This is a genomic window from Pseudomonas sp. GOM6, assembly GCF_029537485.1.
Taxonomy (GTDB): Bacteria; Pseudomonadota; Gammaproteobacteria; order Pseudomonadales; family Pseudomonadaceae; genus Aquipseudomonas.
On the sequence record NZ_JARPUS010000023.1, the window covers coordinates 1 to 49,872 of the forward strand.

Sequence of the window (49,872 nt, forward strand, 5' to 3'; positions counted from 1 at the left end):
ACGCTCCGCGTGGGAATGCCGCCCTCGACGCTCTGCGTCCACCTGAGCTACTTCACATACTCAACCCCGTAGCGACGCGGAGCGTCACCGGCTAGGCTCCCACGCGGAGCGTGGGAGCCATCAGTCCAGAAAGGAGAGGCTGGCACGCATATCAGGCAACCGATTCACGGATGAATCTCATGGGCCGCAGTCGCTACGTCATCACCGATACCGCACAGCCGCACTTCCTCACCTGCACGGTGATGGAGTGGCTACCACTGTTCAACCGCCCTGCCCTGGTCGACATCCTGCTCGACTGCTGGCGCCATCAACAGGCCAATCAGGGGCTCAGGCTTTACGGCTACGTGGTGTTGGAAAACCACCTGCATTACCTGGCCCAGGCTCCCGACCTGGCTAAATGCGTCAGCAGTTTCAAGTCCTATACGGCCCGCCAAATGCTCGACCATCTGGAACAACGCGGCGCGGATTCCACACTGCAACGTCTGAGCTTTGCCAAAAGAGCGCACAAGCAGGACCGGGAATACCAGCTCTGGCAGGAAGGCAACCACGCCGAATTGGTCTGCACTGCTGAGGTGATGAGACAGAAGCTTGATTACATCCACCTGAATCCCGTGCGGCGCGGTTATGTGGATTTGCCTGAGCACTGGCGCTACTCCAGTGCTCGCAACTACCAAGGGCAGCCGGGATTGATCGAGATTGACCACTGGCTGTGAGTGGACGCGGAGCGTCGATGGCGGCATTCCCACGCGGAGCGCGGGAACGATCAAAAAAGCATGAGTCGGCACTCGAACTTTCAGGTTCATTGTGGGGTGGCAGGTAAAGCACGGAGCATCTTTTGTAGGATGGCCCCCTCCTACGAACAGCAAGAGCGGCTGGGGGTAGCTCTGGCATTGCCCATGCCGCTTCTGCGGCATCGGCAAGTCTCAAGCGCAACCGGCTAATCGCCATAGGGCATTTGTCCCTATAAAAAACAGGGTCTAATCTCCAGATACTCGCCTTCTGGAGACTCCTGGCATGTCCAAGCATGTGCCCAAGGCCAAGGAAACCAGGCTGTTTCTGTTCCTGGTGATCTGCCTGTTCCCCATTCTCTCGGTCGCCATCGTCGGCGGCTACGGCTTCATCATCTGGTTCCTGCAAATCCTCACTGGCCCGCCCGGGCCTCCCGCCTGAGTCCGCAGGAGCATTGTTCATGGACGCAACCCTGCATATCGCCAGCCTGCTGGTGCATGCGCGCCCGCAATATCTAACCAGCCTGAAAGACAACCTGCGCCTGCTGCCCGGCCTGGAACTGCACCAGGAAAGCCCCCAGGGCAAGCTGGTGGTGGTGCTTGAAGCCGAGAGCGAAAGCCAGATTCTCACCCGTCTGGAGCAGATCAACAGCCTGCCCGGCGTGCTCAACGCCGCACTCGTCTACCACGAGATGCTCGGTGCAGAAGGAGATGCCTGATGAAACTGACTCGCCGTGAGTTCGCCAAGGCCCAGGCCGCTGCCATTGCGGCGGCGGCGGCCGGGCTGCCGATCGTGACCAGCGCCAGCAACCTGGTGACCGACGCCGACATGACCACGCTGGACTGGAACAAGGCCCCCTGCCGCTTCTGCGGCACCGGTTGCAGCGTGATGGTAGCGACCAGGGACAACCAGGTGGTGGCCACCCACGGCGACGTCAAGGCCGAGGTCAACCGTGGCCTTAACTGCGTCAAGGGCTACTTCCTGTCGAAAATCATGTATGGCGTCGACCGCCTGACCCAGCCGCTGCTGCGCATGAAAAACGGCCAGTACGACAAGCAGGGCGAGTTCCAGCCGGTTACCTGGGAGCAGGCCTTCGACATCATGGAGGAGAAGCTCAAGGCCACGCTCAAGGCCAACGGGCCGGAATCGGTCGGCATGTTCGGCTCGGGGCAATGGACGGTGTGGGAAGGCTACGCCGCCAACAAACTGATGAAGGCCGGGCTGCGCAGCAACAACATCGACCCTAACGCCCGCCACTGCATGGCCTCGGCGGTGATGGGCTTCATGCGTACCTTCGGCATGGACGAGCCGATGGGCTGCTACGACGACATCGAGGCCACCGACGCCTTTGTCCTGTGGGGCTCGAACATGGCCGAGATGCACCCGATCCTGTGGAGCCGGGTCACCGACCGGCGCCTGAGCTACCCCCACGTCAAGGTCGCCGTGCTGTCCACCTTCGAGCACCGCAGCTTCGACCTGGCGGACATCCCGATGGTCTTCACGCCGCAGACCGACCTGCTGATCCTCAACTACATCGCCAACCACATCATCGAGTCGGGTTCAGTCAACAAGGACTTCGTCAACAAGCACACCCGCTTCGCCCAGGGCGCCGACGATATCGGCTACGGCCTGCGCCCGGACGACCCACGCGAACAGCAGGCCAAGAACGCCGACAAGGCTAATACCTGGAGCGACATCTCCTTCGAGCAGTTCGCCGCCTTCGTCAAACCCTACACCCTGGAACGCGCCGCCAAGGAGTCCGGCGTGCCCGCCGAGCGTCTCAAGGCCCTGGCCGAGTTGTATGCCGACCCAAAGCGCAAGGTGGTTTCGTTCTGGACCATGGGTTTCAACCAGCACACCCGCGGCGTGTGGGCCAACAACCTGATCTACAACATCCACCTGCTCACCGGCAAGATCAGCGAGCCGGGCAACAGCCCCTTCTCGCTGACCGGCCAGCCCTCGGCCTGCGGCACCGCCCGCGAGGTGGGCACCTTCGCCCATCGCCTGCCGGCCGACCTGGTGGTGACCAACCCGAAACACCGCGCCACTGCCGAGAAGATCTGGAAGCTGCCCGCCGGCACCATCCAGGAAAAGGTCGGCTTCCACGCGGTGCAGCAGAGCCGCATGCTCAAGGACGGCGTGCTGCGCTTCTACTGGACGCAGGCCAGCAACAACATGCAGGCCGGCCCCAACATCATGCAGGAGGTGCTGCCCGGCTGGCGCAACCCGGACGCCTTCGTGGTGGTATCGGATGTCTACCCCACCGTCTCGGCCCAGGCTGCCGACCTGATCCTGCCCAGTGCCATGTGGGTGGAAAAGGAAGGCGCCTACGGCAATGCCGAGCGACGCACCCAATTCTGGCACCAGCTGGTCAAGGCGCCGGGCCAGGCCAAATCCGACCTGTGGCAACTGGTCGAGTTCTCCAAACGCCTGACTACCGATGATGCCTGGCCCACCGAACTCTTGGCCAAGGCCCCGCAATACAAGGGCAAGAGCCTGTACGAGGTGCTGTTTCGCAACGGCAATGTCGATCGGTTCCCCAGCAGCGAACTGGCCAAGGGCTATGCCAACGACGAAGTCGACGCCTTTGGTTTCTATCTGCAAAAGGGCCTGTTCGAGGAATACGCCGCATTCGGCCGCGGCCATGGCCACGACCTGGCGCCCTTCGACACTTACCACGAAGCCCATGGCCTGCGCTGGCCCGTGGTGGAAGGCCAGGAAACCCGCTGGCGCTACCGCGAGGGCTACGACCCCTACGTGGAGAAAGGCAGCGACGTGCAGTTCTACGGCCACCCGGACAAGAAGGCGATCATCTTCTCCCTACCCTATGAGCCGCCAGCCGAGGTCCCGGATCAGGACTATCCGTTCTGGCTCAGCACCGGCAGGGTACTGGAACACTGGCACACCGGCTCCATGACCCAGCGGGTCGATGAACTCTACCGCGCCGTACCCGATGCCCTGGTGTACATGCACCCGGACGATGCCAAACAGCTGGGCGTGCGCCGTGGTAGCGAAGTCAAGGTCATCAGCCGGCGCGGCGAAATGCGCGCGCGCATCGAAACACGCGGTCGCAACAAGCCGCCGCAGGGGCTGGTGTTCGTGCCCTTCTTCGATGCCAACAAGCTGATCAACAAGGTCACCCTGGACGCTACCGACCCGATTTCCAAGCAGACCGACTACAAGAAGTGCGCGGTACGCATCGAACTGGTCAGCCTGGCCTGAGGAGCTTGATCATGAAGACCCTGCCTCTTGCCTTATTCCTGATCGCCGGCCTGGCCCAGGCCGCCGACTATCCGCTGGATGCGCCGGCGCCGGACGGCCGTCGTCCCGGCGGCACAATCAGCCAGGAGTTGCCGACTCCGGTCATCCCCGCGGACGAGAACAAGGACATCAAGCGCGAACGCAATTACCCCGAACAGCCACCGACCATTCCCCACAGCATCCGCGGCTACCAGATCACCGGCGACGCCAACAAATGCCTGGCCTGCCATAGCCGCGCGGGCAGCGCCGTCAGCCAGGCGCCGATGATCAGCATCACCCACTACATGGATCGCGACGGTCAGGTGCTGGCGGCGGTATCGCCACGCCGCTATTTCTGCGTGCAGTGTCATGTGCCGCAGAAAGAGGTGAAACCGCTGGTGGATAACCGCTTCCGCACCATTGACGACGTGCTGCGCGACGCCGTCGATGGCACATCCAAGCAACCCTGAGGAGGCGTCATGAAGGCACTGTTCGCCCTGCTCAAGGACTACTGGGGCATCCTGCGCCGCCCGAGCGTGCACTACAGCCTGGGCTTTCTCACGCTCGGCGGCTTCATCGCCGGCATCATCTTCTGGGGCGGCTTCAACACCGCGCTGGAGGCCACCAACACCGAGCAATTCTGCATTTCCTGTCACGAGATGCGCGACAACGTCTTCGTGGAGTTGCAGGACACCATCCACTACAGCAACCGCTCCGGCGTGCGCGCCACCTGCCCGGACTGCCATGTGCCGCACCAGTGGACGGACAAGATCGCGCGCAAGATGCAGGCTTCCAAGGAGGTCTGGGGCAAGATCTTCGGCACCATCAATACCCGCGACAAGTTTCTGGAAAAACGCCGCGAACTGGCCGAACACGAATGGGCACGGCTCAAGGCCAACGACTCACTGGAATGTCGCAACTGCCACAACTTTGACTTCATGGACTTCACCAAGCAGAGCCAGCGCGCCCGGCAGATGCACTCCACCGCGCTGGCCAGCGGCGAGGCCACCTGCATCGACTGCCACAAGGGTATCGCCCACCACCTGCCGGACATGAGTGGGGTGCCGGGCTGGTAAACGGAAGGATTAGCGCCTCACCCGACGCAGTTGGCGCGGCAGGCTAGCCCATGCGCCCCACGCCTCTGCTTTTGCCGGAGTGCACTTGGAGCGACTGTATCGATCAGGTCCCTTCTGCTGGCAGTGCCGGGTTGTTTTTTATGAGCGCGGCGTTAGCCGCGATTGAAGCCAGCCAGGAGCATCGCGGCTGAAGCCGCTCCCACGCAAGCATGCCTGGCCATCCGCACTGCGGCTGCAGCGCAACAAACTAACGGCGCCGGTCCAGCAGATTCACCGTCAAACGATCCAGCCAACCCCACAGGCGCTGCTGCATGCGCTTGAGCAAGGGCCTCCTGCGCCAGTCTTCCAGGGTGATCTCGCGGCTCTGCTCGAAATCGTTGATAAAACAGGCACTCACAGCCTGTGTCAGCTGCGGGTCTAAGGCTTCCACATTGGCTTCCAGGTTGAAACGCAGATTCCAGTGGTCGAAATTGCAGGAGCCGATGCTGACCCAGTCATCCACCAGCACCATTTTCAAGTGCAGAAAGCGCGGCTGGTATTCGAAGATACGCACCCCGGCCTTGAGCAGCCTCGGGTAGTAGCGCTGGCCGGCATAGCGCACGGGCGGGTGATCGGTATTGCGGCCGGTCAACAGCAGGCGCACCTCCACGCCACGTGCTGCCGCGCGCATCAGAAAGCGCCGCACCTTACGACTGGGCAGAAAGTAGGGTGTGGCCAACCAAACCTGGCGTTTGGCGTGACCGATGCTGCGCAGCAATGACTGGACAATGTCCAGGTGCTGGCTGGCGTCGGCGTAGGCCACACGGCCCATGCCCTGCCCCGCGGGCGGAACCGGCGGCAGATGGGCTAGCCCGGGTGCCTGGCCGGGTTTCCAGGGCCGACGACCCTCACTGGCCAGCCACTGGATGTCGAAGAGTATCTGCCAGTGCGCCACCAGCGGCCCCTCGATGCGCACCATGACGTCATGCCACACCGCCTGCTGCGCTTCGGTCGTCCAGAACTGATCGGTAGCCCCGGTACCGCCGGTGTAGGCACAGCGCTGATCCACCACCAGCAACTTGCGGTGATCGCGATACAGGTTGCGCAAGCCTCGGCGCCAGCGCAGCGGGTTGTACTGGCGCAGATGTACGCCGGCCTCAGCCAGGCGCTGACGCTGAGCCTGACCGAAACGCAGCGCACCAAAGCCATCGAACAGGCAGCGTACCTCCACGCCACGCATGGCGGCGGCGCACAGGGCCTCGACCAACGCCGCGCTGCAATGCCCGTCCTCCACCAGATACAACTCAAGCAGCACCATGTGCTGCGCCGAAGCGATATCGATCAGCATGGCCGGAAAGAAAGCGCCACCATCGACCAGCAGCTCAAAGGCGTTGCCCGCTTTCCAGGGAAAAATGTCGCCACTCATCGCGAGGTAAAGATCATCACCGCGCCGACCGGTACCGACAGGCTGATGGACTCCAGCCGAGCGACCTTGCGCAGCGCTTCGACGCCAGACGCCAGGCCAAAGTGCTCGGCGTGCAGCACCAGCGGCGCCAGGGTAACGACCTGAAAACGGTGCATATCCAGGCGGGTGACCAGTAGCTCCGCCATATAGCCGTGTTTCCTGTCACGGATCTGCACCTGTACCGGCAGGCGGGTTTCCAGTTGGGCACCGGGAGCGAGATCGGTCATGGGGCCGAGATCGAGCTGAGCCATGACCAGGGCATCGGGAAACTGCTCGACATCGAATAGCAGGCTGCGCATACGCTCGTCGCGTACCGGAATACCGGTGCTCAGAGAGTCCATCTCGATGCGCAGACGGGCCGCTCCCTTTGCGTCAATGCGGCCGTGCAACGTGAGGAAACGATGTACCTCGGAGAAGTTTCCGGCCTTGGTGGAGATAAAGGAAAGGCGCGAGGACTCGTTGTCCAGGTACCAGTCAGCCTGCGCCGGCAGGGCCAGGCAACAGGCGAGCAATGCTGGAAAAAATCTGACCATGGGCTCACTTTCGTTACGTTTGCCCGCAACGATAGCGGCCCCGGCCGGCCTTGCCAAACCACAAGCACCAACTCGCCGCGCGGTTGAACACAGAGCATCTGTCGCGTTGATCGGGCGCGGCTGGCGGCCTCTCACTGCAGCTGCAACCTTTTGCAGCTATCCGGATTGATCGCGGCTAAAGCCGCTCCCACAAAGACAGAGCGGCAATGTGGGAGCGGCTTCAGCCGCGATTGAGACAGGCATGGCAAAACGTATCTTCGCGCTGTAGGAGGAGCCGATCAGTGCGGCGAGGCGTGCTCGTCCGGCATCAATACGCAACCGCTGCGCTGATCGCGCCACACCGCCGTGCGCGTCTGCCCCAGCCCCACTGCAGTGACTTGCTTGCGCTCGGCGTCATCGCGCAGCTCACCTAGCGGCACATACTGCTCGACATAGCCCTCACAGTACTTGGCTGGGTTGTCGGTGACATAACGACAGGAGCAGTACTCCTTGGCGGCATAGGCAGGCAGGATGCCGGGAAAGGCCGCCAGGTGCGCACGATTGCTCCAGGCCAGCACGATAAGGCCCACGAGCAGCGCAAGAAACACCGAGAGAAACGGACGACGACGGATCATGGTTGTTCTCCATAGGCAGCCAGGACGCGCTTGAGCAGTTCGTTATCGTTGAAGCTCTTGTCGCGATCATCGGCATAACGCACCACGACCAGCTGCCTCGAAGGCATGACATAAAGCGCCTGCCCCCAGTGACCCAGTGCCGCGAAACTGTCATCCGGGGCATCCGGCCAAGGCAGTGGCATGCCTTCCACCACAGTGTTCAGCCACCACTGTCCTCCCGGCACGGCGCGACGTGGCTCTGCCGGATCGGGCTGATAGTTGGCAAAGGGCGTGCGGTTGAACGCCACCCAACTCTGCGGCAACAGCTGGCGCTCGCCCCAGCGACCGCCACGCTGCATCAGCAAGCCGACTCGCGCCAGATCCCGTGCCGTCATGTAGGCATAGGACGATGCCACGAACGTGCCGCTGGCATCGCGCTCCCACACGGCGGAGCGAATACCCAGCGGCTCGAAGAGCGCAGTCCAGGGGTAATCGGCGTAGGCCTGCTCACCGAGCATGGATTTGAGGCTGGCGCCCAGCACATTGCTGTCGCCGCTGGAGTAACGAAAACGCGTTCCCGGTACAGCCCCCAGGCCATGAGTCGCGGTAAAGGCGGCCATGTCGCCACGCCCGCGGGTGTAGAGCATGGCCACCACGGAGGACTTCAGCGGGGCGTATTCGTAATCCTCCTGCCAGTCCAGGCCGGAGGCCCAGTTGAGCAGGTGCCCCATCTTCACATCGGGGTGAGCCGCAAAAGGGGCGTAATGCTGAGCAACCGCATCGTCCAGTTTGAAACGCCCCTCGCCGTAGGCCACGCCAAGCACACTGGCGAACAGGCTCTTGCTCATCGACCAGGTCAAATGCGCGGACTGGGCGCTGGTCGGTGCGGCATAACGCTCGTGGACGATGACGCCATCCTTGATCACCAGCAACGCATCGGTGCGCACGCCTTTGCGCGTGACGTCGTCACGCAGCGGAAAGGCATAGTCATCCAGGGCCTGCGCGGCAGGCGTTTCCGCGGTTGGCTGACTCTGCCAGTCCGCAGCAGGCCAGGTTTCGGCCAATACAGGGCCAGCAGCCACAAGGCATCCGGCCATAAAGATTCCACGCAACATCGGGCTCGCTCGCGACAGTTGATGAGGAGCCGACGCTAGCACGCCCGACATGACGGCAATAGCGCCGATCACGCCGATCAGGGGGACGAATCAGTCCGGCAGGCGATAGTCCTGCTGGGTCATCAGGTCGAGCCCGCACTCCAGGTGCTCGATCCAGTCGAGGAAAGCACCGATCATGGCCTCGCCCACGAAGGGCCGACCGTGCTGCGGCACGATCTGCGCCACATCCATCTCGCGCACCATCTGCGCCCAGAAGCGGCAGGCCCTGTTGCTGGCCATGTAGCGCCGATGAAAACCCGCCATATTGGGGATATGGTTGACGAAGTCGACCACCGGGCTGGCGTCATCCACCAGCGAAGCGCCCATGTCACCGGAAAAGAGGATTTTGCTCACCGGGTCGTACAACTGGAAGTTACCCACCGAGTGCAGGAAGTGCGCCGGCACGGCCTTGAGCTGGCACTTGCCCAGGGTAAAAGACTGGCCACGATCCGGCAGCGCGACGATGCGGTCATAGGTATTGATGCCATGGCTCAGGGCCAGGTAGTTGGCCGTCAGGTGCGGCAGGAAGCGCGCCCACAGCTTGGAGCAGATCACCCGCGCACGGGTGTGCAGCAGCCACTTGTCCAGCGAGGCGATGATGTCCGGGTCCTGGTGCGAGGCGAAGATGTAGGTCAGCGCCTGCACCGGAATGTGCTGGGACAGCGCCAGCGACAGCGGTGTGTAGGTCAGGTCGCCACCCGGATCGAGCAGCAGGTACTGGTCGTGATCGATGATCAGGAACTGGTTGGACTGCACGCCCTCGCCGCTGACCAGGTCATCGAACATCAGGCATTTGTGGCTACCGTTATCGAACAGCACGATGGGCTCGCGGCGCATGGAAACCTCGCAAAAAATGGCGAGGCGACCTTAAGCCAGAACAAGGCTCCGCTTACTGACCTGGATCAAGCCAGCCAGAGCCTTTGCAGCCGGAAACCGAGCATCACGCCGCCTGCCGGCCCGGCTCCTCTGCCGCACCGAACAAGGCGAACTGCACGGCATGCTGTGCCTGACGGGCCAGGGCGTTTCGCTCCAGGCCGGCACTGGCGATCGGCGCGAGTAGCTGGATCTGTACTCGCGCACGCTCGGCACGGAACAGACGCAGCAGGTGCGACGGCAGGTCATCATCACCGATGAAAGGCGCCAGTGCATCGTGCTCGCCGCCTCGCAGATAACGAATCGCCACCGGCTGCACGGCAACACCGGCCTCGATGGCGCCAGTCAGCAGGCGACCATGAAAAGTGCGCACCTGCTGGCCGTCGGTAGTGGTGCCCTCGGGAAAGATCAGCAGATGGCGACCTGCATTGAGGTGGCGGTGCAGCTGCCGCGCCAGCAAGGTGCTGTCGCCCGAACCGCGACGGATAAACAGCGTACCGGCCTTGTGCGCCAGCCAACCGGCCAGTGGCCAGGTACGTACCTCGGCCTTGGACAGGAACGACAGTGGCAGCAACTGACCGAGCAGCGGGATATCGGTCCAGGACACATGGTTGCTGACCCACAGCATCGGCTCGGCGGGTAGCTCGCCCTGCACCTCAACCTCGAACGGCAGCGCCGCACTCAGACGGCGCAGGTACCAGCTGGTCAGACGCTGGCGCAGAGCCATCAGGTCGTGACGGCGCAGCCGTTCCAACAGCGCGACAAAGCTCGCCAGCATCAGCCCCAGCAGCAAGACCACAGCCAGGCGCGCCAGGCGCAGGAACAGCCGGAACTTGTTCATCCACATCACACCGCTGCCTTGAAATGACGGGCATAACGCGGGCACAGCTCGTCGCGCTTGAGCAGGATGAACACGTCGGCGACCTGGAAGTCCTGATCCCAGCAGGGCTCGCCGCACACCTTGGCACCCAGGCGCATATAGGCCTTGAGCAGCGGCGGCATCTCGGCGATGACGTTGCTCGGGATATCCAGGCTGGGTAGCGGGTTCTTCGGCTCCGCGCGCAGGTGTTCGGTGCACAGGTGACGTTCGCGCAGGCGCTGCATTATCGCCTGGGCCTGGATACCGCCGTCCTGCATGGGGATGCTCGCGCACCCCATCAGGTAGCGGTAACCACCCTCATTGAGCACCTCGGCCAGCTCGCTCCACAGCACCGCGATGGTGCCGCCGTTGCGGTAGGCCGGGTCGACGCAGGTGCGCCCCAGTTCAAGTACCGGCCCTTCGAGATGGGCCAGGCCATGCAGGCTGAATTCCTCTTCGCTGTAGAAACGCCCCAGGCTGGCGGCAGCGCGGTGATCGAGCAGGCGGGTGGTGGCCACCAAACGCCCACTGCTGAGGTCACGCACGCCGATGTGCTGGCAGTGCGGGTCGTAGTCATCCATGTCCAGGCCCAGCTCGGCGCCTTTGAGCTTGGCATCGAATTCGCTACTGAATACCGCGTAGCGCAGCGTCTGGGCCTCGCGCAGTGCAGCCGGGCCGATCAGGCGCTCGGCTTGCAGACGACGTTCGGCAGTGCGGGCGATCTGGGTCATCGAGTAGCCTCCGTGAGCCAGCCTGGCAATGGGTTGCGGCCGGTCGATGTTGTTGGGCAAGCTCAGGCTAGGAAGACCCGGTGTCACCCCCATGAAGGTTTGGTGATGCTTGCATGACAGACAACGAGGACTGCCCCGATGCCCTGGCAAAACCTGCTGCACACCCGTGACCGCCTGCCGGCAATGAGCCTGGAGGACTGGTACGCCGCCCTGCTGGAACGTGTCGGCGACAGCACACCGCTCAATCTGGCCCTGCTGGGCGGGCGCCTGGCGGCCACCCCGGGGCTGGCCTTCCTTGCCGGCTACCAGGCCGCCCTGCGCGCGCTCTGGCCGGCCGCACCGCACAGCCTTGGCGCCCTGTGCGTGACCGAGAACAAAAGCACGCGCCCAGCCGACATGAGCACCCGCCTGGATGAGCTGCACCTCTCCGGGCGCAAGGACTTCGTGACCGCCGCCGAGGCGGCCGACTGGCTGCTGGTCGTCGCCCGTGAGGAAGCAGCCGGCGCCGCGCCGCGCCTGGCCATGGGCGTGGTGCGCAACGGCGACCCGGGGGTTCGTATCGAGCCATTGCCGGCGCTGCCGCTGATGCCGGACATTAGCCATGGCCGCCTGCACCTGGATCGCGCGCACTGCGAGCGCCTGCCGGGCGATGGCTGGGACGCCTACGCCAAGCCCTTCCGCACCATCGAGGATCTGCATGTACTGAGCGCGGTATGCGCCTGGCTGTACGGTGTGGCTCAGGACAGTCACTGGCCACGCGAGCTGCAACTACGGCTGCTCGGGCTGCTGGCTGGCTGCGCCGAGGTGGCCCGCCTGTGCCCGAGCGCCGCCAGCTGCCACCTGCTACTGGCCGGCCTGTTTACCCAGTTCGCCAGCCTGCGCGCGACTGTCGATGCCGCCATGGCCAGCGGCCCCGAAGAGTGGAACAGCCTCTGGCAGCGCGATGGCAAACTGCTGGAAATTGCGCGTACGGCGCGTGAAAAGCGCCTGGAGAAAGCCCTGGCCGAACTAGGCCTTTAGAAGCAACAAACCCGCCGATTGGCGGGTTTGTTGTTGCAGCACTTGGCGCTTACTTCTCGACGAAGGCACGCTCGATCAGATAGTCACCTGGCTCGCGCATGCGCGGAGAAATCTTCAGGCCGAAGCTGTCGAGCACTTCGCTGGTCTCGTCGAGCATGCTCGGGCTGCCGCAGATCATGGCGCGGTCGTCCTGCGGGTTGATCGGCGGCAGGCCGATGTCGGCGAACAGTTTGCCGCTGCGCATCAGGTCGGTCAGGCGGCCCTGGTTCTCGAACGGCTCGCGGGTCACGGTCGGGTAGTAGATCAGCTTGTCTTTCAGCGCTTCGCCGAAGAACTCGTTCTTCGGCAGGTGCTCGGTGATGAACTCGCGGTAGGCCACTTCGTTCACGTAGCGCACGCCGTGCACCAGAATCACCTTCTCGAAGCGCTCGTAGGTTTCCGGGTCCTGGATCACGCTCATAAAGGGCGCCAGGCCGGTGCCGGTGCTAAGCAGGTAGAGGTGCTTGCCCGGGTTGAGGTCGTCTAGCACCAGCGTGCCGGTGGGCTTCTTGCTGATGATGATCTCGTCGCCTTCCTTGAGGTGCTGCAGCTGCGAGGTCAGCGGGCCGTCCGGCACCTTGATGCTGAAGAACTCCAGATGCTCTTCCCAGTTCGGGCTGGCGATGGAGTAGGCACGCATCAGCGGGCGGCCGTTGGGCTGCTGCAGGCCGATCATGACGAACTGGCCGTTCTCGAAGCGCAGACCCGGATCGCGGGTGCATTTGAAGCTGAACAGGGTGTCGTTCCAGTGATGCACACTGACGACACGCTCCGAGTTCATATTGCTCATGCTGAATTCCTTGATAGATCGCTCTGCCCGACTCGGCAGCATTGCGCGCCATTCTAGGCAAGCGCACAATATCTGTTAAGTGAATTATCAAGATATGGAATATTGGTTATATCGATATGCGATTCACACTCAGACAGTTGGAAGTCTTCGTCGCCGTGGCCAAGCAGGAGAGCGTCTCCCGCGCGGCCGAATCACTCGCCCTCTCGCAATCTGCCGCCAGCACCTCGCTCAGCGAGTTGGAGCGCCAGTCCGACTGCCAGCTGTTCGATCGTGCCGGCAAGCGCCTGTCGCTCAACGCGCTCGGCCGTCAGTTGCTGCCCCAGGCCGTGGCGCTGCTTGACCAGGCCAAGGAAATCGAACGCCTGCTCAGCGGCAAGACCGGCTTCGGTCTGCTGGAAGTCGGCGCCACGCTGACCGTGGGCAATTATCTGGCGACCCTGCTGATCGGCAACTTCATGCAGCGTCACCCCGAGTGCCGCCTCAAGCTGCACGTACAGAACACCGCGAATGTGGTGCAGCAGGTCGCCCACTACGAGCTAGATCTGGGCTTGATCGAAGGCGACTGCCAGCACCCGGACATCGAGGTCCAACCCTGGGTGGAGGACGAACTGGTGGTGTTCTGTGCCCCGCAGCACCCGTTGGCCGAGCGCGGCACGGCGAGCCTGGAGGAGCTGTCGCGGGAGGCCTGGATTCTCCGTGAGCAGGGCTCCGGTACACGCCTGACCTTCGACCAGGCCATGCGCCACCATCCGGCCCAACTGAACATCCGCCTGGAGCTGGAACATACCGAAGCGATCAAGCGTGCCGTCGAGTCGGGCCTGGGCATCGGCTGCATCTCACGCCTGGCCCTGCGCGATGCCTTCCGCCGCGGCAGTCTGGTGGCCGTGGCGACGCCGGAGCTGGATCTGATCCGCCAGTTCTATTTCATCTGGCACAAACAGAAGTACCAGACGGCCGCGATGCGCGAGTTTCTCGAGCTCTGTCGGGAAATGACCGCGGGTATCCGCCGCAGCGACGAAATTATCCTGCCGCCCTTTAACTAGACGGATTCAGGCCGAGGCAGCCAGGGGATGAAAGCTGAAGTACAGATGCAGGGCATCGACCATCTCGACGTACTCGGCCGGCGGGGCAACCAGGGCGAAACCCGAATCATAGGTGCCCGGCGTGATGTCTTCACGACTCCACTGGCAGGTGGCGGCGAAATCAATGTTGTGGATACGGCCGTCCTGGCCGGGAATTTTCAGACGCATGTCGAAACGTGCGCTGACCAGCATGGGGTACTGACTGATCAGCATTAACCCATCCAGCGACACATTGCCGATATAGCCCATGGGTTTGTCGGTGATTCGATTGAACACCTTGAGGTAGTAGGGCAACTGGTGACGGTCGATGCGGCGCTGGATGTGCATGATGGCCAATCGCTATGGGCGGGTGTTCGAGTATGGTCGTTGAGGCAACGCAGTACCAGACTTAGCCACACCGCGCGGCAATTCGAGACGACAAACGGCTGCGGGCCGCCTCGACCTCATCCGCGCTGATATAGCTGCGCTCTCCCCTGGCATCGGTGGTGAAGTAGCGGCCGTCACGCTCGATCTGCCTCAACTGATCGCGCAATTTGCCGCACTCCTTACTGCGTTCGGCACGGGATGAGGCCGCACGTGACTGGGCCTGGGCTTTCTCGTCGCGGCGCGCGTCGAAATACTTCTGACTGCGCTCCTCACGCTCGCGGGTGGCAGCATCACGCTCCACGACTTGCGGCTTGACCTCGACCTGCTCGGCCCCTGCCCCGCCGGGCTTCTCGGAGAAGTGCACACGCCCCTGGGCATCGGTCCAGCGATAGATTTCCGCGCTCGCCATAGCCGGCACGAGCAAGAACACGACGAGCAGATGACGCATGGCAACCCTCCCTACACGCAGCTTAGCCGCGCTGAAAACTCCCTGATAATGCGCCGACTGGCGGCCACATCAGAGGGATGCAGGAGACGCCTTGGCCGGTTCGCTGGCCGAATAATGCCCAAGCTGGCGCAGAGTCTCCAGTCGGGCGCGTGCGCGGTAGGCGTACTCGCTGGCCGGATAGCGGCGCAGGATGAACTCGTAGGTCTGCGCCGCGTCGACGAACAGGTTCTGCCGCTCCAGGCACTGCCCGCGCAGCAAGGAGATCTCCGGTTGCACATAACTGCGCGAGCGGCTGGTACGTTCGGCGCGCGAGAGGTCGAGCATGGCCTGCTCGCAATCGCCCTTGTTGTAATGGCGATAGGCATCGTCCAAATGACGATCAAGGGAGATGCGATTACAGCCAGCCAGGCTGGTCAGAGCAAGAAACAGGATCAGGGTACGCATGGTCGGTTCCTCCATTGCGCAGGGTATCGGCTGGCTGGCATTTTCCTGCAGTGGCCGAGCGTTCACCAGCAAATCAGCGCTGCGTAGTGCAGGCGAACAATGACTACAGTGAAAGGCCGTAGTAGCCTCGCCGCACGCATAGAGAATGGAGTTACCGCATGACCCTGCGTCGCACCAAAATCGTCGCCACCCTCGGCCCGGCCAGCAGCTCGCCGGAAGTGCTGGAACAACTGATCGTCGCCGGCATCGACGTCGCCCGTCTGAACTTCTCTCACGGCAGCCCCGAAGACCACAAGGCCCGCGCCACGCTGGTGCGCGAACTGGCCGCCAAGCACGGCCGCCACGTCGCCCTGCTCGGCGACCTGCAGGGTCCGAAGATCCGTATCGCCAAGTTCACCCACAAGCGCATCGAACTCGAAGAAGGCGACCTGTTCCGCCTGTCCTCCAGCCACTCGCGCACCGAGGGCACTCAGGAAGTGGTCGGCATCGACTACCCGGCGCTGATCCAGGACTGCGACGTGGGTGACGAGCTGCTGCTCGACGACGGCCGTGTGGTGATGCGCGTCGAACTCAAGGGCGCCGACGAACTGCACTGCCGTGTGGTGATCGGCGGCCCGCTGTCGGACAACAAGGGCATCAACCGCCGCGGTGGTGGCCTGACCGCCCCCGCCCTGACCGAGAAGGACAAGGCCGACATCAAACTGGCCGCCGAGATGGAGGTGGACTACCTGGCCGTGTCCTTCCCGCGCGATGCCGCGGACATGGAGCTGGCCCGCCGCCTGCGCGACGAGGCTGGCGGCAAGGCCTGGCTGGTAGCCAAGATCGAACGCGCCGAAGCAGTGGCCGACGATGCCGCGCTGGACGGTCTGATCCGCGCCAGCGACGCAGTGATGGTGGCCCGTGGCGACCTCGGCGTGGAAGTCGGCGATGCCGAGCTGGTTGGTATCCAGAAAAAGATCATCGCCCACGCCCGCCGCTACAACAAAGCGGTGATCACCGCGACCCAGATGATGGAGTCGATGATCCATAGCCCGATGCCGACTCGCGCCGAAGTGTCGGACGTGGCCAACGCCGCACTGGACTACACCGACGCGGTGATGCTCTCGGCCGAGAGCGCCGCCGGCGAATACCCGGTGGAAGCCGTGGAGGCCATGGCCCGTGTGTGCCTGGGTGCCGAGAAGCACCCGACCAGCCAGAAATCCAGCCACCGCATCGGCCGCACCTTCGAGCGCTGCGACGAGAGCGTGGCACTGGCCACCATGTACACCGCCAACCACTTCCCGGGCGTCAAGGCCATCATCAGCCTGACCGAGAGTGGCTACAGCCCGCTGATCATGTCGCGCATCCGCTCGTCGATCCCGATCTACGCCTTCACCCCGCACCGCGAGGCCCAGGCTCGCGTGGCGCTGTTCCGCGGCGTCTACACCGTGCCGTTCGACCCGGCCTCCCTGCCGGCCAACAAGGTCAGCCAGGCGGCGGTGGACGAGTTGCTCAAGCGCGGCGTGGTCGAGCCCGGCGACTGGGTGATCCTGACCAAGGGCGACAGCTACCACGGCACCGGCGGCACCAACACCATGAAGATCCTGCATGTCGGCGATCCGATGGTGTAAGCACGTGCTGCAACAAAAAGGCCGCTCGATGAGCGGCCTTTTTGTTTGAACCTCTCCCCGTCAGAGAGCAAGCGGTCAGGCGAACTTGGAGAAATCCGGCTTGCGCCGCTGCATGAAGGCCGACAGCGCCTCGATGGCCTCTGGCGAACGCAGACGCTGGCCGAACAGCTCGCCCTCCTCCTCAATCACCTTGCGCAGCTCCTCGCGCCCGGGTGCACGCATCAGGCGCTTGCTGACGGCCAGCGCCGACGGCGCCAGGTCGAGAAAGCGCAGGGCCATTTCCCGCGCCTTGGCCAGGGCGCTAGGCCCGTCTTCCAGCGCGGCACTGGCGATGCCCCACTCGGCCGCCTGGCCACCGGTGAAGCTCTCACCGAGCAGCAGCACCTCGGAGGCACGGGCCTGGCCGAGCAGGCGCGGTAGAAGCAGACTGGAGCCGAACTCCGGGCACAGGCCGAGGTTGACGAAAGGGGTACGTAGCTTGGCGTCGCGACTGACGTAGACCAGATCACAGTGCAGCAGCAACGTGGTGCCGATACCCACCGCCGGGCCGGCCACGGCAGCCACTACTGGTTTGCTGAAATCGAACAGCGCGCGCATGAACTGGAACACTGGGCTGTCCATGCCGGTAGGCGGCGCCTGGAGGAAATCGGCCACGTCGTTGCCACTGGTAAAGCACTCGGCACCGCCGGTGATCAACACTGCACGCACACAGGGGTCCTGATCGGCCGCGTCCAGCACTTCGGCCATCTGGCTGTACATGGCGCGGGTCAGGGCATTCATCTTGTCCGGACGGTTCAGGCGCAGGGTCAGCAGACCAGCGTCGCGCTCGACCAGTACGTGTTCGCTCATGGCAATTCCTCGGGCAGGCCTCGCGCCACCAGAGGGTCAGGCGTGGGGCAGAAAAATATCGGCCAGCACCTGGTTGCGCGGCACGCCGAGAAGATAGAGGCGGCGAGCGAAGGCTTCCACGCTGGCGGGAGAGCCGCAGAGTAAGGCGATGGTCTGGCGCGAAACAAGCCGCAGATCCGCCAAAGCCGCCGCCGGCTCGGTCGCCACCAGCAGCTCTACCTGCAGGTTGGCGTGCTGCGCGGCCAGTGCCCGCAAGGGTTCGGCCAGATAGTGCTCGCCGGCGTCATGGGCCAGGTGAATAAGGCGAATCGGCCCTTGGTGATGCTGGCGCAGCGCCTCGCGCAGCACGCCCCACAGCGGTGCCAGACCGGTGCCGGCGGCCAGCAGCCAGAGTGGGCGTTCCTGCCAGTCCGGGTCATAGTGCAGGGCGCCGCCGCGCAGTTCGCCCAGGCGCAGACTGTCGCCTGAGTGCAGTTGGCGCGCGCGATCGCTGAAGGCTCCCGGCTGGCGGCAGTCAAGGTGAAATTCTAGCCAGGGCTCCTCGCCCGGCAGACTGGCCAGGGAATAGGGCCGCGCGATGCCCTGGTCATTCCACAGCACCAGGTGCTGGCCCGCCGCATAGCGCAGCGGGCGTTCGGGCAACAGACGCAGGCGCAGTACGGTCGGGCTCGGCCAATCGAGCGCCTGCACCTGGGCTGGCAGTCCGTCGCGGGACGGGTCGAACAGCTGCACGTCCAGGTCATCGACCACCCGGCACTGGCAGGCCAGGCGCCAACCCTGCTCGCGAAGCGAATCAGCCAAGGCATCAGGCTGCGCATCCAGCACATCGCCTCGTACGCAGCGCACCAGGCAGGCATGGCAGCGGCCGGAGCGACAGCTGTACGGCACACGCAGCCCGGCGCCATTCAGGCTATCGAGCAGGTTGCTGCCGGCAGGCACGAGCCAGGTCTGGCCGGACGCGGTGATCTCAGGCACCCGCGCCCTCCCAGGCCGCATTGCAGCGGTTGCGTCCGCCGCGCTTGGCCCGGTACAGCGCCTGGTCAGCCCGCTGCAAGGCCTCGTCGAGGTCGTCACCCTCACTCAGCAGGGTCATGCCGGCGGACAGGCTGAGATTGTGCACCTGCACACCCAACGGCTCGGCGCGGGCGAAGGCTTCGCGCAGACGTTCGCAGCAGGTAGTGAACTGATCGGCATCGGTGTTCGGTAGCAGCAGCACGAATTCTTCACCGCCATAACGGGCCAGCACATCACCGTCACGCAGGCAGGCCCGGGCCACCGCTGCAAAGGTCTGCAAAACGCGGTCGCCAGCAGCATGACCATGCACATCGTTGATCCGCTTGAAGTGATCCAGATCGATCAGCGCCAGGCCATGCTGACGACCATGTCCGAGCGCGCCCAGCTCGCGCAGGGCCAGGCGCAGGAAGTGACGGCGGTTGTACAGGCCAGTCAGTTCGTCGGTGGCCACCAGGTCTTCGAGCTGGCGCATCATACCGCGCAGGGTGTCCTGGTGCGCCTGCAGCGCATAGCGGCGTTGACGCATGCGCTGGCGCAGGGCCTGCACATAGCTGGCGAACAGACTGAGCCAGATCAGCGCGATCAACAGGGCACTGCTCTGCAGCAACGCCTGCTCCGGTTCAGCCAGGCGCAGCTGATAAGCCTCCCACAGGTTGAGCCCGGCAAAGGCAAAGAACGCAACCGCCGCACAACGCACGAATACTGGCGGGCGAAGCTGGAACACGCCGAACATCAGGATGATGACGTAGAACATCAGCAGGCTGCCCCGCGCATCAGAAAGCTGCGCCAGCAACAGGGTGTGCAAGCCCAGGCCCACCAGAATTTGCGCCTCGGTCAGGCTGGGATCACGAAAGCGTAGATTGATGCCACTGCGAAACAGGCTGTAGAAGGTCAATTGACTGAATATCACCAGCCCGGTGCAGTAAAGGGCAAAGAGGCTGCCGCCTGGATATTGACCCACCCAGTTAGCCACCCAGATCAGCAAAACCACCAGGGCATAAGTGGCCACCGCCATGCCAAAACGCTTCAGCAACAAGCTTTGCAGGCTTCTTTTGGTAACCCCAGAACTGCGTGTACTCATGGGTTCCGTCCCGTACTGGCACCTTGCCCAACTCTAACGCCGTGATCACAAAATTGATAGCGCGGCTCCATCGCCCTGATTAGACCAATCGCCAGCCAACGCGTGTGACCAGCCAGCAGCGGCGCGGTATACTGCGCCGCCTTTTTGTGGCACGCCATCCTTGGCAGCCACCCCACGGGCCTTCGCGGGACGACACAAAACTCGTTCCTGACCGTTTTTGCCGTTGCGCCGGGTCGTGGTCCGGCGCTTCCTTATAGATGTTCCCTGATAGAGGAGCGCCCCCATGACCGTGATCAAACAGGACGACCTGATCCAGAGCGTCGCCGACGCCCTGCAGTTCATCTCCTACTACCACCCCGTCGACTTCATCCAGGCCATGCACGAGGCCTACCTGAAGGAAGAGTCGCCGGCCGCCAAGGACTCCATGGCGCAAATCCTGATCAACTCGCGCATGTGCGCCACCGGCCACCGCCCGATCTGTCAGGACACCGGCATCGTCACCGTGTTCATCAAGGTCGGCATGGACGTGCGCTGGGACGGCGCCACCATGAGCGTCGACGACATGATCAACGAGGGCGTGCGTCGCGCCTACAACCTGCCGGAAAATGTCCTGCGCGCCTCGATCCTGGCCGACCCGGCAGGTAGCCGCAAGAACACCAAGGACAACACCCCGGCGGTGATCCACTACTCCATCGTCCCCGGCGACAAGGTGGAAGTGGACGTCGCGGCCAAGGGCGGCGGCTCCGAGAACAAGTCGAAGATGGCCATGCTCAACCCGTCCGACTCGATCGTCGACTGGGTTCTGAAGACCGTGCCGACCATGGGCGCCGGCTGGTGCCCGCCGGGCATGCTCGGCATCGGCATCGGCGGCACCGCCGAGAAGGCTGCGGTGATGGCCAAGGAAGTGCTCATGGAGCACATCGACATCCACGAACTGCAGGCCCGCGGCCCGCAGAACCGCATCGAAGAGCTGCGCCTGGAGCTGTTCGAGAAGGTCAACCAGCTGGGCATCGGCGCCCAGGGCCTGGGCGGCCTGACCACCGTGCTCGACGTGAAGATCATGGATTACCCGACCCACGCGGCTTCGCTGCCGGTGTGCATGATCCCCAACTGCGCCGCCACCCGCCACGCCCACTTCGTGCTCGATGGTTCCGGCCCGGCCTCGCTGGAAGCACCGGATCTGGACGCCTACCCGGACATCGTCTGGGAAGCCGGCCCGAGCGCCCGCCGCGTCAACCTCGACAGCATCACCCCGGAAGAGGTGCAGAGCTGGAAACCGGGCGAGACCATCCTGCTCAACGGCAAGATGCTCACCGGCCGCGACGCCGCGCACAAGCGCATGGTCGACATGCTGAACAAGGGCGAAGAGCTGCCGGTGGATCTGAAAGGCCGCTTTATCTACTACGTCGGCCCGGTCGATCCGGTGGGTGACGAAGTAGTCGGCCCAGCCGGCCCGACCACCGCCACCCGCATGGACAAGTTCACCCGCCAGATCCTGGAAAGCACCGGCCTGCTGGGCATGATCGGCAAGTCCGAGCGCGGCCCCATCGCCATCGAGGCGATCAAGGACAACAAGGCCGTGTACCTGATGGCCGTGGGCGGCGCGGCCTACCTGGTCGCCCAGGCGATCAAGAAGTCCAAGGTGCTGGCCTTTGCCGAACTGGGTATGGAAGCCATCTACGAGTTCGAGGTGAAGGACATGCCGGTCACCGTCGCGGTCGACACCAACGGTGAGTCGGTGCACATCACCGGCCCGGCGATCTGGAACAAGAAGATCGCCGAAAGCCTGGCGGTGGAAGTGAAGTAAGCGCCCCTGGCGTCAGACAAAGGCCCGGCTCACTGCCGGGCCTTTGCGTTTCAGGTATCCAGATGCCCGCTGATGAACTGCTGCAAGCGGCCATGCAGCAATGGCCCCGTATTACCCAGGCGTGCAATGGCCGAGCCTGCCAGCTCCTTCTCGATCAGGTCGCAGACATCACCCGCCAGCGCCAAGGGGCAGTCCAGAGACAGGGCGAAGCGCTTGAGTTGTGCGAGCCACTCTTCACTCGGCGGGCGATTGGAAAACAGCACCATGGCCTGCGGATGGAGCTTGCCGCCCACCAGCGCCAGTTCGGCCAGCGGCAGACCTGGGCCGAATACCTGCACGCCGATATCCTCGCCGCCGAGCAGCACCCCCGCCACCAACAGCTCCAACTCATGACAATGCCCGGCCAGAGCCGTCAACACCACGCGCGCCGGATGCTCGCCCGCTTGCAAAAACGTCAATGCCTGCGTACGCAAAAAAGCATCGAGCAGCAGCCATTCACCCGCATGCCCGGGCTCATCGCGACGCAGCAGCAACTCGCGCCATAACGGCATGCAGATGTCCTGAAACACCTGCGCCTTGCTATGCCGCGCGCATGCCTGCTGGAACAGTCGCGCCAGTGCAGCCGCATCGAAGGCGACCAGCGCTGCACGAAAACGCGACCGATATTCACCCCAAGCATCCCCATGCCCCACGACCACCGGCGCCGGCCGCACAGCCTGGCTGCGCTCAAGCAGTTTGCCTACCTTGCTGACCGCCACGCCACGCTCGATCCAGGCCTGGATATTGCGCACCGTCTCGATGTCAGCAGCCGAATAGAGTCGATGACCACTGTCGGTACGAGTGGGTTGAATCAACCCGTAGCGCCGCTCCCAGGCCCGCAGGGTGACCGAGTTGACCCCTGTGGCACGCGATACCTCGCGAATAGGGAACAGGATGGCGTTGGTTTCAGCACGAGCAGCTTCAGTCATGGCCAGCAGAATCAAAAAATGAAGATGAACCGAGTGTACTCCGCTATGGACGCGACCTGAACCGCCGCATGGCCACGCGGCACGCGCCCGCATAATGCAAAGGCAGGACCCATGACGAAATACAGAGGCCAATAGCCCTAAGCACTGGCTTATTCCGGCAAAACGGGAATAATCCTTGCCTGTTCTGTCATGCGCCGCCACCACCCCGACGACGCATCATGCGCAAGCCCTATCCGGGCAGCGCCAGTCACACTGGAGATACACAATGTCCCCCGTCACCATGCTGGTGGCACGCCGCGTCCCACGCGAGTGCCTGCAGGAATTCCGTCTGTGGCTACACGAAGGCCAGCAACTGGCCGCCGACTTCCCTGGCTATCTGGGCTCAGGCGTGTTGGCCCCGCCACCCGATGACGATGAACACCAGATTGTCTTCCGCTTCGCCGATGAAAAAACCCTCGGTGCCTGGGAGCACTCCGCCTCGCGTCGCGCCTGGCTCAAGCGTGGCGCGGGCCTGTTTGCCCAACCCCATGAACACCGAGCCCAGGGCCTGGATACTTGGTTCGGCAGCGCCCTGCGCCGCCCGCCACGCTGGAAGCAAAGCGTGGCCATCTGGCTCGCTTTCTTTCCGGTATCCCTGGTCTTCAACCTGCTGTTCGGTGGCTGGCTGGCCGAGCTACCGCTAGTGCTGCGGGTACTGCTCGGCACCCTGGCCCTGACGCCGCTGATGACCTACTGTTTCATCCCACTCTCCACGCGCCTGCTGGAACCCTGGCTACAAGCAAAGCCACAAGAGCAGAAACAGCCGCTCGAGATACGCTGAGCAACCTCACCATGACGCCTCCGGGGTAGCAATGCGAGCCCCGCTCGGGAATACTCTGCCAGACCCTGCGCATGGCGCAGCGGCTTATATTCCCCTGCCGTAAGTTCAGCACGACCATGACGACGCACTCCCCCATCCTAGTGACAGGTGCCAACAAGCGCGGCGGCCTGGCCATCTGTAAGGCGCTGGTCGCACAAGGCCAGCCCGTAGTCGCCATCTATCGCAACACCCCAGGCGAACTGACCAGCCTGGCCAATGTGGACATGCTCAAAGCCGACCTCAGCCAACGCGACAGCCGCGACGCTCTGATCGACAGCATCAAGACCCGCTATACGGCGCTGCGCGGCATCATTCACAACGCCTCGCTGTGGCTGGATGACTCACTCGACAATCTGAACCAGATGTTGCAAGTGCATGTCGAGGCACCCTATCAGTTGAATGAAGCCCTGACCCCCCTGCTGCAAGGCGTCGAGCGGGCGGACATCATTCATGTCTGTGACGACACCGCCACCCAAGGCACCAAGAACCATATCGCCTACGCTGCCAGCAAGGCCGCCCTGCTCAATCTGACCCTCTCCTTCGCCGAGAAGCTCGCCCCTAAGATTCGCGTCAACGCCATCTCTCCCGGCCTGCTGATGCTCAAGGAAGGCAGCGACGCCGAGTATCAGAACAAAACCCTGCGCAAAGCCCTCCTGGAGATCGAGCCAGGCAACACCCCCCTGGTGGATGCCGTGCTCTATCTCTTGCACAGCACCTACAACACCGGCAACAACATCGTCATCAACGGCGGCCGCCACCTGAAACGCCACACCAGCAAATAAGGAAGTACCCGCATGGAGCTCAAGCAGGCCATGGAGATCGTCGAGTTCGTCTGCACACTGGCCACCGGCCTGGCCAGCATCGTGATTCCGGTCATCCTCTATCGTTCGCAGAAACAGAAGGCCACGCTGGACTACATCAAGGCCGGGCGCGACTCCTGGATTCAGATAGATCTTGGCCTGATGGGCAGACCGGAGCTGTTACGCCAGGCCGACAGCATCCTTGCACCTGACAATGCAGGCGCCAGCGACGACGAGCGGCAGAAGACCTGGATCGCGCTGATGATCCTCAACGTGGCCTTTTCCGACTTCATCGGCTTGAAGTACGGCTACCACGAGCAGGAGGAAAAGAAGATGCTCGACAACTTCATCAAAACCCTGATGCGCGACGAACTCACTTTCAAGCTCAGCCAGCAGGCTTACAATGAAGCCTTCCGCGCCGCCTGCCGGGAAGCCCGGCGGCAGATCCTCGACGAAGAGCTCGTCCAGGTTCCACAAACCCAACCCATCGAATGCCTGTCATGAACGACCAACAACGCCTCGAACTGGAAGCCGCCGCCTTCCGCAGCCTGGTTCAACACCTGCGCTCGCGTCCCGACGTGCAGAACATTGACCTGATGAACCTCGCCGGCTTCTGCCGCAACTGCCTTTCCAAGTGGTACAAGGCCGCCGCCGATGAACACGGTTTGGCAGTCGATATGGATCAGGCCCGCGAAGAGATCTACGGCATGCCCTATGCCGAATGGAAAGCCCGCTACCAGAAGGAAGCCAGCGCCGAGCAGCAGGCAGCCTTCGCCAAAGGAAACCAGCACTGATGAACCTGCAAGACTTCCGTGCCCGCCTGCACAATGACCAGTTCGAGTTCGCTGAAACCCTGGCCTTTGTCGCCGAGCACTATGACTATCAGCCCAGCGCCTTCCGCAACGGCGATGTCGCCAACGCCGCCGGCCAGAACGAAGGCTCCTGCAAGACGCTGAGCCTGGCCCTGCTCGAAGGCTTCACCCTGGAAGAAACCTTGCGCGCCTTCGGCGAGCACTATCGCGCTGTACTGGCCACGCCAGACGGCAGCGACCATGCCAATATCCGGGCGCTACAGAGCTGCGGCCTGAGTGGTGTCCAGTTCGAACAACCCGCACTGCAACGCAAGGCCTGACACTGCGCAACAAACTGCTCAATTATCAGCTTTGGCTGACAGACAGGTTCTGACCTCGCTCGTAGACTTGCCCCACCAAGCGCCAGCAGGAAGCTGGCGCGGTTCTATCCATGGAGCGCAAGGATGCAACAGAACCTGGTCTGGAAGCCCTGGATCGACCCAGGGGTCGAGCACCTCAGCCTGGCCATCACCGAAGACGGCGTGCATGCCAGCAGCCATCTGATCCAGAGCATTCGCGGCAACAGCATGGCCGCGACCTACGTTCTCAGATACGACGAACGCTGGCGCTTCCGCAGCCTATGGCTAAAAGCTGACAACCTCGGGCAACGCAGTCTCACCCTGCACCGCGACATCCGCGGCCGGTGGTTCGTCGATGGTCGCCTACGTGAAGACTTGGGTGAGTGCCAGCAGATCATGCTCTCCTCCTCACCGTTCACTCACACCCCCATACTGCGTCGCAGCGCCCTGCCCACCGGCGATAGCGAGCGATTCTGCGTGGCCTATGTCGACCTACTGAGCCTGCGTGTCGAAGCTCGCCAGCAGCGCTACCTCTGCCAGCAACGCCAGACCAGCCATACCGTCTACCTGTGCGAATCGGAGGGACACGAGAGCATCGAACTGACACTCGATGACGGGGGCTTACTGGTACAAGCCATCGGGCAATTCATCCGGGTGCGCCAGGATATTCTGCGTCAGGCAGAAAGCGCCTGAGCCCAGCCCACTACCGCAGAACAGCCCAGATGAAAGCACGAAGCAGCCTGTAAGGAACTGGACGCCATCACCACCATGGCCTTCTCATACAGCCATGGCGGCTATCGCAGCGATGCCTCAGAGGCCATCCTTTTCCAGATGATCGAAGTTCACGGTTTCGCCAGGCTTTGCACCCAACTTTTCGCGAATATCGTTAAACATCTTGTCGAATTCATCGTGACTGCGCATGACCAGCGAATGATTGGTCGGCAGGCCGTGCTTGGCAGCCACCCGCGAAGCGACGCTGGCAAAGTTGAAAGCGGTATCGCGGTGCAACTCGAACTCGTCCGTGAAAGCCTTGCCGGCAATCTGGCCTTCCATGCGGAAGTGCAGCATCGGCCCTTCCTTCGGATCGCGCCGCACTTCGTAATAGAGATCTACCGTGTAATCAATCTGGCCAGGCAGACTGGCTCTGTGCAAATGCCCCGGTTCGAACATGGTGGCTCTCCTTGCTGGTCGGAAAGCTCAGTCTAGACCAGCCGTATCGAGCGCAACTGATCTGGATCAGTGCATCGTCGCACCAGCGGAGCGCTCCTGAATAAGCACCCAAGGCGACACCACCACGGCCCACAGTTCAGGATCGCGCTGCAGGTAGTCCTCAGCCTGCGATTCAGCCACCTTGAGCACCTGCCCGGACTGTAGCCAGGCGCCCACCTTGCCACCATCGTCCTCGGCCACGGCCTGCGCGACCTCCACCAGATCGAGCCCTGGGGCGACCTGCAGCAACTGGCCCCGCGCGAAGAACGGCTGGAGTTCCTGCCATGAAATCCTGGCTGTCTCACCCAGTAACTTGGCATAGAGGGTGCTTGTTTGCTCTGTCATATCTTGCCCTGTGTAGAAAGCACACGTTTGCTGGGAGCGCATGATAGCGCCCACCCTGCCTCAGGCAAGATCAGCTCGAATATCCCTCCGCAGAAGGACCCATGAGTCACTGAAAAACAGCGCCGTTATTCTGTACGTTTATTTCAATTAAGCGACACCCACCCAAAATGCCTCGAACTACGCGCTTTCCAAGCCGCGAAACTGAGTTCTACACTGTGCCGGTACAGTTGCCGGGGGGCATGGCCGAGGTATCGCATTCGGTCCTGCAGCTTTTGGCCGCATGGATTACAAGAACGAACAACACCTATAAGAGTGGAGCACTATGAAACAGGCTACCAAGCAAGTGACCAAACTGTTCGCCGCCATGGCTCTCGCCGGCGCCGCCAGCTATTCGATGGCCGCTGACACCATCAAGATCGCCCTGGCAGGCCCGGTGACCGGCGCTGTTGCTCAGTACGGCGAAATGCAGTTCATCGGTGCCGAAATGGCCATCGAGCAGATCAACAAGGCCGGCGGGGTGAACGGCGCAATGCTCGAAGGCGTTAAGTACGACGACGCCTGCGACCCGAAACAAGCCGTGGCCGTAGCCAACAAGATCGTCAACGACGAAGTGAAATACGTCGTTGGCCACCTCTGCTCCAGCTCCACTCAGCCGGCGTCCGACATCTACGAAGACGAAGGCATTCTGATGATTACCGCGGCCTCCACCAGCCCGGACATCACCGCTCGCGGTTACCAGCTGGTATTCCGCACCATCGGCCTGGACAGCCTGCAGGGCCCGACCGCCGGCAACTTCATCGCTGACCACGTCAAGCCGCAAACCGTTGCCGTCGTTCACGACAAGCAGCAGTACGGCGAAGGCATCGCCACCGCGGTCAAGCAGACCCTGGAAGGCAAAGGCACCAAGGTTGCCGTGTTCGAAGGCATCAATGCCGGCGACAAGGACTTCTCCTCGCTGATCTCCAAGCTCAAGCAAGCCAACGTCGACTTCGTCTACTACGGCGGCTACCACCCGGAACTCGGCCTGCTGCTGCGTCAGTCCGCCGAGAAAGGCCTGAAAGCCAAGTTCATGGGCCCGGAAGGCGTGGGTAACAAGGAAATCTCCGCCATCGCTGGCCCGGCCTCCGAAGGCCTGCTGGTGACCCTGCCGAAGTCCTTCGACCAGGATCCGAAGAACCAGGCGCTGGTTGAAGCCTTCAAGGCCAAGAACCAGGACCCGAGCGGCCCGTTCGTATTCCCGGCTTACGCCGCCGTGCAGGTCATGGCTGAAGGCATGAAGAAAGCCGGCAGCACCGACACCGACAAAGTCGCCGAAGCGCTGCGCGCCAATAGCTTCGACACCCCGACCGGCACCCTGGCCTTCGATGAGAAGGGTGACCTGAAGGACTTCAGCTTCGTGGTCTACGAGTGGCACCAGGACGGTTCCAAGACCGAAGCCAAGTAAGCGTCCCGCCTGAACCCAAAGCCCACTGCGCGAGCAGTGGGCTTTGTTTTATCGAGTTTTCCGGCCATCCGTTGCGTCACAAGCGCCGCTTTACGGAACGCGCCGAGGAGTTAGGTAATGCCTGAGCTCTATCACTACCTGCAACAGCTGGTTAACGGTCTGACCGTTGGCAGCACCTATGCCCTGATCGCCATCGGCTACACCATGGTCTACGGCATCATCGGCATGATCAACTTCGCCCACGGCGAGGTGTACATGATTGGCTCGTACGTGGCCTTCATCGTCATCGCCGGGCTGACCATGATGGGCTTAGACAGCCTGCCTATCCTGATCATTGGCGCCTTCGCGGCCAGCATCATCGTCGCCAGCGCCTACGGCTACAGTATCGAACGGGTGGCCTACCGGCCGCTGCGCGGCAGCAACCGCCTGATCCCGCTGATCTCGGCCATCGGCATGTCGATCTTCCTGCAGAACGAGATCCTGCTGGCCCAGGATTCGAAAGACAAAGCCATTCCCAACCTGATCCCCGGTAACCTGGTGTTCGGCGAGAGCACCATGAACGGTGTGGTGATCTCCTACATGCAGATCCTGATCTTCGTCGTCACCTTCCTGGTGATGTACGGCCTGACCATGTTCATCTCCAAGTCCCGCCTGGGCCGCGCCTGCCGTGCCTGCGCCGAGGACATCCGCATGGCCAACCTGCTGGGCATCAACACCAACAACATCATCGCCCTGACCTTCGTCATCGGCGCCACCCTGGCCGCCGTCGCGGCGGTGCTGCTGGGCCTGCAATATGGCGTGATCAACCCGCACATCGGCTTCCTCGCCGGCATCAAGGCGTTCACCGCTGCCGTGCTCGGCGGCATCGGCAGCATCCCTGGCGCCATGCTCGGTGGCCTGGTACTCGGTGTAGCCGAAGCCTTCGGCGCCGACCTGTTCGGTGACCAGTACAAGGACGTCGTGGCCTTCAGCCTGCTGGTGCTGGTGCTGCTGTTCCGTCCGACCGGCATCCTCGGCCGTCCGGAGGTCGAGAAAGTATGAACACCAAGAACCTCAAGACCGCCTTCTTCAGCGCTCTGCTGGTGCTGGCCGTGGCCTATCCGGTGCTCGGCCTGAAACTGACCACCGTCGGCATCAAGCTGGAAGTGCACGGCGCCAGCCCTGCGGCGCTGTGGACCATCGCCGGCTGCGCCATCGCTATGTTCTTCTGGCAACTGTTCCGCGACCAGCTGAGCAACGCCTGGGCCACCGCGCCGAAACTGCCAGGCATGCCGAGCCAGGCCAGTAACTTCCTCACCCTGCCCTCGACCCAGCGCTGGGTCATCCTCGGCCTGATCCTGGTCGCCCTGGCGTGGCCGTTCTTCGGCAGCCGCGGCGCGGTGGATATCGCCACCCTGATCCTGATCTACGTGATGCTCGGCCTCGGCCTGAACATCGTGGTCGGCCTGGCCGGCCTGCTGGATCTGGGTTACGTCGGCTTCTACGCGGTGGGTGCCTACAGCTACGCACTGCTGTCGCACTACTACGGCCTGGGCTTCTGGGTGTGCCTGCCGATCGCCGGCCTGATGGCGGCGTTCTTCGGCTTCATCCTCGGCTTCCCGGTGCTGCGCCTGCGCGGTGACTACCTGGCCATCGTGACCCTCGGTTTCGGCGAGATCATTCGTATCCTGCTGCGCAACCTGACCGAGCTGACCGGCGGTCCCAACGGCATCAGCAACATCGACAAGCCGACCCTGTTCGGCCTGTCGTTCGAGCGCCGTGCGGCCGAAGGCATGCAGACCTTCCACGAGTACTTCGGCGTCGCCTACAACTCGGTGAACAAGGTGATCTTCCTCTACCTGATCGCCCTGCTGCTGGTGCTGCTGACCCTGTTCGTGATCAACCGCCTGCTGCGCATGCCGATCGGCCGCGCCTGGGAAGCCCTGCGCGAAGACGAAATCGCCTGCCGTGCGCTGGGCATGAACCCCACCGTGATCAAGCTCTCCGCCTTCACCCTGGGTGCCGCCTTCGCCGGTTTCGCCGGCAGCTTCTTCGCCGCACGCCAGGGTCTGGTCACGCCGGAGTCGTTCACCTTCATCGAGTCGGCGATCATCCTCGCCATCGTCGTGCTGGGCGGCATGGGCTCGCAGCTCGGCATCATCCTCGCCGCCGTGGTGATGATCCTGCTGCCGGAACTCATGCGTGAGTTCAGCGAGTACCGCATGCTGATGTTCGGTGCCCTGATGGTGCTGATGATGATCTGGCGTCCGCAGGGCCTGTTGCCCATGCAGCGTCCCCACCTGGAGTTGAAACCATGAGCCGCCCGATTCTTGAAGTCAGCGGGCTGACCATGCGCTTCGGCGGCCTGCTGGCCGTCAACAATGTCGCCCTGAGCGTCCAGCCCAAGCAAGTCGTGTCGATGATCGGCCCCAACGGCGCCGGCAAGACCACCGTGTTCAACTGCCTGACCGGCTTCTACCAGCCCACCAGTGGGGAAATCCTGCTGGACGGCGAACCGGTGCAGAAGCTGCCCGGCCACAAGATCGCCCACAAGGGCGTGGTGCGTACCTTCCAGAACGTTCGTCTGTTCAAGGAAATGACGGCGGTGGAAAACCTGCTGGTCGCCCAGCATCGCCACCTCAACACCAACTTCCTCGCAGGGTTGTTCAAAACCCCGGGCTTTCGCCGCAGCGAAAAGGAAGCGATGGAGTACGCCGCGCACTGGCTGGACGTGGTCAACCTCACCGACGTGGCCAACCGCCCGGCCGGCACCCTGGCCTACGGCCAGCAACGCCGCCTGGAAATTGCCCGCTGCATGATGACGCGCCCGCGCATCCTCATGCTCGACGAGCCGGCCGCCGGCCTCAACCCCAAGGAAACCGAGGACCTCAAGCAGCTGATCGGCATGCTGCGCAATGACCACAACGTGACCGTGCTGCTGATTGAGCACGACATGCACCTGGTCATGAGCATTTCCGACCACATCTATGTGATCAACCAGGGCACCCCCCTGGCAGACGGCACGCCGGAAGAAGTCCGCAACAACCCGGACGTGATCAAAGCCTATCTGGGGGAGGCGTAAGCATGCTGAGTTTCAAGAACGTCTCCACCTTCTACGGCAAGATCCAGGCCCTGCATGACGTCAGCATCGAGGTCGAAAAGGGCGAAATCGTCACCCTGATCGGTGCCAACGGCGCTGGCAAGTCGACCCTGCTGATGACCCTGTGCGGCTCGCCGCGCGCGGCCAGTGGCAGCATCCGCTACATGGGGGAGGAACTGGTCGGCCAGGAATCCTGCGACATCATGCGCAAGAGCATCGCCGTCGTGCCCGAAGGCCGCCGCGTGTTCGCCCGCCTGACCGTCGAGGAAAACCTGGCCATGGGCGGTTTCTTCGGCACCAAGGAAAGCAACCAGGAGCAGCTGGACAAGGTGTTGCACCTGTTCCCGCGCCTGAAGGAGCGCTTCGAGCAGCGCGCCGGCACCATGTCCGGCGGCGAACAGCAGATGCTCGCCATCGGCCGCGCGCTGATGAGCAAGCCGCAGCTGCTGCTGCTCGACGAGCCATCCCTGGGCCTGGCGCCGATCATCATCCAGCAGATCTTCGACATCATCGAACAGCTGCGCAAGGATGGCGTGACCGTGTTCCTGGTCGAGCAGAACGCCAACCAGGCGCTCAAGCTGGCCGATCGCGCCTACGTACTGGAGAACGGTCGGATCGTCATGCAGGGCACCGGTGAGGCACTGCTCACCGATCCGAAAGTCCGCGACGCCTATCTCGGCGGCTGACATTCGTGGCGCGAATCAAAACGGCCCCTCGCGGGCCGTTTTCATTTACCACCTGACGGAAGGCCGGCACGCGTGGCCTTGAGCCATTAGAATCGCCGCCTTCTTTTTTCTGTGCCTATCGTTACCCGACAGGCCTCCGGAAACCGGCAGCCGTAACCCGGCCTGCCGCCCAGTGCAGCAGCTCATAAGCCGCTGCGCCGAATCACAGGAACCATCACCCATGATCCTCAACCCTCTCGTACAGCTGCTCGGGCGCACCAGCCTGGTGCTGCAGATCGCCATCGGCCTGGTCGCCGGTATCGCCCTCGCCCTGCTCTTCCCCCAGGCCACCGATGAAGTCGGCTTCCTCGGCACCCTGTTCATCGCCGCCCTGAAAGCCGTAGCGCCGGTGCTGGTGTTCATCCTGGTGACCTCCGCCATCGCCAACCACAAGCCCGGCCAGCCCACGCATATCCGCCCGATCCTGTTGCTGTACGTGATCGGCACCCTGGCCGCGGCGATGGTCGCGGTGGTCGCCAGCAGCCTGTGGCCCTCGACCCTGGTTTTGCAGGATGCCGCCACTGGCACCACCCCGCCCGGCGGCATCGCCGAAGTGCTCAAGACCCTGGCGCTGAACGTGGTGGACAACCCGGTCAACGCCCTGCTGCGCGGCAACTTCGTCGGCATCCTGGCCTGGGCCATCGGCCTGGGCATCGCCGTGCGCCATGGCAGCGACACCACCCGCGCCATCTTCGCCGACCTGGCTCACGGCGTGACCCTGATCGTCCGCGTGGTGATCCGCTGCGCCCCGCTGGGCATCTTCGGCCTGGTCGCCACCACCTTCGCCGACGCCGGCATCAAGGCCCTGGCCGGCTACGCCCACCTGCTCGCCGTGCTGGTCGGTTGCATGCTGTTCGTCGCGCTGGTGGTCAATCCGCTGATCGTGTTCAGCCAGATCCGCCGCAACCCCTACCCGCTGGTGTTCACCTGCCTGCGCGAAAGCGGCCTGACCGCCTTCTTCACCCGCAGCTCGGCAGCCAACGTGCCGGTCAACCTGCAACTGGCCGAGCGCCTGGGCCTGCACGAGGACACCTACTCGGTGTCCATCCCGCTGGGCGCCACCATCAACATGGCCGGCGCCGCCATCACCATCAGCGTGCTGACCCTGGCCGCCGTACACACTCAGGGCATCGTCGTGGACATCCCCACCGCCCTGCTGCTGTGCGTGATCTCGGCGGTCTGCGCGTGCGGCGCCTCGGGCGTGGCCGGCGGCTCGCTGCTGCTGATCCCGCTGGCCTGCGGCCTGTTCGGCATCCCCAGCGACGTCGCCATGCAGGTGGTCGCCATCGGCTTCATCATTGGCATCCTGCAGGACAGCGCGGAAACCGCGCTGAACTCCTCCACCGACGTGCTGTTCACCGCTGCGGCCTGCCTGGCGCGGGACAAGAACTGAGTAACGGCCCGTGAAGAAAGCCGCCCATGTGGCGGCTTTCTTTTGTGCCGGATTCGGGTTATCTAAAGGGTTGCTCAAGGATGGAGCCACCCCACATGTTCATCGCCCATGCCCCCTCCGGCTACCTGCTCGGCAAGCTATTGCAGCAACTGCCGCACTGTTCCCTAGCCCCGCGCGCGCTCATGCTCGCCTGTGTGGCCGGCGCGACGGTACCCGATGTGGACCTGCTCTATTTCTACCTGGCAGATGGACGCCAGACCCACCATCACCAGTACTTCAGCCATTGGCCGTTGCTCTGGCTTAGCCTGGCAACGCTGAGCATCGCCTGGCTGGGTGTTCGCCGGCACAGCCCCTGGGCTCAGGGCAGCCTGGCGTTCACCCTCGGCGGCCTGCTGCACATGCTGCTGGACAGTTTCGTTGGTGATGTCTGGTGGCTGGCGCCTTTCCATGATGAGGCCTACGCGCTGTTCAGCGTACCGGCTCGCTACCATCCCTGGTGGCTGAGTTTCGTGCTGCATTGGAGCTTTGCCGTGGAACTGCTGATCTGCGTGTCTGCGACCCTGGTTTACGTTTACCGTCGCCCTTCTCGAATGGAACAACCTTCATGCCCGCCCTCTGCATAGCCGCAGCACAAAGCATTTCCGTACCGGGGAATGTGGCCGCCAATATTGAGCGTCACTGCACCTTCGTCGAAAAGGCCGCCAGCGCCACATTACAACTGCTGCTCCCCGAACTCTCGCTAAGCGGCTACGAGCCCGGTCTGGCCGCAGGGTGCGTGATCGAGCCTGCCGATGAGAGCCTGGTGCCCTTGTGCGAACTGGCGCGGTATTACGGCATGGAGCAGGTATCGGGCGTGCCGCTCTGGCACAAAACCAACTTTGCCCAGTGAACAAGGACAGTCCGATGCCTGCAAACGACCCTATTCTTCTCGGCGCCTACTGGTTCGACCTGGACGGCATCCGCCAGCGTCATGCCGACGGCGCCGATGCCAACGCCCTGGACGAGAATGGCCATACACCGCTGACCGAAGCCATCGCCGGTGGCACGGGCTATCCGAAAGTGGTCAAGCTGCTGCTGGAGCTGGGCGCCGACCCCAACCGCGCAGATGGCGAGGGACTCACGCCCTGGCAGACCTGCCTGACGCGGCGCCACGACCGCGTGGTAGAGAATGAGTACCGCAAGATTCGCGCGTTGCTGGAGGAGGCTGGCGCCGACCGTGGTGGCGAGGCGCTGTTCGATCTGGAAGACCAGGCCGCTGCCGGCGATCTGCAGGCGGTAACGACCCTGCTGGACGGCGGATGTCCGCTGGAGGGGCCACACGCCTCACCCATTGGCGCGGCCCTGCACAATGGCCACACGGAGGTCGTCGAACTGTTGCTGCAACGCGGTGCCAACGTCGAGGGATCGGGCGCCGCCGTGCACGGCATGACCCTGCTGATGAGCGCCGCCAACCACGGACAACTGGACATCCTTAAGCTGCTGGTGCGCCACGGTGCCGACGTTTGCCGCGCCATCGACGGCGCCGACGGCTGCATGACCGCCGCCTGGTACGCACGCCAGGCCGGGCACCATGCAGCCGCCGACTGGCTGGCGGCCCAGCATCCAGGCGCCGAGCGCAAGCCCATTCCGAAGGCAGCGCTGAATGGTGGGCCCAAGGCCAAGTACCTCGACCTCTACCGTCACTACACCCATGGATCGAACTACGGCCTGGACACCGAGGCCATCGTCAAACGCCTGCAACGCTGGGACAAGGAACATGGCATCCACCTCCTCGACGTGGCCACGGATCGCTTCACCCTGCAGTTCGAGCGCCTGCCCGATGATGCGGCCAAGCTAGCCAAGGAGATCGCCAAGTTCTGCCCGGATACGCTCGACAGCTTTGCCGCCCTGGCCGAGCAGAGCGAGCAGCTGGAGGCACTGCCACCCGACACGCGCGAGCTGTTGCAAGGCCTGCAGCCTGACGACAAACATTTCGCCCTCAAGGTGCTGCAGCGCTGGCTGCAGACCCACAAAGCGGTGCAGCTGTGGTGGGACTGATACACAGAGGATGCTTCGCCGCACTGATGCTCATGCTCGGCAGTGCTGCCTACGCCGGCTGCGGCGAAGGCCGTGGCACCTGTTACTACTACAAGGCCGGTGAACTCAAGGGCCAGGGCGCCTGCGCCGTGACCACCTGCGCCGCCACCGACCAGTACTTCTTCACCCACTGGGACTGGGACAACGGCAACGCCGTACGCATCGACTGGGACCCGAAGAGCGAACAACTGCTGGTCAACGGCAAGCCCGGTTACAGCCTGGCCCTGCCCTACAAGGACGAGAAGATGGTCTGTTACGCCGTAGCCGAGAGCGACGAGCTGCTGTGCAACGACTCAGGCAATTACTGATCGGCGTAGCACACGGGCGAACTGGGCGGGCCGCGCCGCTCCAGTTCCTCCTCGAGAAACTCGGCCAGCACCCGGGCATTGTTGCAGCGCTCGTCGCGCGCGGCGAACAGCAGGGTCAGGTTGCCCTGCTCGGCCAGGGCCAGAAGCCCCTGCCAATGCTCGGGATGCGCCGCCAGTTCGGCGCGATACAGTAGGCGAAACTCGTCGAACAACACCGGATCGTGGCAGAAGCCCTTGCGCAGGGCCTCTGAAGGGGCAACGTCCTTGAGCCAGGCCTGCAGTGCCAGGCTGTCCTTCTTGCAGCCGCGTGGCCACAGGCGATCCACCAGAACCCGCGCGCCGTCATCCGCTGCCACGGACGCATAGACCCGCTTGCAGCGAATCACGCCTCAGGCCTCGTCGGGCTCGTCATCATCATCGTTGCCCGCGCCAATGGCGCCTAGGCAGACCACCTCGTGCTCGGCCTCAGCGCCCGCGACCAACCAGCTGTCTGCGACCTCGCCCGCACGTGCCGCCGCCACTGCGGCAGCGGTGAATTGCCAGACGCGCCGGGTACGGCCATCGATGCACTCCACGGTCAATTGCAGCTGCTCACCACTGGCCTGCTCATCCAGCTCGAACTGCCAGGCATGCAGGCCATCGATCAACAGCATGTCGGCGCCTTGCAGGGCCGACAGAAAGGTCGGGGTATCGCTCATGGGGAATCCATCCAGAAAATCAGGTGTGCATGATACGTCAGCCTTGGCGCGGTAGTTCCAGCGTAGCGCGCAGCCCCCCAGCGTCCAGGTTGCTCAGGCGAATGGCGCCGCCATGCTGCTCGGCAATACGCCTGACGATGGCCAGGCCCAACCCCGCCCCCTGATGGTTGTTGCGACTGTGGAAACGCTCGAATACCCGCTGCAGATCCTCCTCGGCAATGCCCGGCCCTTGATCCTCCACCTGCAACGCCACCCGCTCTCCCTCACCACTGAGCACTACACGCACCCGGCCGCCGGCCGGCGAGAAGTTCACTGCATTGGTCACCAGGTTCTGCAGGGCAATACCGACGGTGGCGGCATCGGCGGCGAGGTTGAAGTCGCCTTCGCCCACTTCCAATGACAGCTCAAGGCCCTGGCGCAGCACCCAGGGAGTCAACTCGGCCAGGGTCTCGCGCACCAGAGCCTGCAAATCGACCTGGCCCCGCTCGGGCTTGCCCAGCATCGGTTCGATCCGCGCCATGGTCAGCAATTGGTTGACCACGCGCGTGGCCCGGTCGATGCCGCCGATCAGATAGTGCAGTGACTGACGGCGCTCGTCGTCATCCTGCGCCTGGGTGGCGTTCTGTGCATGAACCTTGAGCACGGCCAGGGGCGTGCGCAGCTCATGGGCAGCGTCGGCGATAAAGCGCCGCTCCCGCTCCAACACCAGGTCGATCTGTGCCAGCAGACGGTTGAGCGCCGCCTGCATCGGGGCCAGCTCGCTGGGTAGCGGGTCGAGTTGCAGCGGCTCCAGGCTGTCGGCATGACGGCCACGGATGACCTCGGCCATGTTGCGCAGTGGCGCCAGCCCCCAGCCGATCGCCCACCAGAGCAGCGCGGCCAGCGCCATGCTGCCCAGCAGGTTGGGATAAAGGGTGTGGCGCACGATGCTGTCGATCAGCTCCTGACGCACGTCATCGCGCTCGCCGGTCCAGATCAGCAGTCCTCGCTGCGGGTCCTTGAGCAGGAACCCGCGCCATTGATGGCGGCCCAGGTCAAAGGTCGAGTAGCCCTCGGCAACCGGCGGTGTATCGAGTGGCGGCGCCGCGGCGCTGCGTACCAGCACCTCGCCGGCCGGGCTCCAGACCTGAAAGGCCAGCTTGCTCTCGTAGGGGTGGCCCGGCATGCGCTGGCCGGCATGCTCCAGCGCAGCATTGAAGGCGGCGTAGAGGCTGTCACGCTCACTGTCCTGCACCGGCACGCGCATCACGCCCTGGAGCATGCGCGCGGTATGCGCCAGCTGCGCGTCATAGACTTCCTCGATCTCGTGGGCGCTATCGAAGTAGTTGAACAGGGTCACCAGCAAGGTGCCGAGCAGCATCAGCCCCAGTACCAGCACCAGGGTGCGGCGGCGGATGGAGCTCATGGCTGCTCCTCGACCAGATAGCCGACCCCGCGCACGGTGCGGATCAGGCTGCTGAACAGCTTCTTGCGCAGATGATGGATATGTACCTCCAGCGTGTTGCTCTCGGCCTCTTCGTCCCAGCCGTAGAGCGACTGGGCCAGGCGCTCACGGGTCAACACCTTGCCCGGTTGTGACAGCAGTTCGTGCAGCAGCAGGTATTCCTTGGGCGTCATGGGTACGGGCTTGCCCAAGTAGCTGACCTGCTGACTGGCCGGATCGAGACAGATGCCGGCATGTTCGATCAGCACCTGGGCGCGGCCGGCACTACGGCGCAGCAGCGCGCGCAGGCGGGCCTTGAGTTCGTCCAGGTCGAACGGCTTGACCAGATAATCGTCGGCGCCGGCATCCAGACCGGCGATGCGGTCCTCGGTGGCGTCGCGCGCGGTGAGAATCAGCACCGGCAATGCCGAGCCGCTGCCACGCAATTGGCGCAGCACCTGGATGCCATCCAGGCGCGGCAAGCCGAGGTCGAGCACCAGAAGATCGAATTCCTCGCTGAGCAGCGCGTGGACAGCACTGGCACCGTCCTGCAACCAGTCCACCGTATAACCTTCCTGGCGCAGGCCCAGGCGCAAACCTTCGCCCAGGGCCTTGTCGTCCTCGACCAGCAATAAACGCATCGCAGCTCCTTAGTTGAGCTTGTTGTCCACAGCCTTCAGCAGCTCGCTGATCTCACCCTGGCGGCCCTTGTCGGCCAGCTCGCGACCGGCACGCGGCGGTGCCTGGCGGGCTTTTTCCAACGCCTCGCGCGCCTGCGCATACTGCCCCTGACGGAACAGATGGTCACCCCAGAAGTAAAGACTGTCGATGCCATTGGGGTTGATCTGCAGCGCCTGCTTGAGCAGTTGCTCGGCCTTGTCCTCATCGCCAAAGCCGATGGGCCAGCCCGGCACCCGGTCATACAGGGTACCCAGGCTGGTATAGGCCGAGCCGTTGAGCGCCTTGGGGTCGAGGGCCAGGGCCTTTTCCAGATAGCGCTTGGCGTCCTTGACCTTGCCCAGCGCGCCCAGACCACCTTCGGCGCCGGCCCAACTGCTGGTGACGATGCCATGCCAGATCCAGGCTTCGGCTGCAGTGGGTTGAGCCTGGGTGAAGGCCGAAGTTTCCGCCGCCAGTGCTTCGAAAGCCTTGGGGCGCTGTTTTTCAGGCGTCGCGTACTGAATCTGCGCCCAACGCTCCTGCACCTGCTGCAGACGTTGGCTGCCGGCTTCATCCAGCGCCCAGGCCGACAGGCTGAAACAGAGTGCAGTGATAAGGACAAACAACTTGTTCATGCTCAAATCTCCTTCTTGCTGAATTGGCGAATGGTCGGCAACTGCTTGCGCAAGGCGCGATCCACCAGGCCAGGCAAGATGCCGTTGAGGCGGACGAAAAATTTCTCCGGCCAGCCGAGATAGAGTTCGCTGCGGTCGGCCGTGATTGCCGCCAGCACTTCGCCAGCCACCCGCTGCGGGCTGTCCGTGGCGACCTTGAGCGCCGAATTGAGCGCCTCGGCCGGGCCACTGTTCATCGCCGTGCGGGTGGCCCTGGGTGCCACGTACAGCACGCCGACGCCGGTGTCGGCCAGCTCGCGGCGCAACGCCTCGGAAAAACCGCGCACGGCGAACTTGCTGGCGCAGTAGGTGGCGTAACCGGCATAGCCGATCGAGCCGTAGGTGGAGCCGACATTGACCAGCAACGTCTGGTGCTGCTGACGCAGCAGTGGCAGGAGGGCGCGGGTCAGCTGCACAGTGGCCACCAGGTTGATGTTGAGCATCTCGGCAATCTGCTCATCGTCGAGCTGTTCGAGCATGGCGAAGCGATTGATCCCGGCGGCGTTGATCAGCAGGTTGAGCCCGCCCATCTCGCGCGCTGCAGTCACTACAGCCAGGCGCCCGGCAGGCGTAGTCAGGTCGGCCTCGACCCACAGCAACTGCTGCGGATAGCGCCGCGCCAGGTCATCCAGCGCCTCGCCACGCCGCGCCACGGCAATCAGCCTGGCGCCTCCGACACAGAGTTGCTCGGCCAGGGCCAGGCCGATGCCGCCGCTGGCCCCGGTCAGCACGGCACGGCACTCAGGCAAGCGCATGCTGCACCTCGCTGACCCGCGGCAGGCCACGGAACATGTCGGCATACAGGCGATACACCACCTGGCTGACATGAATGACGGCCGCCTTGTCCTCGTCGCGTTCGAGCTGGTTCATCAGATTGCGGTAATGCTGCATGTGGCCGATATCCAGCGAGCCATGGGAGAACAGGTAGCTGAAGGCTTCCTTGGGCAAGGCCAGGGTTTGCTGGATGGTGCCCGCCGCCTGGGTGGCCAGGGCGATGCTGGTGCCCTCCAGTACGTTGACCATGCCGAACAGGCCGACCGGATTACCACGGGCAATGGTGTCGTACAGGTAGCTGACCATCAGCTCGATGGCCTGGCTCGGCTGGCCCAGGCGCACGGCCTCCGCATCGCCGCCACAGGCAGCGATATCGTTGAGGATCCACTGCTCGTGGCCGTACTCCTCGTCGATGTATTCGCACACGGCCTTGCGCAGCCACTCCATCTCCCGCGGCAGGCGCGCACCGCACGCCATCATCAGCGGCACGGTGTGACGCACGTGGTAGTAGGCCTGGGTCAGAAAGGCGATATAGCCGTCCAGGCTGACACGCCCAGCCAGGGCATCGCGGATCACCGGCACTGAAAACAGCGCATCGCGCTCGTTGTGGGTGGCGGTTTGCAGTTCATCGAAGAAATTCATGGGCCTTACCTCAGACAGTCAGGGATTCACTAAAGAGTTCGCCATAGCGCGCCAGGATGGCGTCGCGGCGCAGCCGGCCATTGGCCGTGAGCAGGCCACTGGCGGGTGTGAAGGGTTGCTCCAGGCGTACCCAACGGCCGACCCGGGCGTAATCCGGCAGCACGGCGTTGGCCTGTTGCACGGTGGTTTGCAACTGGGCATCGGTGCAGTTGGGGTCAAGCGGCCAGAGCAGCGCGACGTTCTCCGCCAGGCTTTCGCCATGAACGAAGGCCTGGGCGATCACCCCGCGCTGGGTCAGTTCGGACTCAACCCACTCCGGGTTGACGTTGCGGCCGAAGCTGGTGACGAACTGATGCTTCTTGCGCCCGCGCAGCTGCAGGTAGCCATCGGCGTCGAACTCACCGATATCGCCGGTCGGCCACCACTCGTCCTGGAACGCGGCCTCGCCGAGGTAGCCCAGCAGGTGCGAGCCGGCCACCAGCACTTCGCCGTCCTCGGCCAGGCGCACGCGCACATGTGGCAGTGGCTTGCCCACCGTACCTGGGCGCACCGCGCCAGGGCGGTTCAGGCAGACCACCGAGGCGCACTCGGACAGGCCATAGCCTTCATAGACAGGCAGCCCGACCTTGGCGGCCCGTGCCAGCAAATCCGCAGACACCCGCGCACCGCCCACGGCGATAAAACGAAAGCCCCCCACCGGCATCAGGCCGCGCTCGACCGCAATCACCAGGCCAAGCAACAGCTGCGGCACCAGAATCAGGCTCTGCGCACCGCGCATTGCCATCTGCCCGAACAGGCGAGGCCAATCGACACCACTGGCACCACTGATGCCCAACTCCTGCTGGCTGGGCAGGCTGAGCGTGGCTCCGGCCAGCAAAGCGGCGTAGATACCCAGGTTCTCCAGCAGCACCGCCAGCGGCAACACAGCCAGGTATTGCTGCGGCGCCGTCTCGCGGCTGGCCCGTTCCAGCTCGCGAGCCACCTTGAGCATGCTCTCGGCACTCAGGCACACCCCCTTGGGGCTGCCGGTGGTACCCGAGGTGTAGGTGATCTTGGCCGTACCCTCGGGGAGGGGTAGACGCTTGATAGACACAGGAGCGCGCCAGAACAGCCCCTCCTGCTGAAAACCACAGGCCAGCAGCTCATCAGCCATGCGCGGCTCGACGAGCGCTAGGGTCGCCCCGCTCTGCTGCAGGCAGTGGGTCCGCTGGCTGGCGCTGAAAAACGGCGGCAGAATCAGGCAAGCCACGCCGGCGAACAGTGCCGCCAGGTCCCACAGTACGGCCTCTGGCCCATTGTCCAGAGCCAGCGCCACCACCTCGACCTGTTCGGCGCGCAACAGGGCCTCACGACGCTGCACTTCTTCGAACAGACGCTGGTAATCCAGGCGCTCAGTGTCGCCCCATAAGGCCAGGCGCTGCGGCTGGCTCTCGGCATGAGCCAGCAGGGTATTGCGCAGGAAACTCACTTCAGGCTGCATGGATATCCCCCGGGCAAGGCTGGAGAAACCCCAGGCGCTGCATCACGCCCTGCTCGCACAGGCGGCGATTGCCCAGCTGGATATTGCCGGCGAAGACCTGCGGACGCTGCTCGTAGTACTGGCCCCAGTCGTGACGCTGCTCGCCCAGCAGGTGAGGGTCGGCTTCGCAAAGACGCATCGGCTCCAGGCCCAGGCGACGGAAGCTGTTGATCAGGGTCGGCGCCCCGGTAAACACCACCCACTGCAAGCCGCGATGGGCCAGCAAGCCGGTCATGGCAATGATGATCAGCCGCGCATTGCCAGGGCTGCTCGCAGCCAGGTTGCCGACTTCGACGATCTCGCCACGCTGCACCGGGCGCTCCGCCAGACGGGCGATCACGCTCTGCGCCGGCACCTGCAGGTAGTGTTCGAGGAACAGGTTTTCTTCACGTGCCAAACGCACGCCACACACTGCGGTCAGCTCACCGGCAGGATTGCGCAGGCCGATCAGCTCCGGCATGAAACGGCTGATCCGCGCGCCGTGCGCCTCGTTGAAGCGAACCTGAACGAACGCCTCGAACTCCGCACGCAACTGTGGGCTATCCGCCAGCCAGAGGCTGGATTGCTGCATGGGATCGCTGCCGAAATGCAGCGGAAAGGGGATGTTCCAGGGATTTTGACTCATCGAACGCCCTCCACGGGGTTGACCATGGAGGGCAGTATCGGCAGTGAGTCTTAATGAATTCTGAAGCTAGAAAATCTCAGCTTTCCAGGCGGGCCAGACGCTCTTCCAGAGCCGCCACCCGGGCTTCAAGCTCGGCGATGCGAGAATCATCCGCCGTACCCCGAGCTGGGGTATCAGCCTGGCGCGCGGCCAGCAGAGCTTCCAGATCCGCCGCCGCGCCCAACTGGTGCATATAGCGATCCTCGCGCTGACCGCTCTGCCGCGGCAGCAGCACCACCAGCTCACGACCGATCAGACGCTCCAGCTGGTGCTGTACCTCGGCGGTGTCTTCGAAGGCGTAGAGGCGATTGCTGCGGGTGAGCAGTTCACTGAGCGTCTGCGGCCCCCGCAAAAACAGCAGGCCCAGCAGCGCTTGCTGGGGTTTGACCAGCTCCAGCGCCTTGTCCACCCGATGCTCCCAGCGATCGGCGCGGCCGCCCATCACCAACCGGGTAAAGCCGAGTCCTTCCAGGGCGCGCAGGGCCTGGCCGACCTGGCCTTCGGTGAGGTTCATCAACGGCTCGCGGCTGGTCTTCTGATTACAGGCCAGCACCAGGGCATTGAGGGTCAGTGGGTAGGTTTCCGGGGTGGTGGCCTGCTTCTCGATCAAGCAACCGAGAATGCGCACATCGATGGCACTGAGCGGCTCGCGCTCAGTCTGGGTTTCGCTGGTCATAGGGCGTTCCAGTCTGTGGATAGGGTTTCAGCCTGCCACGCCCAGGCGTAGTTGGGAACTTGGCAGGCCGCCTAGTCGGCAGCACTTACTACCTGGTTTCGTCCCTGACGCTTGGCCTGGTACAGCGCCTGATCGGCATCCTTGAGCCAGTGATTGGCATCCAGCTGCATCGGGCTATACCCCGCCAGGCCTATGCTCAGGGTGATCTGCAGGTGCGGCGCCAACTCGCTGCGCACCTCGGCCAGCTCTTGGCGCAGGCGCTCCATCACATCGGCCGCCAGAACCGCAGGGGTGTTGGGCAGGATCACACAGAACTCATCGCCCCCATAGCGGCCAGCCAGGTCATCTTCTCGCAGACTCAACGCCAGGCGCTCACTCAGCAGACGCAGCACGCTGTCGCCGACCAGATGGCCATGGCCGTCGTTGATCGCCTTGAAGTGGTCCACATCGATCAACGCCACGGTGGCGCGATGCTGCCCCTGCCGGCACTTGTCGAACTCGCGGTGCAGCAGGTCCTTCCAGTGCCCGTGGTTGTATAGCCGGGTCAGGCTGTCGGTGCGGCTGACCGCGCGTAGCGCCTGTTTGTGCTCGGCCAGCTTGATGCTCAGGCGATAACTGACCCAGCCCAGGGCCAGCGGGTAGAGCACCAACATCGGTAGGCAGGCGTAGAGCTGCAGCATGCTGGTTTCGGGATTGAAGGCCGGGCCGAAGGTCAGCAGCCCCAGAAGCATGCCAAGCAGCATGCTCAGGCAGCCCTTGAAGAAGAACCTCCCGCCACCGGCGGCGATATTGTTCATGGCCATCATGGCCAGGATGGTCACGGTCGGCAGTGCGTTGAACTGCATGGCCGCCGCCCAGAAACCGCCGAAAACCGAGTCGATCAGCAGGTTGCGCCGTTCTGACTTGAACGGCGCTTTCGACATACGCGCCAGTAGGTAGGCCAGGTGCGGCCAGAGAAAGCCGTTGAATACCAACAGCGCCCATACCCAGGGCTGCGGCTGCAACGGCCACAGGCCGGCAGCGACGCACATAAAGCCGATGCCCAGCCCGATGCTGCGCGGCAAGTAGATACGCTTAGCGAAGGAAAGGCCTGAACCGGTGCTTCTGTCCATGATCACATCCGGAGGAAATGCACTGAGAATGGGCGCCTGGCAGCGACTTTACAAGAAACGCGAAACACTCACCCTTGAGCAGCAGGCCACCTGCGGGTAAGTTCGCCGCATGTCGCCAGGAGAGCTTCATGAATACCCGCCACCTGCTATTTGCCCTGCTGCCGTTATTTGCCGGCTGCCAGATGTTCAGCGTGTACAGCAACAAACCCGTCATCCCGCCGCAACGCCTGCAAGGGCAGCTGACCCAGAACGAGGGTCGCCTGCTATTGGCTCCATGTGGCGAAACCCGCAGCATCGAAGTGGTCAATGACGGCAGCAGTGAGATCGTCCGCGAAGCCGCTGGCTTGTTTGCCGACGGCCACCGCGAGCTGTTCGTCGACCTGCTCGGCGATGTGACCGGCAGCAAGAGCCAGGGCGTGGACGGCGAGCTACAACCACGCCTGGTCTACCGCCTGCAAGGCGAAGGCCCAGGCTGCGGCGCACCCGGCTTTGAGCGTTTGCTATTGCTTGCCAGTGGCCATGAGCCGGATTGGAGCCTGGGCGTCAGTGGCAAAGGCCTGGTGCTGCAGCGTCTCGGCCAGGAGCCACTGGCGGTGCCCTATCTGGAAGAACAACTGCCGGAGGGCCGCTTCAATCTCAGCAGCGAAGCCAACGGCCAGAAGCTGGAGCTGTGGCTGGCACCCCAGCGCTGCACCGACAGCATGAGCGGCAGCGTGCAGCACCTCAGTGCCGAGTTGCGCCTCAATGGCGAAGTGCTGCGTGGCTGTGCCTACTTTGGCGGGGCCCGGCGCTAACCCGCAATACGCAGCTCCGAACCTGGCCGCCTATGCTGAAAGGCAAGACCAGACAGAAGGAAACTGCCATGTTGCGAATTGCCCTGAACGGATACGGGCGCATCGGTCGCGCCCTGCTCCGCGCCCTGTTCGAACGTGGACTGGAAAACCAGATCCGCATCGAAGCCATCAACGAACTCGGTGATTTCACCACCCTCGCCCACCTGACCCGGTTCGACTCGACCTTCGGCCGTTTTATCGGCCAGGTCGAGCTGCAAGATGACATCCTGCAAGTGCGTGGTCAGCCCATCCGCCTGAGCAACCACAAAGACATCGCCCAGTTGCCCTGGAGGCAACTGGCCGTCGACGTGGTGGTGGATTGCACCGGCAAACTGAAGAAACGCGCTCTGGTCGAGCAGCATCTGAACGCCGGCGCACCGCGCGTACTGCTCTCGCACCCGCTGGAAGCAGCCGACCTGACCGTCGTCTACGGCGTCAATCACCACCTGCTGGGCAACCAGCAAATCGTCTCCAACGCCTCCTGCACCACCAATTGCCTGGCCCCGCTAGCCCAGGCGCTACACACCACGGTCGGCATCCGCCAGGGGCTGATGACCACGGTGCACGCCTACACCAACGACCAGAACCTGCTGGACAAGACCCACAGTGATCTCTACCGGGCTCGTGCGGCGGCGGTGTCGATGATCCCCACCAGTACCGGCGCGGCCAAGACCATCGGGCTGGTGATACCGGAACTGACAGGACGCCTGGATGGCATGGCGGTACGGGTACCGACCAGCAATGTGTCGCTACTCGACCTGACCTTCACCAGCGAGCATCCCACCGACCGGGAACAGATCAACGACATCCTGCAAAAAGCCGCGCGGCAGCTGCCGTTGGGAGTGATGGAGTGCAACGAACTGCCGCTCGTGTCCAGCGACTTCAACGGCTACCCGGTATCCTGCGTGGTCGACCTCAACCATACCCGGGTGCAGGGCAGCGACTTGGTCAAGGTGCTGGCCTGGTACGACAACGAATGGGCCTTCGCTAATCGTATGCTGGATGTGCTGCTGGCCTGGCTCAAACCCTGAAGACAGGCTCGACTCAGATCAGGTGGTGATCGTCGTCGCCCAACAGGCCGCTCAAACCCTCGATCTCGGCGCGCGTCACCGCGCGCTGGTCCAGCTTGCGTCGGGCAGCTTCGGGGAGGTCGGTATAGCGAATAACGCCTTTGCTCACCAGGGCAGTGACCACGTCCTCCAGCACCCGGACCAATTCCAGGTCAGAATCCTTGAGGCTGGCCAGGCGCTCCCTGACCTCTTCCCGAGCCGCGATCCACCGATGCAGCTCCTCACTCTCCACCGCCAGCGTTTCGTTCATGCCTTCGAACGGGTCATGTTCCACCCGTAACAACCGCCCCTCCGCGTCCCGCTGCACGTACACCATGTGACCTCCCTCCAAGCATGAAAAAGCCCGCTACCCGGTTAAGGGTAGCGGGCTAATCATCAAAAGCTCCGGCTTAGTGCTAAAAACAACTCAATAAACCATCAAGCATTATCTACCTTCAGTGTGCCATCACCGAGCATGCTGAGGATTAGAGCCGACTCATTGCCCGGTGCATGACCATAGGCGGCGTACAGGTTTACATCCTGCAGAACAATGGTTTGCTCAGTAGAGGCAGCCGGATCTAAAGCTGATGTCTCACTGACTTTGATCACCGTATCCAGGGCGGCCGTTCCCGATTCATTGCTGAGGCTAATATCAAGGAAGCTCAATAGATTTCCAATGCCACCGGTTGTATTTTCTCCCGTCAATAGCTGGGAGAGATCCAAACTGTCGCCATTAGCACTTCCATTGTAGTTATGAATAAAGTTTAAAATAGTATCGGTGGCACCGCCTGCATCACCGGCTTGCCATACGAAAATATCCTTACCTGAACCGCCAGACATGAGATCACTCCCCGTGCCGCCGGTGATGATGTCGCTTCCTTCCTGGCCGAAGATCCAATCATCTCCGCCTCCACCCAACAGGGTGTCATTACCAAGAGCACGCCCTGACTCGGCACTAAGCTGCAACGCGTTGGCCTTGATATAAGCCAAAGTATCCGCACGATCCCAACCGGCGTAGGCAGCCCCAATACCCTGCCCAGCTTCAAGCGCTTGGAATACCGCCCAACCAGCGCCTGGCAAGGTACTCAAACCGGCATCACTAGCCAGTACATCGGTATAGAGAACATCGCCAAAGATCAGATCATTACCAGCGCCACCCTCTATCCGATCATTACCTGCATCAGCGAGAACCGTTTCAGGGTTGAAATTTAGCAACACACTTTGTAGTTGGTCACCCGTAGTGACATTGCTTGCCACATCAGGATTAGAGTTAGCAGGTTCGCCTTCCATCTGATTAAGGATATCAAGTGCACTGCCCCCGACATTGATACCGACCGCCTGTATTGGCCCAAAACTCGACTCTAGTTGACTCACCTCATTAACCGTGTCGTCATTACTATTGGGATTAGTATCATAAGCGCCCAAAACCTGCTGAACCGCAGTAGCTGAAGAACCATTAGTGATCGCATTACCAAGATTAGTAGAATTACCACTCAGCCAACTATTAGGCTCACCATCAGAGACAAATATGGCTTGATTAATTACCTCACTGCCGGCATACGGAGCAGTTGCCCCTGCACTACCAACCCAATTCAGCGCTACTTGAAGTGCAGCTTCATAGTTAGTAAAACCACTCGCAGCCATACTATTAACAGCCGCCTGAGCTGCAGACAAACCACCTGGAGCCTTTAGATCAAAAACACCAAGACTGGTTGCCGAGCTATCAAAGTCGATCAGATTCACACGAACATTCGCTGCCGCCCCTGCGGCCAAAGTCGCAAGCATCGTATTCACAGAAAGCTTTAGTGCTGCCATCCGAGTCATGCTCATTCCATTGAACAAGATGTTATCTCCCATGCTACCGGAAGAGTCCATCATGACAATCAAGTTAACGCTCTTGCCGACAACGCTTGCACGACCCTCGTCACCAACCAGCACATCGCCACCAGCATTACCTGTTATAACACCTGCCCCCCCTGTAACCACATAGGGAGTAGAACTTCCGGCAACATCATGCGCATTGGAACCCACAATAAATGTCGAGGGAATTACTGGCTCAAAGGTGACATTTAGGGTGGCGCTCGCCTTATCTCCGTCGCCATCAACCACAGCCACATTAAAGCCGGTCGACACAGGGTCTTCATCAATACGATCTACAATCTTAAGAGATTTCACCCTAAAACCATCACCTCCAGTATCGGAAAGTTCAACTCGGGTGATATTGGTTAAAGTCGTCGGTATTTGCAACTGCACGCCATTACTAAATACCGTAGTACTACTTTCCGAAGTCAGTACACCATTTGAATCGGTACCATAGACAGTCCAAGCCACAGTATTGCTAGCCCCTCCACTTTGAATATCGATAGCAAAGGAGACTTTAACTGCAGGTTCGGCAAGATCAAAAAACAGTTTTTCAGCACCACTAACCCACTGATTACCAGCAGCCAAACCTATGGTGCTGGAGTTAACCGTGGTAATAGATGAGTCAATTGACACAACAACATACTGACCTATCGGCACCGCATCTCCAGGCTTAAGTATCAACCCGGTATTAGTCACAACCAAATAGTCCTGCTGACCACCAGGAATATTGCTGAACGTCGCCGAAAACTCTTGAGTCTCAGCATCCAGCTTACCATTCATATCAATGACATAATTGCCAGCAGCATCAAATGTCATCGTAAATATCAAAGACTGCCCAACCCCTGTATAAACACCAGGAACAGCACTGGTGTACGCATAGAGCACACCCGGAGAAGCAGGGTTTACGTAGTAATAAACTATTAAATTATTAGAGGTTAAATCTGTAGCAGAATAAGTCGTGGTTGTACCATTCCAACCAACTATATTGCCAGTCAGATCGCCATAACCTGCACCGTCACTGCCTAAGTCGACCAATGAGCCGCCCGTTGTGTAACCGTCGGCGGAGTTTGCCAACACGGCGGCTTGAACATTACTGATGGCCGGACCGTCATCTTCGAAGCCCAGCACAGAGCCCAGATCCAGGGTG

The 49,872-nt window shown here is 62.7% G+C and carries 58 protein-coding genes; 28 read left to right on the plus strand and 30 right to left on the minus strand.

Annotated elements, in window-relative coordinates; genetic code table 11:
- Positions 1-179: 179 nt before the first annotated feature.
- The 6 genes from P7A97_RS19350 to P7A97_RS19375 all read left to right on the plus strand — a co-directional run bounded on the left by P7A97_RS19350 (position 180) and on the right by P7A97_RS19375 (position 5,045).
- Positions 180-713 (plus strand): transposase, encoded by a 534-nt coding sequence (locus tag P7A97_RS19350; protein WP_277692046.1) that lies wholly within the window; start codon positions 180-182, stop codon positions 711-713.
- A 301-nt stretch (positions 714-1,014) separates the two neighbouring features.
- Positions 1,015-1,170, plus strand: a complete 156-nt coding sequence (napE, locus tag P7A97_RS19355; RefSeq protein ID WP_277692047.1) for a periplasmic nitrate reductase, NapE protein — start codon at positions 1,015-1,017, stop codon at positions 1,168-1,170.
- A 19-nt stretch (positions 1,171-1,189) separates the two neighbouring features.
- Complete coding sequence (locus P7A97_RS19360; protein ID WP_277692048.1) at positions 1,190-1,447, plus strand: chaperone NapD; 258 nt, start codon at positions 1,190-1,192, stop codon at positions 1,445-1,447.
- Positions 1,447-3,951: a nitrate reductase catalytic subunit NapA gene (napA, locus tag P7A97_RS19365; protein WP_277692049.1), complete on the plus strand. Its 2,505-nt coding sequence runs from the start codon at positions 1,447-1,449 to the stop codon at positions 3,949-3,951. The genes P7A97_RS19360 and napA overlap by 1 nt, the downstream gene beginning before the upstream one ends.
- A gap of 5 nt (positions 3,952-3,956) precedes the next feature.
- Entirely contained in the window at positions 3,957-4,439 is a 483-nt protein-coding gene (locus tag P7A97_RS19370) for a nitrate reductase cytochrome c-type subunit (RefSeq protein WP_277692052.1), read from the plus strand.
- Between the two features lie 9 nt (positions 4,440-4,448).
- Entirely contained in the window at positions 4,449-5,045 is a 597-nt protein-coding gene (locus P7A97_RS19375) for a cytochrome c3 family protein (RefSeq protein WP_277692053.1), read from the plus strand.
- Positions 5,046-5,292: 247 nt separating this feature from the next.
- Here P7A97_RS19375 and P7A97_RS19380 read toward each other — a convergent pair whose 3' ends face one another.
- The 7 genes from P7A97_RS19380 to olsB all read right to left on the minus strand — a co-directional run bounded on the left by P7A97_RS19380 (position 5,293) and on the right by olsB (position 11,232).
- A complete protein-coding gene (locus P7A97_RS19380; protein ID WP_277692054.1) occupies positions 5,293-6,450 on the minus strand; it encodes a phospholipase D-like domain-containing protein in 1,158 nt (385 codons plus the stop codon).
- Positions 6,447-7,022, minus strand: coding sequence for a YceI family protein (locus P7A97_RS19385; RefSeq protein WP_277692055.1), 576 nt, complete (start codon positions 7,020-7,022; stop codon positions 6,447-6,449). The genes P7A97_RS19380 and P7A97_RS19385 overlap by 4 nt, the downstream gene beginning before the upstream one ends.
- A gap of 278 nt (positions 7,023-7,300) precedes the next feature.
- A complete protein-coding gene (locus P7A97_RS19390) occupies positions 7,301-7,636 on the minus strand; it encodes an amidase (protein ID WP_277692056.1) in 336 nt (111 codons plus the stop codon).
- On the minus strand, positions 7,633-8,730 hold the full coding sequence (locus P7A97_RS19395; RefSeq protein WP_277692057.1) for a serine hydrolase: 1,098 nt from the start codon (positions 8,728-8,730) through the stop codon (positions 7,633-7,635). The genes P7A97_RS19390 and P7A97_RS19395 overlap by 4 nt, the downstream gene beginning before the upstream one ends.
- Positions 8,731-8,820: 90 nt before the next feature.
- On the minus strand, positions 8,821-9,606 hold the full coding sequence (locus tag P7A97_RS19400; protein WP_277692058.1) for an MBL fold metallo-hydrolase: 786 nt from the start codon (positions 9,604-9,606) through the stop codon (positions 8,821-8,823).
- A gap of 103 nt (positions 9,607-9,709) precedes the next feature.
- Entirely contained in the window at positions 9,710-10,483 is a 774-nt protein-coding gene (locus P7A97_RS19405) for a lysophospholipid acyltransferase family protein (protein ID WP_277692059.1), read from the minus strand.
- 5 nt (positions 10,484-10,488) lie between these two features.
- The gene (olsB, locus tag P7A97_RS19410) at positions 10,489-11,232 is read right to left on the minus strand and encodes an L-ornithine N(alpha)-acyltransferase (RefSeq protein WP_277692060.1); all 744 of its coding nucleotides are present in this window, start codon (positions 11,230-11,232) and stop codon (positions 10,489-10,491) included.
- Between the two features lie 138 nt (positions 11,233-11,370).
- On the opposite strand from olsB, the gene P7A97_RS19415 reads away from it, so the two are divergent.
- Positions 11,371-12,252, plus strand: a complete 882-nt coding sequence (locus tag P7A97_RS19415; RefSeq protein WP_277692061.1) for an acyl-CoA dehydrogenase family protein — start codon at positions 11,371-11,373, stop codon at positions 12,250-12,252.
- Between the two features lie 49 nt (positions 12,253-12,301).
- Here P7A97_RS19415 and fpr read toward each other — a convergent pair whose 3' ends face one another.
- Positions 12,302-13,081, minus strand: coding sequence for a ferredoxin-NADP reductase (gene fpr, locus P7A97_RS19420; protein WP_277692062.1), 780 nt, complete (start codon positions 13,079-13,081; stop codon positions 12,302-12,304).
- Positions 13,082-13,197: 116 nt separating this feature from the next.
- Here fpr and P7A97_RS19425 point away from each other — a divergent pair, with 116 nt between their 5' ends.
- Positions 13,198-14,124, plus strand: coding sequence for a LysR family transcriptional regulator (locus tag P7A97_RS19425; RefSeq protein WP_277692063.1), 927 nt, complete (start codon positions 13,198-13,200; stop codon positions 14,122-14,124).
- 6 nt (positions 14,125-14,130) lie between these two features.
- Here the strand turns inward: P7A97_RS19425 and P7A97_RS19430 are convergent, their stop codons facing one another.
- The 3 genes from P7A97_RS19430 to P7A97_RS19440 form a co-directional block, all read right to left on the minus strand.
- Positions 14,131-14,490 carry a PilZ domain-containing protein gene (locus P7A97_RS19430; RefSeq protein ID WP_277692064.1) on the minus strand — a complete coding sequence of 120 codons (360 nt, stop codon included), beginning with the start codon at positions 14,488-14,490 and terminating at the stop codon, positions 14,131-14,133.
- Positions 14,491-14,551: 61 nt separating this feature from the next.
- Positions 14,552-14,977, minus strand: a complete 426-nt coding sequence (locus tag P7A97_RS19435) for a DUF4124 domain-containing protein (protein ID WP_277692066.1) — start codon at positions 14,975-14,977, stop codon at positions 14,552-14,554.
- A gap of 69 nt (positions 14,978-15,046) precedes the next feature.
- Complete coding sequence (locus P7A97_RS19440; protein ID WP_277692071.1) at positions 15,047-15,421, minus strand: tetratricopeptide repeat protein; 375 nt, start codon at positions 15,419-15,421, stop codon at positions 15,047-15,049.
- A 158-nt stretch (positions 15,422-15,579) separates the two neighbouring features.
- Here P7A97_RS19440 and pyk point away from each other — a divergent pair, with 158 nt between their 5' ends.
- Positions 15,580-17,031: a pyruvate kinase gene (gene pyk / locus P7A97_RS19445; protein ID WP_277692073.1), complete on the plus strand. Its 1,452-nt coding sequence runs from the start codon at positions 15,580-15,582 to the stop codon at positions 17,029-17,031.
- 75 nt (positions 17,032-17,106) lie between these two features.
- Here pyk and P7A97_RS19450 read toward each other — a convergent pair whose 3' ends face one another.
- The 3 genes from P7A97_RS19450 to P7A97_RS19460 are packed head-to-tail and all read right to left on the minus strand — an operon-like array spanning position 17,107 to position 19,975.
- Complete coding sequence (locus P7A97_RS19450; protein WP_277692075.1) at positions 17,107-17,880, minus strand: enoyl-CoA hydratase; 774 nt, start codon at positions 17,878-17,880, stop codon at positions 17,107-17,109.
- 36 nt (positions 17,881-17,916) lie between these two features.
- Positions 17,917-18,855, minus strand: a complete 939-nt coding sequence (locus P7A97_RS19455) for an iron-sulfur-binding ferredoxin reductase (RefSeq protein WP_277692076.1) — start codon at positions 18,853-18,855, stop codon at positions 17,917-17,919.
- The gene (locus P7A97_RS19460; RefSeq protein ID WP_277692077.1) at positions 18,848-19,975 is read right to left on the minus strand and encodes a GGDEF domain-containing protein; all 1,128 of its coding nucleotides are present in this window, start codon (positions 19,973-19,975) and stop codon (positions 18,848-18,850) included. Before P7A97_RS19460 ends, P7A97_RS19455 begins: the two co-directional genes overlap by 8 nt.
- Positions 19,976-20,258: 283 nt before the next feature.
- Here P7A97_RS19460 and P7A97_RS19465 point away from each other — a divergent pair, with 283 nt between their 5' ends.
- Positions 20,259-21,782: a fumarate hydratase gene (locus P7A97_RS19465; protein WP_277692078.1), complete on the plus strand. Its 1,524-nt coding sequence runs from the start codon at positions 20,259-20,261 to the stop codon at positions 21,780-21,782.
- 50 nt (positions 21,783-21,832) lie between these two features.
- Here P7A97_RS19465 and P7A97_RS19470 read toward each other — a convergent pair whose 3' ends face one another.
- Positions 21,833-22,750 carry a MerR family transcriptional regulator gene (locus P7A97_RS19470; protein ID WP_277692079.1) on the minus strand — a complete coding sequence of 306 codons (918 nt, stop codon included), beginning with the start codon at positions 22,748-22,750 and terminating at the stop codon, positions 21,833-21,835.
- 265 nt (positions 22,751-23,015) lie between these two features.
- Here P7A97_RS19470 and P7A97_RS19475 point away from each other — a divergent pair, with 265 nt between their 5' ends.
- The 6 genes from P7A97_RS19475 (at position 23,016) to P7A97_RS19500 (ending at position 26,252) form a co-directional block, all read left to right on the plus strand.
- Positions 23,016-23,570 (plus strand): antibiotic biosynthesis monooxygenase, encoded by a 555-nt coding sequence (locus tag P7A97_RS19475; RefSeq protein ID WP_277692080.1) that lies wholly within the window; start codon positions 23,016-23,018, stop codon positions 23,568-23,570.
- Between the two features lie 116 nt (positions 23,571-23,686).
- On the plus strand, positions 23,687-24,391 hold the full coding sequence (gene folM, locus P7A97_RS19480; protein WP_277692082.1) for a dihydromonapterin reductase: 705 nt from the start codon (positions 23,687-23,689) through the stop codon (positions 24,389-24,391).
- A 12-nt stretch (positions 24,392-24,403) separates the two neighbouring features.
- On the plus strand, positions 24,404-24,913 hold the full coding sequence (locus tag P7A97_RS19485) for a hypothetical protein (RefSeq protein WP_277692084.1): 510 nt from the start codon (positions 24,404-24,406) through the stop codon (positions 24,911-24,913).
- The gene (locus P7A97_RS19490) at positions 24,910-25,203 is read left to right on the plus strand and encodes a DUF1244 domain-containing protein (RefSeq protein WP_277692085.1); all 294 of its coding nucleotides are present in this window, start codon (positions 24,910-24,912) and stop codon (positions 25,201-25,203) included. The genes P7A97_RS19485 and P7A97_RS19490 overlap by 4 nt, the downstream gene beginning before the upstream one ends.
- Positions 25,203-25,541, plus strand: coding sequence for a HopJ type III effector protein (locus P7A97_RS19495; RefSeq protein WP_277692087.1), 339 nt, complete (start codon positions 25,203-25,205; stop codon positions 25,539-25,541). The genes P7A97_RS19490 and P7A97_RS19495 overlap by 1 nt, the downstream gene beginning before the upstream one ends.
- 123 nt (positions 25,542-25,664) lie before the next feature.
- Positions 25,665-26,252: a putative glycolipid-binding domain-containing protein gene (locus P7A97_RS19500; RefSeq protein WP_277692088.1), complete on the plus strand. Its 588-nt coding sequence runs from the start codon at positions 25,665-25,667 to the stop codon at positions 26,250-26,252.
- Positions 26,253-26,369: 117 nt separating this feature from the next.
- On the opposite strand, the gene P7A97_RS19505 is transcribed toward P7A97_RS19500, so the two are convergent.
- Entirely contained in the window at positions 26,370-26,729 is a 360-nt protein-coding gene (locus tag P7A97_RS19505) for a DUF5064 family protein (RefSeq protein ID WP_277692089.1), read from the minus strand.
- A gap of 66 nt (positions 26,730-26,795) precedes the next feature.
- Positions 26,796-27,113 (minus strand): DUF2288 domain-containing protein, encoded by a 318-nt coding sequence (locus P7A97_RS19510; RefSeq protein ID WP_277692091.1) that lies wholly within the window; start codon positions 27,111-27,113, stop codon positions 26,796-26,798.
- A 322-nt stretch (positions 27,114-27,435) separates the two neighbouring features.
- Between P7A97_RS19510 and P7A97_RS19515 the strand changes: the two genes are divergently transcribed.
- From P7A97_RS19515 to P7A97_RS19560, 10 genes are all read left to right on the plus strand, one after another.
- Positions 27,436-28,557, plus strand: coding sequence for a branched-chain amino acid ABC transporter substrate-binding protein (locus P7A97_RS19515; RefSeq protein ID WP_277692092.1), 1,122 nt, complete (start codon positions 27,436-27,438; stop codon positions 28,555-28,557).
- Positions 28,558-28,674: 117 nt separating this feature from the next.
- Positions 28,675-29,598, plus strand: coding sequence for a high-affinity branched-chain amino acid ABC transporter permease LivH (gene livH, locus P7A97_RS19520; RefSeq protein ID WP_277692094.1), 924 nt, complete (start codon positions 28,675-28,677; stop codon positions 29,596-29,598).
- Entirely contained in the window at positions 29,595-30,854 is a 1,260-nt protein-coding gene (locus P7A97_RS19525; protein ID WP_277692096.1) for a high-affinity branched-chain amino acid ABC transporter permease LivM, read from the plus strand. Before livH ends, P7A97_RS19525 begins: the two co-directional genes overlap by 4 nt.
- Positions 30,851-31,618, plus strand: coding sequence for a high-affinity branched-chain amino acid ABC transporter ATP-binding protein LivG (livG, locus tag P7A97_RS19530; RefSeq protein WP_277692098.1), 768 nt, complete (start codon positions 30,851-30,853; stop codon positions 31,616-31,618). Before P7A97_RS19525 ends, livG begins: the two co-directional genes overlap by 4 nt.
- 2 nt (positions 31,619-31,620) lie before the next feature.
- A complete protein-coding gene (locus P7A97_RS19535) occupies positions 31,621-32,322 on the plus strand; it encodes an ABC transporter ATP-binding protein (RefSeq protein ID WP_277692100.1) in 702 nt (233 codons plus the stop codon).
- 220 nt (positions 32,323-32,542) lie between these two features.
- Complete coding sequence (gene sstT / locus P7A97_RS19540; RefSeq protein ID WP_277692101.1) at positions 32,543-33,754, plus strand: serine/threonine transporter SstT; 1,212 nt, start codon at positions 32,543-32,545, stop codon at positions 33,752-33,754.
- A 95-nt stretch (positions 33,755-33,849) separates the two neighbouring features.
- A complete protein-coding gene (locus P7A97_RS19545; RefSeq protein WP_277692102.1) occupies positions 33,850-34,377 on the plus strand; it encodes a metal-dependent hydrolase in 528 nt (175 codons plus the stop codon).
- Complete coding sequence (locus P7A97_RS19550; RefSeq protein ID WP_277692103.1) at positions 34,359-34,643, plus strand: hypothetical protein; 285 nt, start codon at positions 34,359-34,361, stop codon at positions 34,641-34,643. The genes P7A97_RS19545 and P7A97_RS19550 overlap by 19 nt, the downstream gene beginning before the upstream one ends.
- Positions 34,644-34,657: 14 nt before the next feature.
- Positions 34,658-35,791 carry an ankyrin repeat domain-containing protein gene (locus P7A97_RS19555; protein WP_277692105.1) on the plus strand — a complete coding sequence of 378 codons (1,134 nt, stop codon included), beginning with the start codon at positions 34,658-34,660 and terminating at the stop codon, positions 35,789-35,791.
- Positions 35,782-36,138 (plus strand): hypothetical protein, encoded by a 357-nt coding sequence (locus P7A97_RS19560; RefSeq protein WP_277692107.1) that lies wholly within the window; start codon positions 35,782-35,784, stop codon positions 36,136-36,138. The genes P7A97_RS19555 and P7A97_RS19560 overlap by 10 nt, the downstream gene beginning before the upstream one ends.
- On the opposite strand, the gene P7A97_RS19565 is transcribed toward P7A97_RS19560, so the two are convergent.
- From P7A97_RS19565 to P7A97_RS19615, 11 genes are all read right to left on the minus strand, one after another.
- Entirely contained in the window at positions 36,132-36,524 is a 393-nt protein-coding gene (locus P7A97_RS19565) for a DUF488 family protein (protein WP_277692109.1), read from the minus strand. The two genes, P7A97_RS19560 and P7A97_RS19565, sit on opposite strands and share 7 nt — an antisense overlap.
- Before the next feature lie 3 nt (positions 36,525-36,527).
- A complete protein-coding gene (locus P7A97_RS19570; protein WP_277692111.1) occupies positions 36,528-36,836 on the minus strand; it encodes a DUF5629 family protein in 309 nt (102 codons plus the stop codon).
- A 37-nt stretch (positions 36,837-36,873) separates the two neighbouring features.
- Complete coding sequence (locus tag P7A97_RS19575) at positions 36,874-38,241, minus strand: ATP-binding protein (protein ID WP_277692112.1); 1,368 nt, start codon at positions 38,239-38,241, stop codon at positions 36,874-36,876.
- A complete protein-coding gene (locus P7A97_RS19580; RefSeq protein WP_277692113.1) occupies positions 38,238-38,900 on the minus strand; it encodes a response regulator in 663 nt (220 codons plus the stop codon). Before P7A97_RS19580 ends, P7A97_RS19575 begins: the two co-directional genes overlap by 4 nt.
- A 9-nt stretch (positions 38,901-38,909) precedes the next feature.
- The gene (locus P7A97_RS19585; RefSeq protein ID WP_277692114.1) at positions 38,910-39,554 is read right to left on the minus strand and encodes a tetratricopeptide repeat protein; all 645 of its coding nucleotides are present in this window, start codon (positions 39,552-39,554) and stop codon (positions 38,910-38,912) included.
- 2 nt (positions 39,555-39,556) lie between these two features.
- Complete coding sequence (locus tag P7A97_RS19590; RefSeq protein WP_277692116.1) at positions 39,557-40,348, minus strand: SDR family oxidoreductase; 792 nt, start codon at positions 40,346-40,348, stop codon at positions 39,557-39,559.
- Entirely contained in the window at positions 40,335-41,009 is a 675-nt protein-coding gene (locus P7A97_RS19595) for an iron-containing redox enzyme family protein (RefSeq protein WP_277692118.1), read from the minus strand. The genes P7A97_RS19590 and P7A97_RS19595 overlap by 14 nt, the downstream gene beginning before the upstream one ends.
- Positions 41,010-41,019: 10 nt before the next feature.
- Complete coding sequence (locus P7A97_RS19600) at positions 41,020-42,489, minus strand: AMP-binding protein (protein WP_277692119.1); 1,470 nt, start codon at positions 42,487-42,489, stop codon at positions 41,020-41,022.
- Positions 42,479-43,153, minus strand: a complete 675-nt coding sequence (locus P7A97_RS19605; protein ID WP_277692120.1) for a thermostable hemolysin — start codon at positions 43,151-43,153, stop codon at positions 42,479-42,481. Before P7A97_RS19605 ends, P7A97_RS19600 begins: the two co-directional genes overlap by 11 nt.
- A gap of 76 nt (positions 43,154-43,229) precedes the next feature.
- A complete protein-coding gene (locus P7A97_RS19610; RefSeq protein ID WP_277692121.1) occupies positions 43,230-43,868 on the minus strand; it encodes a DUF480 domain-containing protein in 639 nt (212 codons plus the stop codon).
- A 71-nt stretch (positions 43,869-43,939) separates the two neighbouring features.
- Positions 43,940-44,980 (minus strand): diguanylate cyclase, encoded by a 1,041-nt coding sequence (locus P7A97_RS19615; protein ID WP_277692122.1) that lies wholly within the window; start codon positions 44,978-44,980, stop codon positions 43,940-43,942.
- Between the two features lie 128 nt (positions 44,981-45,108).
- On the opposite strand from P7A97_RS19615, the gene P7A97_RS19620 reads away from it, so the two are divergent.
- The gene (locus P7A97_RS19620; RefSeq protein ID WP_277692123.1) at positions 45,109-45,774 is read left to right on the plus strand and encodes a hypothetical protein; all 666 of its coding nucleotides are present in this window, start codon (positions 45,109-45,111) and stop codon (positions 45,772-45,774) included.
- Positions 45,775-45,842: 68 nt separating this feature from the next.
- On the plus strand, positions 45,843-46,844 hold the full coding sequence (gene gap, locus P7A97_RS19625) for a type I glyceraldehyde-3-phosphate dehydrogenase (protein WP_277692124.1): 1,002 nt from the start codon (positions 45,843-45,845) through the stop codon (positions 46,842-46,844).
- A gap of 13 nt (positions 46,845-46,857) precedes the next feature.
- Here the strand turns inward: gap and P7A97_RS19630 are convergent, their stop codons facing one another.
- Both P7A97_RS19630 and P7A97_RS19635 read right to left on the minus strand, forming a co-directional pair.
- A complete protein-coding gene (locus P7A97_RS19630; RefSeq protein ID WP_277692126.1) occupies positions 46,858-47,199 on the minus strand; it encodes a tryptophan synthase subunit beta in 342 nt (113 codons plus the stop codon).
- 101 nt (positions 47,200-47,300) lie between these two features.
- On the minus strand, positions 47,301-49,872 hold a 2,572-nt coding region (locus tag P7A97_RS19635; RefSeq protein ID WP_277692128.1), incomplete at its 5' end, for a VWA domain-containing protein.

Coding starts and splice junctions, on each gene's coding strand:
- P7A97_RS19400 (WP_277692058.1), bottom strand. CDS start 9,606: ATGCGCCGCGAGCCCATCGTGCTGTTCGATAACGGTAGCCACAAATGC.
- P7A97_RS19515 (WP_277692092.1), top strand. CDS start 27,436: ATGAAACAGGCTACCAAGCAAGTGACCAAACTGTTCGCCGCCATGGCT.
- P7A97_RS19510 (WP_277692091.1), bottom strand. CDS start 27,113: ATGACAGAGCAAACAAGCACCCTCTATGCCAAGTTACTGGGTGAGACA.
- P7A97_RS19385 (WP_277692055.1), bottom strand. CDS start 7,022: ATGGTCAGATTTTTTCCAGCATTGCTCGCCTGTTGCCTGGCCCTGCCG.
- P7A97_RS19375 (WP_277692053.1), top strand. CDS start 4,449: ATGAAGGCACTGTTCGCCCTGCTCAAGGACTACTGGGGCATCCTGCGC.
- P7A97_RS19585 (WP_277692114.1), bottom strand. CDS start 39,554: ATGAACAAGTTGTTTGTCCTTATCACTGCACTCTGTTTCAGCCTGTCG.
- gap (WP_277692124.1), top strand. CDS start 45,843: ATGTTGCGAATTGCCCTGAACGGATACGGGCGCATCGGTCGCGCCCTG.
- pyk (WP_277692073.1), top strand. CDS start 15,580: ATGACCCTGCGTCGCACCAAAATCGTCGCCACCCTCGGCCCGGCCAGC.
- P7A97_RS19620 (WP_277692123.1), top strand. CDS start 45,109: ATGAATACCCGCCACCTGCTATTTGCCCTGCTGCCGTTATTTGCCGGC.
- P7A97_RS19630 (WP_277692126.1), bottom strand. CDS start 47,199: ATGGTGTACGTGCAGCGGGACGCGGAGGGGCGGTTGTTACGGGTGGAA.
- P7A97_RS19460 (WP_277692077.1), bottom strand. CDS start 19,975: ATGAGTACACGCAGTTCTGGGGTTACCAAAAGAAGCCTGCAAAGCTTG.
- P7A97_RS19575 (WP_277692112.1), bottom strand. CDS start 38,241: ATGAGCTCCATCCGCCGCCGCACCCTGGTGCTGGTACTGGGGCTGATG.
- livG (WP_277692098.1), top strand. CDS start 30,851: ATGAGCCGCCCGATTCTTGAAGTCAGCGGGCTGACCATGCGCTTCGGC.
- P7A97_RS19590 (WP_277692116.1), bottom strand. CDS start 40,348: ATGCGCTTGCCTGAGTGCCGTGCCGTGCTGACCGGGGCCAGCGGCGGC.
- P7A97_RS19555 (WP_277692105.1), top strand. CDS start 34,658: ATGCCTGCAAACGACCCTATTCTTCTCGGCGCCTACTGGTTCGACCTG.
- P7A97_RS19440 (WP_277692071.1), bottom strand. CDS start 15,421: ATGCGTACCCTGATCCTGTTTCTTGCTCTGACCAGCCTGGCTGGCTGT.
- P7A97_RS19415 (WP_277692061.1), top strand. CDS start 11,371: ATGCCCTGGCAAAACCTGCTGCACACCCGTGACCGCCTGCCGGCAATG.
- P7A97_RS19505 (WP_277692089.1), bottom strand. CDS start 26,729: ATGTTCGAACCGGGGCATTTGCACAGAGCCAGTCTGCCTGGCCAGATT.
- P7A97_RS19405 (WP_277692059.1), bottom strand. CDS start 10,483: ATGAACAAGTTCCGGCTGTTCCTGCGCCTGGCGCGCCTGGCTGTGGTC.
- fpr (WP_277692062.1), bottom strand. CDS start 13,081: ATGAGCAATATGAACTCGGAGCGTGTCGTCAGTGTGCATCACTGGAAC.
- P7A97_RS19360 (WP_277692048.1), top strand. CDS start 1,190: ATGGACGCAACCCTGCATATCGCCAGCCTGCTGGTGCATGCGCGCCCG.
- P7A97_RS19425 (WP_277692063.1), top strand. CDS start 13,198: ATGCGATTCACACTCAGACAGTTGGAAGTCTTCGTCGCCGTGGCCAAG.
- P7A97_RS19470 (WP_277692079.1), bottom strand. CDS start 22,750: ATGACTGAAGCTGCTCGTGCTGAAACCAACGCCATCCTGTTCCCTATT.
- P7A97_RS19495 (WP_277692087.1), top strand. CDS start 25,203: ATGAACCTGCAAGACTTCCGTGCCCGCCTGCACAATGACCAGTTCGAG.
- P7A97_RS19525 (WP_277692096.1), top strand. CDS start 29,595: ATGAACACCAAGAACCTCAAGACCGCCTTCTTCAGCGCTCTGCTGGTG.
- P7A97_RS19615 (WP_277692122.1), bottom strand. CDS start 44,980: ATGGACAGAAGCACCGGTTCAGGCCTTTCCTTCGCTAAGCGTATCTAC.
- P7A97_RS19600 (WP_277692119.1), bottom strand. CDS start 42,489: ATGCAGCCTGAAGTGAGTTTCCTGCGCAATACCCTGCTGGCTCATGCC.
- P7A97_RS19535 (WP_277692100.1), top strand. CDS start 31,621: ATGCTGAGTTTCAAGAACGTCTCCACCTTCTACGGCAAGATCCAGGCC.
- livH (WP_277692094.1), top strand. CDS start 28,675: ATGCCTGAGCTCTATCACTACCTGCAACAGCTGGTTAACGGTCTGACC.
- P7A97_RS19390 (WP_277692056.1), bottom strand. CDS start 7,636: ATGATCCGTCGTCGTCCGTTTCTCTCGGTGTTTCTTGCGCTGCTCGTG.
- P7A97_RS19430 (WP_277692064.1), bottom strand. CDS start 14,490: ATGCACATCCAGCGCCGCATCGACCGTCACCAGTTGCCCTACTACCTC.
- napA (WP_277692049.1), top strand. CDS start 1,447: ATGAAACTGACTCGCCGTGAGTTCGCCAAGGCCCAGGCCGCTGCCATT.
- P7A97_RS19450 (WP_277692075.1), bottom strand. CDS start 17,880: ATGAGCGAACACGTACTGGTCGAGCGCGACGCTGGTCTGCTGACCCTG.
- P7A97_RS19435 (WP_277692066.1), bottom strand. CDS start 14,977: ATGCGTCATCTGCTCGTCGTGTTCTTGCTCGTGCCGGCTATGGCGAGC.
- P7A97_RS19395 (WP_277692057.1), bottom strand. CDS start 8,730: ATGTTGCGTGGAATCTTTATGGCCGGATGCCTTGTGGCTGCTGGCCCT.
- olsB (WP_277692060.1), bottom strand. CDS start 11,232: ATGACCCAGATCGCCCGCACTGCCGAACGTCGTCTGCAAGCCGAGCGC.
- P7A97_RS19465 (WP_277692078.1), top strand. CDS start 20,259: ATGACCGTGATCAAACAGGACGACCTGATCCAGAGCGTCGCCGACGCC.
- P7A97_RS19570 (WP_277692111.1), bottom strand. CDS start 36,836: ATGAGCGATACCCCGACCTTTCTGTCGGCCCTGCAAGGCGCCGACATG.
- P7A97_RS19605 (WP_277692120.1), bottom strand. CDS start 43,153: ATGAGTCAAAATCCCTGGAACATCCCCTTTCCGCTGCATTTCGGCAGC.
- P7A97_RS19610 (WP_277692121.1), bottom strand. CDS start 43,868: ATGACCAGCGAAACCCAGACTGAGCGCGAGCCGCTCAGTGCCATCGAT.
- P7A97_RS19580 (WP_277692113.1), bottom strand. CDS start 38,900: ATGCGTTTATTGCTGGTCGAGGACGACAAGGCCCTGGGCGAAGGTTTG.
- P7A97_RS19380 (WP_277692054.1), bottom strand. CDS start 6,450: ATGAGTGGCGACATTTTTCCCTGGAAAGCGGGCAACGCCTTTGAGCTG.
- P7A97_RS19545 (WP_277692102.1), top strand. CDS start 33,850: ATGTTCATCGCCCATGCCCCCTCCGGCTACCTGCTCGGCAAGCTATTG.
- sstT (WP_277692101.1), top strand. CDS start 32,543: ATGATCCTCAACCCTCTCGTACAGCTGCTCGGGCGCACCAGCCTGGTG.
- napE (WP_277692047.1), top strand. CDS start 1,015: ATGTCCAAGCATGTGCCCAAGGCCAAGGAAACCAGGCTGTTTCTGTTC.
- P7A97_RS19550 (WP_277692103.1), top strand. CDS start 34,359: ATGCCCGCCCTCTGCATAGCCGCAGCACAAAGCATTTCCGTACCGGGG.
- P7A97_RS19595 (WP_277692118.1), bottom strand. CDS start 41,009: ATGAATTTCTTCGATGAACTGCAAACCGCCACCCACAACGAGCGCGAT.
- P7A97_RS19500 (WP_277692088.1), top strand. CDS start 25,665: ATGCAACAGAACCTGGTCTGGAAGCCCTGGATCGACCCAGGGGTCGAG.
- folM (WP_277692082.1), top strand. CDS start 23,687: ATGACGACGCACTCCCCCATCCTAGTGACAGGTGCCAACAAGCGCGGC.
- P7A97_RS19485 (WP_277692084.1), top strand. CDS start 24,404: ATGGAGCTCAAGCAGGCCATGGAGATCGTCGAGTTCGTCTGCACACTG.
- P7A97_RS19475 (WP_277692080.1), top strand. CDS start 23,016: ATGTCCCCCGTCACCATGCTGGTGGCACGCCGCGTCCCACGCGAGTGC.
- P7A97_RS19490 (WP_277692085.1), top strand. CDS start 24,910: ATGAACGACCAACAACGCCTCGAACTGGAAGCCGCCGCCTTCCGCAGC.
- P7A97_RS19350 (WP_277692046.1), top strand. CDS start 180: ATGGGCCGCAGTCGCTACGTCATCACCGATACCGCACAGCCGCACTTC.